Here is a 55,768-nt window from a genome sequence, read left to right as displayed (position 1 = left end):
CCATGTTTCGTGCAGCAATCTGTGCTTGGCTCCTGGCATTGCGCCAGCTCTCGAACCGAACATACCCGCCGCCAGGCTGTTCCACGGCAGCGCAATCACCGGCTGCAAAGATATGGCGATCGCTCGTCTGCAGGAATAGGTTGGTGAGGATCCCGTTTCCGGTCGCGAGACCCGCTTTTTCAGCCAAGGCAATCTCGGGCTGGACGCCAATAGCGGTAACGACAACGTCTGCTGGCACTTCCGTACCATTGGTTAGAAGAACGGTATTATCAAGAATTTCGGAAACGCCGACACCGAGATGAAAGTTGACACCTTCGTCAATGTGCCGTTTGTGCAATTTCGCAGCAAAGCGCAAAGGCACGGCTCGGCTAAGCGGTTTCGGGGCCGCTTCGATGACACTGACAATAAGCCCTTTGCCGCGCAACATTGCCGCCAGCTCCATCCCGATCAAGCCGCCTCCGATAATCGCGACACTCCGGCTGGCATTTAACCTGTCGAGGATCACCTTCGCGTCGTCAAAGGTGCGGAAGTCGAGCGCTCGGCCGGCTCCAGGACATGACAGTTTCCGAGGTCGCGCCCCGGTGGCTAATAGTAGCTTACCGTACTCCAACGACCGGCCGTCACTCAGTTCGAGAGACTTCCCCGCAACATCAAGCTTCGCCACTTCCGCACCGGGAAGGTAGGTGATGCGAGCATTCAATAGAGCTTCGTCAGAACAAATCGGCTTCATTGCTATGGCGCCGATGTCTGGCTTTGAAAGAGGTGGGCGCTCATAAGGCAGGTGAGTTTCCGCCCCGATCAGCGTTACAGGCCTGTCATACCCCGTTTCCCGAAGCGCGAAAGCCGCTCTGGTTCCGGCTTCTCCTGCTCCGACAATAATGAAACCGCCCATAGTTTTCTCCTCTCCCGAAGGGACGTGCTCGCGAAACGCGCCAGTCAGTAATGGCTAGTTGCGGTGAGCGTACTCGTTCATGTTTTCGGGCGTGACGAGTTCGAATGGCACCATCACCTGCTTTTCCACCGGCTTTCCGCCAATGATGGCCACGGCCGCGTCGATAGCGCTCGCCGACTGTGCTTTCGCATTCTGGAACACCGTTGCATCCAGATCGCCGGCCGCCATGGCGGCCAGAGCGTCTTGTGTTGCGTCGATGCCGATGACGATGACATCGTCCATGGAAACCCCGGACGATTTGAGCGCCGCGATCGCACCGAGCGCCATCTCATCGTTGTTTGCGTAGACCACATCGATTGGCTGACCGGCGGTAATCCAATTGGTGGTCATGTCCATTGCGTTGGTGCGGGTCCACGCGGCCGATTGCTCATCGACGATGGTAACACCGTTGCAGTCCCCGGCAGCAAGCGTGTCCTTGAAGGACGACGTGCGGTCACGCGACGCCTGGTGGGCGAGATCGCCCATCAAGATATGAACCTGCGCTGTGCTCTCCTTACCCTTCTTCTTCAGGAGGTCGCACGCGGCTTGTGCCGCCTGCATGCCGGCATCCGTTTCCTTGGACCCGACATAGGCTTGCTTGTTGGGAAGCTGGCCAACATTGCCCGGTTCAAGATTGAGGTAGACCAAAGGAATGTTGGCTTTCTGAGCGGCATTGCTAATCCCTGGCGCTGCAGACGCATCAGCTAGGGTAAGAATGATCCCGTCCACGCCGGCAGCGATGAAATTGTTGATCTGGTTGAGCTGCTTGGAAATGTCGGTCTGGGCATCTTCGAACTGAACATCTGTGTCCTTCACTTCGGCTGCACGAGCCTGCAGGCCTTCCCGAAGCAAGGTCTGAAAATTGTTGTCAAAACTTTGCATCGAAATGCCAAGCGTCTCGGCCGAGGCCGTACCCGTCATCAGACCGGCCATGACGGCCGCTGCGAAAGCTAATTTCATGTCTTCCTCCCAATGGGCGCCGGATCACCCAGGTACGTTCCGGAGGCCCACGTGGGCTAATGTTTCGGCGGCCTCAGTTCAAAGCCACGCGAACCTCTCCATCGACCACCTCGGCCAGATAAGTTCTCAGGTTCACACACGCAGGCAGGCGAATGGCTTCGCCGGTGCGATAGTCGAAGGCGCCAGAATGCTTGGGACATTCCACTTCGAAATCCATCACCAGGCCGTCGGCGAGGTGGACAGCCTCGTGAGTGCAAAGACCCGCGGTGCAATAAACGCTGTCATCCGGGCCACGGTAGATCGCATACGAGCGTCCGCCGTGATCGAAGCGAATGGCACCCTCTTGTTCGATGTCCTCAAGTTGGCAGGCGGAAACCCAACTCATTCCGCAGCCTCCCTGACAGTGTCACGCGCTTTGCGCGCTGCCAGCTTCTCTTTCCGCTTGCGATAACGATCCTGCATCCGCGCTTCACTTTCCGGCGAGCCGTCATGCCAGGTGCCAAACCACTTATCGAGCGGGATCAGGGCGTCCCCGTAGTTCACCTCGAAGTACTTGTGGTGAAGGTAATGCGCATAGGCATGGCTATCGACCAGCTTGTCCCCGCCAACTTCAACCTTGTCGAAGCCGACATGACCTGGGATCGCGCCGAAGCCCGCGTAATGAAGCTGGTACAGCATCAGGATGGGGTTAGACGGCAGTATAAGGTGGTAAAATGCCGTTCCAAAGTAGAGCAAGTGCTCGACCGGATGCATGGACAGCGACGACCATGGCGACGGATTGACCGAGTTGTGATGGACCGAATGGACCCACTTGTAGAGAAGCGGGGTGTGGATCAGCCGGTGCACGCAGAAGAAGTGAAACTCGTGGATGATTGGAACGACGAGCGCGACAAGAGCCAGCGTCCAAGGGTTTTCAGCAACAGTGAACCAAGGCGCGTAACCGTTCGCGTAGGCCCAGAGCATTCCGGCTTCGATCGCTGTCCAGATTGTGACGCCCGACAAAAAGGTTCGCAGAATGTTGTCTTTGTTCTGATTTTCAAACCAGAACGCCTGGCTTTTCTGATCGGACGGAAATTTCGCGTTGTATTTGAACCGGTTTTCCTGGCGCTTCAGCACGTACAAATGTAGCTCAAATGCTCCGTAAAACAGGAACACGCAGGCGGCGTTGACGGCGTATAGCCAGGCGATCCAGCCGAACCCAAGCGTGCGCATGGTTTCCACAGAAGGAATGACCCAGGCCCAGTACGCGACTGCGGAAGCCGCGAAAATTGCGTTCCACGGAAAAAAGTAATGTGGCAACCATTTCAGGATCGACAGGATCCGGGTTGGAAACTGAAACAGGGGTGCATATTGAACTGGCTGCGTCGGTGCCCAGTCGCCGCGCTTGTTGCGCTTTCCATACTTGAGATCATCCATTGGCCTCTCCCTGAGGCGAAATCACGTTTTCCGTGTCCGCGCAAAGTTTCAATTGGAGGAGAGCGAATGACGCTTTTTGCAGTTGTTCGGATGAACTTCCTGCCCTCCTTCCTTGCGCCTTAATTAGCAGTAGGAGGGCCAAACACCGAAGACTTCATTGATCAGATTAGATCAGAGCCCTTCGGCGGTAATAGTGATGAAACGGATGGGCTTTTCGTCTGGCTGAATCTTTGTCAGGCCAATTCGGAATAGTATCCGGTCAAGCGCGCGCTGTGCCTGGGCTTCTGGCGCTTGATCAAGAACGACATCCACGAGCCCGTCGCGGAGGGCAGCGCGGGTGTAGTCCGTTAATTCGTGAGCGATAAAGAGAATCTCGCGGCCGCGCTGGTCACGTCTCAAAACATCAATCAGAGCGGAATTGGCGCCACCCGCGTTATAAATACCGACAAGATCGGGATACTTTTTAAGGGCATAGAACAGCGACTCCTTGCTGTACCGCTCTTCATCCCTGCTGAAACCGATCCATTCGAAGCTAACCCCCGTAGGATACTCGCGAAAGTAATCTGAGAACCCCCGCATACGTTCCCGATGGACCTGATAAATAGGGTGGCAAATTCCGATGACCGGTCCAGACTGCCGTGCCATTCGAGTTATGAAATACGCTGCCGTTCTACCAGCTGCATAGTTGTCGATTCCGACAAATTCTCCGATTGTTTCGGACGCTCTAGTCACCACGTGGACGATCAAAACGCCTCTGTTTGCAACTGCTTCCACAGCGGCGCTGACCTGGGGACTATTCGGCACCGCAAGGATGAGACCAGCGCGCGAACTATCCGCGGAGAGAATTCGTTTCGCAATTTCCTCAGGATTCATCTCGTCTGTAAAGCTTCGATGTACGAGCACAAAGGGGTCGAGCGTTGCCGCAATAGCCTCAAATGCATGCGATAGGCGCCGATAAAATGTCGTTTCAGGACGTACCATCAGCACCTCAATGCGCAACATCTTGTGGTAGGCGTCAGGTATAATCCTTGGGTAATTTAACCTCCGAGCAGCCACCGTGACCTTTTCTATGAGTTCCGATCGGACACCACCTCTCCCATTTAAAACACGTTCGACTGTTGCCGTGCCTACCCCGGCTAACGCAGCGATATCCTGATAATTCGGTCTGCCCATGCATACCCTCACGAAGGCTTCGCGTTTCGCCGACATTATGCGGCGTCGAGTTTGAATTAGAGCTTAGCTCGCGCTGCCAGTATTCACCAGTCGCACGAGTCTGTCTCGGCAAGTCCCGCTGGGTACGTGTTCCCGAACGGACGCCTGCATAGCAGACTGACTGGTTCTAGGAATTAAAATGGGTAGTTTGGACGACCGGAATGCGGGCGCGAAGCGGAAATCATTTCCGATGTGGGGCAGGAAGCTGACCGACGGCTCAAAGCTGAGGCACTTCAAGAGCGTCCACATCTGGTCTTGTAGCTACTCGACGATCTTCCAATAGGAATCTTTGCGGATCACCTGGCCATTCCGAAATGTATAGAGATCGCAACCCTGGACTTCCGTCTTTGTCCCGTTGACCGACGTACCCATGAGGGTCCATCTCGATATCCCAGTTCCGGATGCTTCATCAACGAAGTGCTCAGCATTGTTGTAGGCAACGTCAGGCAGGCCCTGAAAGCGCGACGCCAGAGCCTCTCGCACCTTGGTCTTGCCTTCGAAGCGAGACCCCCATGGATCGTGTCCGCGTGGCATGTCCAATATGCAGTCTTCAGCGAAGTAGGTCATGATCAGATCGAGATCATGTGCGTTGAAGGCATCGCACAGATCCCTCAGTCGCCGACGCAAGTCCATCACGATCTCCATCAATAGGGAAAGCGCGCTCGCGAACCTACCATGTTTCCTCCCGTTCTGCAGGAGGTGCATTGTTGCGCGGGCGATTGCTCAAGCCCCTACTTGAGAAGATGCGTCGGAGCTGCCCAGACACACCGCCTCGATGCTCGCCAGTTCCTCAAGTGGCGCAAAAGTCTCCCAATAAATCGCGCAATCGCGTCTGCTCAACATCATCGAGCCGATAGCGCCTGCAAAATTCGCCGATATGCGTAACCCTCGAAAAAGTCGTGTGCGAACCTTCGTCGACCTCAAGGTACTGCATTTAATCCTCCCTGTTTCATGACCTGGGGATTATTACGGCTGTTTAGTACCTATCACGTCGCGCGCCAGAAACGGAGAACCTTGTGTGTAAGGTCGCCACTTTGTATTTCACCTTCGTTATAAAGGTCGAGAATTGTGTCGACGACCCGCTCGGCATCTGCCGATCGTCGGCTGATCGACATTCTCAAACAGATCTCATCGAAAACAGCGTGCAGGATTTCCGCATCTGACTTGGAGAGTGTATTGCCTCGGTGAACTAAAGACGCAATCACGATAGCCTCTTGGACATGGACCCGCCTTCCAAGGAAGAGACCCCCATAGTCGGCGGGCCTCAACAGTTGGACTGCGCTTGGGAGGAGCAATTCCTCCGCCAGTATGACTGCTTTCTGTGACGTTCGTTTTACATACGGCCGAAGAGCCCCTCCCGTTCGGCCCGACAGCTACAAAGATCAGCCGAAGAGCTCTGGTCTCATTCAATTCAATACTAATTCTCGCGATACCCGAGCGTCAGCGGAGAACTAGAACGTGCGCTCCAGCCGAACGAAGCCCCGGACCTGTTTCTGGGCGTCGTCGGGATCGATGTACTGAACGCTGGTCTTGGTCGCGAGATGTCGCGCGTGACGTCACCGCTGTCCTTTGTGTAAGTGTAGCTTCCAAATACGCTCTGAACCGCGGTGCCACTCACACCCGCCTCCTCGAAAGCCTCGCGCTTGGCAGCATGAGAGCTCTCGTTGGGTTCGATGTGACCCTTGGGAAACCCCCATCGACCATTCCTGGCTGCCCACGAGGAGTATGCGAAGTACGCCCGACTTCGTTCGCTTGATACAAATGGCCGCCGCCTGCCGAACCTCATCGTCTGTTTTTACCGGCATAAAATGCATGGTCGTCTGGTGCTGCTTGTGCGCTCTCCGAAAGGCCGCCAATAGTGTCATAGTGTTGCGGAAAGCATCAATCATACGGCAGTCACAGGCGCGAGACCCACCCAGCCGACGCCGCGCTCGCGTCGCTAAATCAGGCGGAAAAAACTGCATTGTCGTGGACGGCGTGGCGAGAAGTACGGCTTAAACTCTCGCAGCCATTGTCATCGTGGTGCGCATAAGATGAACCTTATAGAAGTGACGTGCGTTTCACTGCCGAGATCAGAAAGGTACGAACCATGACCGAAACGGAATTGAAGCTCGAAATACAGGCCGTGGACCTAGATGCCTTACTCGCATCAAAGCTCGTTGGGCAACAAGCCGGCGTCATCGAGCAGCATTCTGTCTACTTCGACACAAGCGACCAAAGCCTCCACGGTGCCGGATATACACTTCGCATCCGTCGTTCCGGCGGCGAGCGGGTGCAGACGGTGAAGGCCACTGGCCCCGGCGCGGCCTTGTTTGCTCGCAACGAATGGGAGACGCCGATCTCAAGCGACGTGCCTGTCCTTGATCATTCAAGCCCGGTTCTCAACGAGTTCGGCCCGATCGCGACCGAGCTTTCTCCCCAGTTTGAGATTTCGGTCCAGCGTCAGATTTGGAACCTGCAAGAGGACGGCTCTGCAATCGAAGCCGTAATTGACACCGGACTCGTCAGGTCGGGAGATCGCCAGACACCTATCCTTGAGATGGAACTTGAACTGGTGGATGGCGAGGCCCGTGATTTGTTCACCCTTGCTCGAAAGATCGGAGCCATCGCGCCTTTCAAATTCGGAGTGCTTTCAAAAGCCGAGCGCGGCTATCGGTTGCTGCAGGCGAAACTGACTGTGAACAAGGCCGAACCGATTGAACTTGAACGCGGCGCATCGGTCGCCGACGTCTTCCAGGCGGTTGCCGGATCGTGCTTCCGGCAATTCCGCTTGAATGAAACCGTATTGCTGGAGCGAAAGAATGTTGAAGCGCTTCATCAGGCGCGCGTCGCGCTAAGGCGTCTGCGATCGGCAATCTCGCTATTCAAGCCAATGTTTTCAGACGAGACCGGAAAACGACTATCGGGCGAGTTCCGGTGGCTCGCAGGGGTCCTTGGCGAAGCGCGCAACCTCGATGTGCTGCTCCCAAAGGCCGACGAGTTGAGACAAGAACTGGCCGGAGTAAGAACGGCAGCGTATGAGGATGTGATCGAAGCTCTCGGTTCGTTCCGTACACATGCGCTCATGCTGGACTTAAACGAATGGCTCTGGAGCGGAGCGTATCTCGACTATGCCGATGCGCTGGAAACGCCACGGACGTCCGCGACCGAGTTTGCATGCGAGGCATTGGACAAACTGCGCAAGAAACTGAAAAAGCAAGGGCGCAATCTAGCGGACGTGGACGATGAGCATCGGCATGAAGCGCGCAAGGATGCAAAGAAGCTGCGCTATGCCGCCGAGTTCTTCGGGTCGTTGTTTACCGACAAGTCAGGCGCTCGTCGATACAAGCGTTTCATTGCGGCAATGGAAAACCTTCAGGATCAGCTCGGGGCCTTGAACGACCTCGCCACAGGTCCGGACGTGCTTGACAAGCTCGGGCTCCGTGGTCATCCGGAGGCTGACCAGCTAATTTCGCACGCCGACAAGGCTTCGCTCATCCGCAAGGCCCAGGACGCGCTCAACGATGTTCTCGATGCAAAGCGCTTCTGGAAATGACCGGACAGTTTCATACAGAGGCGGGCGACCCGTCGGCTGGTGGATGAAATCAGGCTTTCACATAAATTAGCGATGTTGCATCGAGAATATCGTCGCGAGGGAGGTCGCTTCCGGGCGACTGGTTCAGGTCATCGACGACTGGGCGCCGATTTTTCCCGGCTACTATCTCTATTTCCCGAGCAAGCGCCAGAACTCTCCCGCGTTCCAGGTGGGCGCGTCCCGGTCGTTGACCACTCTACTAGCAGACTGACGGCTTCCCGCGCGGCTCACCCCGAGGTGGATTGCCATGTCGTCCACTGACGTTTTTTGGTGTCCAATGCGGCGAAAGTGCTCTTCCGCCACATCCAGTATTCGCTCCCGGAAGAGACAGACATCGATCCCTGTAGGTGTCGGACTACCCATGTCATCTCCACTCAAGCTTTCTTTTTCAATGTCTCGACCACATCCCCACGCTTCCCCGATTTTCACCATGTTCCTGGTCTTCACGACCTCTTGTTGAATTGAGATCCGCCGCTAAAATGGATGGGGAGTCTTGATCACGGGCCGCTACTCCGCCGCAATCGCCCTTGAAGGTTCGTGTGCGTAAGTCACTTCCCGAAGACCACTTTCCTTCGGGGGCTTGATCCGGAACCACACGGCATACAGGGCCGGAAGGAAGAGCAGGATCATCACGGTGCCCGCCGCCGTACCACCAATCAGCGTATAGGCCATCGATCCCCAGAAGACCGAGTGGGTCAAAGGTATGAAGGCCAGAACCGCTGCAAGTGCAGTGAGGATAACAGGGCGCGTCCGCTGCACTGTCGCTTCGATGACGGCGTGATAGTCATCGAGACCGGCGGCCTGATTTTCCTTGATCTGCTCTGTCAGGATCAGCGTGTTGCGCATGAGGATGCCTGCCAATCCTATCAATCCGAGAATGGCGTTGAAGCCGAACGGCTGATTGAACAGGAGCAAGGTCGGCACTACTCCGGCGAGGCCAAGCGGTGCAGTCAGCATCACCATCGTCATCGTCGACAGACTGCGAACCTGCAGGATGATGACGATCAACGTGGCCGCGATCATAAGCGGGAAGACTTGGACCAGCGCGACATTGGCCTTCAAGGACTCCTCGATGTTCCCGCCCATCTCGATGCGGTATCCCACGGGGAGCGATGCGATCAGCGGCTGGAGGGCCTTCATGACCTGCTGTGAAACCTCTGGGGGCTGCGTAGCCTCGTTGATATCGGACCTGATCGTGATCACTGGCATCCGATCGCGACGTTTCAGGATCGGCTCCTCGAAGCGGATCTCGGAATGGCCGATCTGATCGAGGGGAACCTGTCGGCCATTCCGGCTCATCAGCGAAAAGTCTGCCAGCCGTGATGGATCGAGGCGGTTCTCGCCCGCGCTTCGTGCGACGACAGGCACGTTGCGGATATTGTCGCGCACCTGCGTAACGGGGATCCCTGTGAGCAGCAACTGCATCTGCTGGGCCGCTTCCGACGGTGAAAGGCCGATCAGATTGAGCCGCTCCTGATCGGGGACAAATCGCAGCACCGGGGTGCGATTGCCCCAATCCCGGTTGGCTTGTCGAACATCAGGCACACCCTTCATGATTGCCAGAATTTGCTCGGAAATCTTGTAGAGTTCATCCTGATCAGGCCCCATGATCCGGAACTCGACCGGGAACGGCGTGTAGGGCCCGAATACAAGCTGCGTTACACGGACAGATGCTTCAGGAACAAGCCCTTCCGAAATGGCGGCGCGAAGGCGGTGCTTCAAATCCTCCCGTGCATGTGCATCGGCCGTCAATACAACGACCTTGGCGAAGGCAGGGTCAGGCAATTCAGGCGCCATGGCGAAGAAGAAGCGCGGCGCACCCTGTCCTACATAGCTCGTGACGATTTTGGTTTCCGGCTGGGTTTGCAGCCAGTCTTCGACTTTCTCCACTGCGCCCGTCGTGGTTTCGATGCTTGTACCCTCAGGCATGCGAACTTCGACCAGCACCTCTGGCCGGTCCGATGTGGGGAAGAACTGCTGTTTTACGCCGCCCATCCCGACGACCGAGACAGCCATGGTGATACCGACCACGGCGCAGGTCATGAATTTATGGCGAACCGCAAACTCGACGAGCGAGCGCAGGCGACGGTAGTTCGGCGTATCATAGATGGCGTGGTGTCCGCCCTCGACCGGCTTGATGTCAGGCAGCATTTTCACGCCAAGATAGGGAGTAAAGGTCACCGCGACGATCCATGAAACGATCAGGGCGAAGCCCACGACCCAGAAGATGTTGCCGGCATATTCGCCTGCGGTCGACTTGGCGAAACCAACGGGCATCAGCCCGATGATTGTGACGAGTGTGCCGGACAGCATCGGTGCCGCCGTATGGCTCCAGGCATAAGCGGCCGCCTTGATGCGGTCCATGCCCTCCTCCATCTTCACCACCATGACCTCAATTGCAATGATGGCGTCGTCGACGAGAAGGCCTAGCGCGAGGATCAGCGCGCCGAGCGTGATGCGGTCGAAGAACCTGCCGGTTTCCAGCATGATCAGGAAGACGACGGCCAGCGTCAGCGGCACAGCAAGCGCAACCACAATGCCGACGCGCCAACCGAGTGCGACCAGGCTCACGAACAGCACGACACCGAGCGCCATGGCGAACTTGAGCATGAATTCACCGACCGCCTCGTCGATGTTGACGGCTTGATCGCTGACTTTGGTGAGCGTCATGCCCAGCGGCAGTGTCTGCGCGATCGCGGCGGACCGCGCCTCAAGCGCCTTGCCGAGCTCAAGGCCATTCCAACCCGATTGCATCACTGCACCCAGCATGATTGTCGGCTCGCCCTGATGGCGGATGATGTAGGTTGCGGGATCCTGATAACCGCGCCGCACCTCCGCCAGATCGGAGAGCTTTAGCGTCCGTCCGCCCGCCACGATCGGCGTATCAGCGATTGCCTGCACGCTGTTATAGGCGCCGTCGAAACGGATGAAGACCTGTGGCCCACGCGTGTCGATCGAGCCTGCCGGCGTGACCGTATTCTGTCTTTTCAAGGCTGCGGCGATATCTTGGGCCGATATTCCGAGCGTTGCCAGCTTTGCATAGGAAAATTCGACGAAGATCTGTTCGGGGCGTTCTCCGAGAATGTTGATTTTTTTGACCCCCGGCACATGCAGGAGATCCTGACGGATGACCTCCGCTTGTCGCACCAGGTCACGCATCGGCATCCCCTTCGCCTTCAGTGCGTAAAGGCCAAAGCTCACATCGGAGTATTCATCATTGACGAACGGGCCCATAACGCCAGGCGGGAGATTTCGGGCTTCGTCGCCGAGCTTTTTGCGAGCCTGATAGAACTCTTCTGCGACGGCGCTCGCCGGAGTATTATCCTTCAGTGTCACGGTGAGGAAGGCATAGCCTGGCCGCGTCGTTGTTTCGACACGGTCGTACCAGGTGAGCTCCTGAATGCGCTTCTCAAGGGGCTCGGCGACAAGATCCTGCATTTCACGCGCTGTGGCACCCGGCCAGACTGAAGTGACCGTCATGGTTTTGATAGTGAAGGAGGGATCCTCGGCGCGTCCCAGCTTGACGAAGGCGTAGACCCCCGCGGCCGCCAACAGAACGATGAAGAATAAGGTAACGGCGCGTTCGCGAACCGCTATGGCGGAAAGATTGAAGTTCATTTTTTCACCTCTTCCTGCACTGAGGTCCTGACTGCCGCGCCATTTTCAAGGAGATGCGCGCCCAGAGCGACAACCTGCTGACCAACGCCGATTCCGGTGACAAACGCGGTCTCTTCGCCGATCCGTTTGATCTCGATGGGGGAAAAGTTCACGGTCGACGTGGCGCCGTTGACAACCCACACGCCTGTCCGGGTACCGTCGTCCAGGATAGCACCGACTGGTACGGCAACCTCCGACTGCCGGTCCGCGTCCAGGATTTTGATCGTCACCGTCGAGCCGAGCGGAGCAGATGCGGCAGAGCCTTCAAGAACATAACGCGCGTCGTAAGTGCGAGTTTGCGGATCGGCGGCATCGGAGATCTGTCGCAAACGAGCTTTTCCGCTGAGACCGTCGCCACCGTAGACGTTGGCCTCGGCTTCGGACCCTATGTCGGGCCGCAGAGTCTCAGGGAGCCAGACAACAGCTTCACGCGGCCCAGACTGCGCGAGTTGAACGACCGTCTGGCCCGCAGCCACGACTTGTCCAGAATCCCCGAGAGTATCGACGACCGTTCCATCCGAGTCTGCAAGAAGAACGGTATAGGTGGCAGCGTTTTCCGCGACCTTGGCATCGGCTTCAGCCGCGGCAAGTTGTGCCGAGGCCGTATCGAGAGCCGCCTTTGCCTGTTCATAACGCTGTTGAGTGGCAGCCAATCCATTTTTCACCAGCGTCGCATAGCGTTTCTCATCTGCCTCTGCCTGGGTCAGGACGGCACGCGCGGCGGTAACCGTATTGCGCTTTGCTGTCAGCGCGAGCTGGAGATCGGTTTCATCAATGCGCATCAGGGCCTGGCCTTGTCTCACCTGCTGTCCAACATCGACCATCCTCTGGACGATTTTCCCCGGAACCCGAAAACCGAGGTTGCTCTGTACCCGCGAAGCGACCGTGCCGGTAAACGACCGCTCCGCCGCTTCAGTCTTTGTCGCCTCTGCCACCCTTACCAGTGGTGAAGCAGTCCTTGGGTCTGCAGCCTCGGCTTCCTGTTTCGGTGATTCGAAAACCAGGAAAAAGGCCGCCGCGCCCGCCGCTACCACGAGGCCAACGAAAGTCAGGACATGTTTGCGTTTCATTTTAAGTTCTCTTCTTGACCAGCGATCGGGATGATTTAGATTGCGATCTAACTCTATTTGAGATATAGATGTCAAATGAAATCTAAATGGAGATCATCATGAGAGTGAGCCGCGCACAGGCTGAAGAAAATCGGGAGACCGTGATCAACGTCGCGAGCCGTCTGTTTCGAGAGCATGGCTTCGATGGGATCGGCCTGAAGGATTTGATGAAGGGAGCCGGTCTGACGCAGGGTGGGTTTTACAAGCAGTTCTCTTCGAAGGACGACCTTGCGGCCTTGGCGTCGAGACGGGCGATGGAGAGTGCCACACGGAGATGGTCCGACGCGGCGACCAACAACGCAGATCCCCTTGAGGCAGTTATGAAGTTCTACCTCTCCTCGGACCATCGTGGAGAAAAGGCTGAAGGGTGCCCCTTGGTGGCGCTGGGATCAGACGCCGCTCGGCAGAGTAACGAGGTCAGGCGTCCATTTGCGGATGGTATCCGCGCTCACTTCGAAGTCCTGGATGAACTGATGGACAACGCCAAGAGCTCCAATCCCAGCGGCAAGGCAATGGCGATACTGTCTCTCATGGTGGGTGCTGTCACGCTATCCCGCATCATGGAGGACGAGGACTTGTCGCAAAGCATCCTCGACGCAGCGGCTGGCGAAGTCAGACGCATTGCGCGCGATGATGGTGTTCCCAGGGGCCAGGCCAGGTCCGATGAGCGGGACGGATAAGGGCTAGGTTTAGCGTCAGCTCCGATTGGACGTGAGCCTCCTTAAAGCTCCTGCATAAACCGCATGTTTTGAGGACGGGTCCTGACCGGATCGTCGGTCGGGAGGTTGAAGGCATGCCTATTTTTACAGTGAAGACAGGTGGAAAACAGATGCGTCGTATTGTTGTCACAGGGATGGGAGCTGTCAGCCCCCTTGGAGCGAAGGTCGGGATATCCTGGTCGCGCCTTCTCGCGGGTCAGAGCGGTAATCAAAGACGTAGACAAAGCGATGCACCTTTCGCTACGTTCACTTCGCGGCCAATCTATTATATTTTTTTTCGTTTTTTATGGTCCGCAAGTACTGCTATTCTCCATCAAATTTCTCGAAGCCCCAGTTTTTGGCAAGGCAATGTAACGTACAGTAACACACCCTCCAGGCTGCTTGAACCCATAACAACGGCGGCCGGTGAGCGTACTGCATACCAGCCCCTTCTAACAGGATGGGAAACAATGAACCCGGTGAAACACTTCAAAAACGCAGTGACCGTTACTGCCCTTCTCATGATGGTGGCGACGCCTATCCTTACCGCATCGCCTGCGGAAGCCCGACGTGTCGCCGCAGGATGCGGAACACGGGGTTGCGCCGCAGTGGGACGGAATGGTGCTGTCGCGGTGCGGCGCGCCCCAGTCGCCCGTGGCGTTGTGGTCGTCAACCCCCGTCGCTATTGGCGTGCAGGCGGTGCGATCGCGGCAGGCGCGGCTGTCGGTTTTGTGGCGGGGGCGGCCGCGGTGTCACTGGCTGGAACACCTCCAAAGCCCGGTTACTGCTGGTACTATACATCTCCGAACAAGACCACGGGCTTCTGGGATATCTGCCCTAAGTAGATGAACGCCGAGGAGGATAGGCATTTGACCAACAGAGGACTTCTTTCGGTGACGGGTGTGGTTGAATCGGTAACTGGGGTACTGTTGCTCGCTATTCCGGCGATTATGGTCCAATTGCTTCTCGGTGATGCGTCCTTGAACCCAGGCGGCGTGGTCGCTTGCCGCATCGCTGGGGCGGCCTTGGTCGCATTGGGAATTGCTTGTTGGCGCGGCGAAGCGGGTGGAGCACGCGGGGCCGATCGGGGCCTGGTCGGTGCCATCCTTTTTTACAACATCGCCGTGATCTGCGTTCTCATTGCTGGCTGGATAGCTTCGGGCATTGCCGGCATTGGATTTTGGCCCGTTATCCTAACCCATGCGGTATTGGGCAGTTGGTGTCTGGTCGCCCTCGTGAGGCCCGTGCCAGGAGTGACGTAAAGCCAGGAATATTAGATATTATTTAAATGCAGGTCCCGTTGCCGCAACCGTTCGGGTGTGCTGAATTGCAGTATCCGTCGGCGGCAGGGCATTAAACCAAATACAACAGGGAGCGTCAGATGCGCAAAGTAGCAGTGCAGTTTGGTGGAGTGCTTGGAATCTTAGCGGCCGGAGGCCTGGTTGTTCTGGGTAGCCCCAGTCGGGCGTTGGCGCAGGAGCCTGTCCGCACCGACGTCGGCGACATAGACGCTACCACTGGCATAGACGTGTTTCCCAAGAAACGTCCCTACTCCCCATGGGCAGGTCGGAACTTTCCGATGCGACCGCTGTTCGGCGACACACACCTACACACGGCGCTGTCGTTCGACGCTGGAGCCGGAGGCGCAAGGATCGGGCCGCGGGAAGCCTATCGTTTCGCCAAGGGAGAGGAGATCACCGCCTCGAGCGGCCAGCCTGTCAAACTATCGCGTCCGCTGGACTTCCTCGTTATCGCCGACCACTCGGATAACCTGGGATTCTTCTCCGATTTCCTGGCGGGCAAACCGGAAATCCTCCAGAACAAGGAAGCCAAGGTCTGGTACGAGAAGATACAGAATGGCCAGGGGGCCGAAGCGGCCTACGACATCGTCATGTCGTTCTCCCAAGGGAAGTTTCCGAAGGACATCTATTATGGTCCAGGTTTACCTGCTTACAGGTCCACGTGGCAAAGCATCATCGATGCGGCCGAGGAGGCGAACGATCCCCGTCGCTTTACCGCCCTAATGGGCTACGAGTGGACGTCGCTCGCGAAGGGCAACAATCTTCATCGGAACGTGATCTTCCGGGACAATGGCGACAAGGTCGGGATGATCGAGCCTTTTACCACGCAGCCTCCACTCGGCAGTAACGACCCTCGTGACCTCTGGAAGTGGCTGGCGAACTACGAGGACAAGACGGGTGGCCAAGCATTGGCGATCGCCCACAACGGCAACCTTAGCAACGGCACGATGTTCCCCATCGTCGAGTCGTTCACCGGAAAGCCGATCGACCGCGAGTATGCCGAACAGCGTGCCCGCTGGGAGGTTCTCTATGAAACGACACAGATGAAGGGCGACGGGGAGACACACCCCCTGCTCTCGCCGAATGATGAGTTCGCCAGTTTCGAGCGCTGGGACAAGGGGAACCTCGACCTCAGCGAAAAAAAGACGCCGGACATGCTGCAATACGAGTATTCGCGTTCGGCGTTTCAGACAGGGTTGAAGCTTGAAACCACGCTCGGGGTCAATCCCTACAAGTTCGGGCTGGTGGGCAGCACGGACTCGCATACGGGTCTCTCGACCGCTGACGACGACAATTTTTGGGGCAAGATAACCGCCAACGAACCCAATCCGACGCGAGCCGAACATCCGTTTATGCAGAACAAAGCACTCGGCCTCGCCATCACAGGCTGGGAACAAACGGCTTCCGGATACGCTGCCGTCTGGGCCCAGGAAAATACTCGTGCCTCGATCTTCGACGCGATGAAGCGCCGAGAGACCTATGCTACGACTGGGCCACGTATGGCCGTTCGCTTCTTTGGCGGGTTCGACTTCGAAGAAGCAGACGCAAAGGGCCGTAGCCCGGCCATCGCCGGATACACCAAGGGTGTGCCCATGGGCGGCGACATCGGTCCGGCAACCGACGGCAAGGCTCCGACGTTTCTTGTGGCGGCGCTCAAGGACCCGATCGGCGCTAACCTCGACCGCTACCAGATCATCAAGGGGTGGATCGATGCTCAAGGAGCAGTGCACGAGAAGGTTTATGACGTCGCCTGGTCGGACGATCGCAAACCAGGGACCGACGGCAAGCTTCCTTCGGTCGGCAATACTGTCGATGTCGCCAATGCGACCTGGACAAACACGATCGGAGCATCCGAGCTGATCGCTTACTGGAAGGACCCGGAGTTCGATCCAGCGCAGAAGGCCTTCTACTACGGGCGTGTCATCGAGATACCGACCCCCCGCTGGACTGCCTATGATGCCAAGTATTTTGGCGTGAAAATGGCACCAGAGGTACGCATGGAGACGACCGAGCGGGCCTATACGTCGCCCATTTGGTACAATCCTTCATGAGCAGCGGCGGCTAGAGCTGTTGTCAACTGCCCGAAGTGCAGGAGGTCGAAAATGACTGTCGTCCGTAAGATACTCGGCGAACCGCTCGTCCATTTTTTGTTGGCGGGCGGTGTGATCTTCGCTTCTTACTCGCTGATCGACCAGACGCCTGTCTCGCGTGACAGACGGTCAATTGAGGTCGGGCAAGGGCAGCTGTCTCAGTTGTTCGAGACTTTTTCGCGCACATGGCAGCGCCCGCCGACTAAGTTGGAACTCCAGGGTCTTGTCGACGGCTATGTCAAGGAAGAGGTCTTTTACCGGGAGGGGCAGGACATGGGCCTTGATCAGGATGACACGATCTTTCGCCGCCGGATGCAGCAGAAGCTGGAGTTTTTGCTAGAACCCAACGCAGAGGAACTTACGCCCCGGGACGGTGAGCTCGAAGCGTACTTCCGCGAACACGCTAAAAGGTACGAACAACCGACGAAGCTGGCATTTCAACAGATATTTTTCAAAAGTTCCCGCCCCGGAGACGAAGGCGAATTAGCGGCAAAAGAGGTACTCTCGAGACTTAGTGCTGGCTCCATCGATATTGATGCGGAGACCTTGGGAGACGCTTCGACGCTTCCGTCTGGCATGGACCTGACCGACGGAAAGGAAGTCGAGGCGGTGTTCGGCCGTGAATTCGTCGTCGGCGCTGCCTCGGGTACGGTAGGACAGTGGTCGGGACCGCTCCGGTCGTCCTATGGGACCCACCTGGTCTTCCTTGACCAGAGTGTTGCGCAGGCCGGCATCACGCTCACAGACGTGCGGGACAAGGTTCGGCTTGACTGGGAGAGTGACCGACGGAAGGAAATCACAGACAAGCGATACGCCGAAATGAAGGCCAGGTACGATGTCAAAGTCCTCTGGCCTGCCGAGCAAGCATCGTCCCTTGTCAGCGCTTCCGGTGTCGAATGATCAGGCTCGCACTCTTCGCGCTCGCGTGCCTTGCTTGGGCAGTTACAGCGCAAGCACACGAATTGCGGCCCGCATTCCTCCAGATCGATGAAACGGCTCGCGGCGGGCATTACGCGGTCACGTGGAAGGTGCCCGCCCGCGGGGAACTGAAGATGGCGCTCTACCCGCGTTTTCCGAGTATTTGCCGTCAACTTTCCGAACCCGCTGGAGGTCATGTTGAAACAGCCTATGTCACTCGCTGGCGCATGGTCTGCGAGGGTCGGCTGGCAAAACAATCGATCTCTGTAGATGGGTTGTCGTCTACATACACCGATGCTCTTGTCAGGATCGTCAACCTCGATGGAACCGTCCAGACAAGCCGCGTCACGCCGCAATCGCCCGAGATGATCGTCGTCGCCCAGCCAGGTGCTCTCGAAACAGCCCGCACCTATTTCGTTCTCGGGGTCGAACACATCATAACGGGCTTTGACCATCTGCTCTTTGTTCTCGCCCTTCTCCTTCTTATCCGAAACACGCGGTCATTGCTTTTGACGATCACCGCGTTTACGGCTGCTCACTCGGTGACCTTGGCGTTCTCCGCGCTTGGCATCGCATCGGCTCCGCAAGCGCCTATCGAGGCATTGATTGCCCTTAGCATCATGTTCGTCGCCGCCGAAATCCTGCGTGGCAACCAGGCCAACCTTTCCAACCGCTATCCATGGATAGTCAGCTTTCTATTCGGGCTTCTTCATGGCTTTGGATTCGGCGGTGCGCTCCGCGACATCGGGTTGCCACAGAAAGATGTGCCGCTGGCGTTACTGACCTTTAATATTGGCGTCGAGGCGGGCCAACTCGCCTTCGTTGGCGTTGTCCTCGCAGTCATGGCCAGCCTACGGGCGGCCTTGGCGCTTGAAGTTTCGCGACTGCGTCCGTGGCTCGCCTATTTCATCGGCACGGTCTCGGCGTTCTGGTTTGCCCAGCGTCTTGCGGGGTTCAGTTAAGCTGGCGAGGAGGACCAGGGAATGCGCTGGAGGTCAAGCGGATGGGCGTATGCGACGCTACTTGCCGGGCAAACCGCGGCGGCCTCTGCTCTGTTCGTAATCGTATTTCCGTTGTTCCGGCAAGTCGTGACGCATCTCGGAGAGCGGCAGGAACTAGACTTCTCTCAGCAAGTCCTCATTATAATCTTTGCGTCCGTACTGCACGGATTGTACTGGGTACGCTTCAAGTGGGTAGCCGTTGTCGCTCCGTTTCACAACATCTTCGCCGCGCATCTTTGTTCGTTTGCGAGCCGTGTAAGCTTCTTTTTTGGAGGCGCATTGTTCTCTGTCCTCTTCTTCAGGCACCTTCCTGAGATAGACGCCCTAATGCCCGTCGGCCAGACCTTCATAAGGACGGTGTACGTGCTGATGGTGCTATTCGGGCTCTTCTGTTATTCGCAGGAACTCGACCGCCTCGCCAAGGCCATAGAGGACCCGACGTCGAGCACTGGGCGTCAGGAACTTTGAACGGTCCGGGTCCTAGTCCTGAGCCATCGCTCGTTTTGAATCGGCGGTGCCTTGGTAGAGCGGGCGCATAATTCGGGTCGATGCGGATCGCCTCATGCATGTGCTCGCGCGCACCCTGTTCGTCACCGTTGCGCCAAGCCGCCCCTGCTCGGAGCCACGAAGTATAGGCGGAGAAAGTCGTCGTGGAAGTTCTTCCGCGCACGATGCCGGCGACCTCTTGAAGATTGAAAAACAAACGCCGGGTCGCCTCGACGATTTCATCTTGAACGGCGAAGATGTCCGCCATCTCGCGATCGAATTTCTCGGCGAAGACATGCGCGCCGGTCAGTGCATCGATCAACTATACCGGTGGCGCGGATGCGCTGGCCAGCCGGCCGAACGCTGCCTTCGAGCACGAAATCCGCACCGAGCTGTCGCCCAACCTCCGCCGCGTTTACCGATTGCCCTTTGTAGCTGAACGTGGTGTTCCGAGCTACGACGGAAAGATTCTTGAATCGGCTCAACTCGGTGCTGATGTCTTCCGTAATGCCGTCGGCGAAATAGTCCTGTTCCGTGTTTCCCGACATGTTTGTGAGGGGCAGAACGGCGACGGTGGTAAACTCCCTAACGCGATAAAGTGTTTCATTGAGGAGTGCAGGGCCGTCTCCATTCTAAAGGTCCTGACTGGCGCAACGACGTTCTTGAGCTGCACCAGTCCGAGGTCCTTCATCGTTATTGAGATTTTGCCTCGAACTCATTGTGGACCTTTTCGGACAGGCAGATGCCGCCCGGCTCAGCAAGCGCTTCCAGCCGGGCTGCAATATAGACCCCCTCGCCATAGATATCTGAGCCTACACCGATCACATCGCGGATATTGATGCCAATCCGGAGTACGATCTGAAGGGGTTCTGGAATGGTCGATGTTCGCCTCTGCCATCTTCCGCTAAAACTCGACCGCCGCCTCGACGGCGTTGATCGCGCTGGTAGATGTCGGTCGGAGAGGCGTTTTCATAGAGCTTATCCTGTCGAGATCTTTGCCTGCCCTGTGGTTGGGCATGGGTCCAAACGCAAAACCTTTGTTCCGCGCCGCCATTGAGCCTTCAACTCATGAATGCGCCGAAACGATTGTGGATGTGTGTAACATCCGGTCGCGACTTTCAAGGAAGCTCACCGTCTCCGACGCCGGCATCGCTTTGCCGAAGAGGTACCCTTGGCCGATATCACAGCCTTCTTGCAGAAAGTAGGCCAACTGGGCGTTATCCTCAATTCCTTCGACTGTCGTCTTTATTTCAAGGCCCTTGCTGAGGTTCAGGAGTGCCTGGACGATTTTGTCGTGTCGGTCGCCCTTTTTACGAAGTGACGAGACGAAACTTTTGTCAATCTTGATCTTGTCGAATTTGTACCGAGCCAGCTGTGCCAGGCTGGAATATCCGGTACCAAAGTCGTCAAGCGCGACTTGGATACCAGCATTGTGCAGATCGTCGATGATTGAGGCAGCAAGCTCCGGATCCTCAATCAAGGCATTTTCAGTGATCTCCACTTCCAAACGTGCCGGCGGAAGACCCGCGGTCTTCAGAATTTCCAGAATTCGAGAGGTTAGCAGTCGGTCCTCCATTTGGACGGGTGACAAATTGAAGGCGAGAACGATCTCCTCCGGCCACAGCTTTGAATCTTCGCAGGCTGTCGCAAGCAACTGCTGAAACAAGGTGGTAATCAGACCAGTCTCCTCAGCGATTGTTATGAAAATTAGCGGCGAAACATTAGAGCCGTCTTCTTCCGTCCAGCGAGCCAGCGCTTCGAATCCGCAAACGGCGCCGGAGCGAAGATCAATGAGAGGCTGATAAAAAGGCTTGATGCGGCCTGCATCAATAGCGTCTCGCAGCTGACCCTCGAGCTTTGCGCGTGCTAAAACCTTCTGCTGCATGTCCTCGTGAAACGCCAAGGACGTGTTGGCGCCTTTGCTCTTGGCCTCATAAAGGGCGATATCGGACTTGTGGCAAACATCCTGCAATAGATCGCCATGCTCCGGCCAGCGCGCATATCCAATGCTTGCACCCACCTGACACCAGATCACACCCACTTGGATTGGGCGGGTGAGGGAATGAATGATCAAATTGCCAAAACGGCCTGACTTTTCAGGCGCCAATCCTCTGGCGACGACGATGAACTCGTCGCCACCAAAACGGAAAACACAACCCTCGTCGGCAAATGCTGCCAAGCGTTTCGAGACATCCCGCAACAACTGGTCTCCGCCCTGATGCCCGACCAGGTCATTGACCTTCTTGAACCCGTCTAGGTCAATCGAAAAAATAGTTGCCATCGGTTGATGGTCGTCGTCCTCATTCAGCAGAGGCTGCAAAATTTCGAAGTTTTCGAACGCGTATCGGTTTGGTAGCCCAGTTAAGTGATCATGTGTGGCGATCCAATGGGACCGTCGGGCATGCTGGTGCTGTCGGTGCATCTCTTTGCGCAGATCAAAGATGCGGAGCAGCGAATAAACAAAACTCGCAAGACCAAAGATAAAGATGCTGAGGACCCAGGCGTCGATCGTATCGACAGACAGAGTCTTAAAGGCGCTGAATATCTGGAGGTGCCAGACGTATCCAACGCTCCACAGAACCAGCGCACCCGCGGTCAACGCAAGGAGTTGCTTTCCCGCTCTGCTCTCGAAAAACTCAGGCACCAAACTTCCTCCATGACCAGACGTCAAAATGATAAGCTGTGATTGTGAAGTTGCGAGGAACGGCGCAGTCTGCCAATCGCTGAGAGCCGCAAGTCGAATTGCGTTTCGAAGTTCCCTTAAAAAGGGCTGGCTGCAGCATACATTTGCGTAGAATTATTAAGTTTATGACAATAAGCTCAACGATAGGTTGATTTCTTTAGCGGACAATTCAAGTGACAAATCGTAGCCCCGGCGATCCCCGAAGAAGCTCCTGTTATCAATGCAGTACCACGTGGTTTCTGTTTCATAGCACTCTCCATCAGCGTTAAAGTTGTCAAGATGATAGATCCATACCTTTATGTCTCAAAGGTCGTACATCCGGCGATTTCGGCCATAGAGAGTTTGATATTGTAGTTGCCTCCCGATCGGCGCGACCGCGTCGGGGGGCGCTATGATTGCGCTAAGCAGGAAGCCAATTGTCCATTCGATCCCGAAAACCGCATTGAGGATAAATGCCACGCCGACCGCAGTGAAGATCACTCCCCCTACGGCAAGAAATGTGATTATTCCGAAGTTCGACTTAGGGAAAACGGCGCCAAGGTCATCAGCCTGACCGGCTCGGATTTACTACTGACCACCTATTGTGATGTGTCGATCATCGTCGAAACGCTGGAAAACACCAACACCTACACGCCGACGATTTCCCGAATCGCCGCCCTGGTCCGTCATCGACATCCTCTCCACCGCCGTCGGCATGCGCCGCCCTCCTGACGAGCAGGCGCGCGTCAGCCGGATGAAACGACAGCTGACAGACATGCGCCGGATGCAGCCGCCCTGACTCCGTCAAATAAATAAGAGAAATCCGCTCGCCTTGATGAGATACGGTCCTGCGTGCTTTCTTGGCTTTGAATCAAAAAAACTAATGACTTAGACGTAGAGCGATAGAAGCAAGGCGCGCCACGTTCTCGGATGCCGTTCGGCTAACCCACCTTGACGCTGAAAGTGTTGGAATGGCGAGCTACGGGCCTCTGTTCACATTTGCCTACCGGACGCTTGGCATCTATAATGCCCAGATGCTTGACCGTTCGTCCCAACCGCCTTCACCACATATTCCAATGGATGCGCTAAGCGAAGTCCTGCAAGACTTCCGCTTGAGTGGCGTTAATTATAGCCGTTGCGAGCTCCGGCACCCATGGAGCATCGCCTTTCCGCAACAACAGCTGCTGCGTTTTCACTTTGTAAGCCAAGGTCCATGCTGGATCCATACGAAAACGCAAGGCTGGCAGGAGTTACGCGATGGCGATCTGGTGCTGCTGCCGCAAGGCATCGCCCATCGACTTGCCAGTGCGCCGGACGTGGTTGACGACTCTCTCAACGGATGTCAGGTGACCAAGTTGGGGAGCAACGTTTGCGAAGTGGTGCGAGAAGGGACAGGTGCGACAAGCACCCTCTTCTGCGGCTCGATGGCCTTGGGTGTTTGTGCCCTCGATCCCTTGATCACTTTGATGCCGCCAATCATCAAGGGCTGTGACGTGGCCGGCAATGACCCGATTGTTGGTCCCTTGCTGGCCGCTATGACGGCGGAGGCAACACACCCACAGATGGGCAGCGCCACGATCTTATCGCGAATGGCGGACCTGCTCACAGCGCGGCTCATCCGCTGTTGGGTCAATTGCACAGGCGCCCCGACAATCGGTTGGCTCGCCGCCATCCGCGACCCCAATATCGGCCGTGCGCTGGCAGCCATGCACCGAGACCCCGGCCATAACTGGACCCTGGAGAGACTCGCTGCCGTGGCTGGTCAATCGCGCTCGATTTTTGCAGGGCGCTTCAGCGCTGTTTTAGGGGAAGGCGCGGCACACTATCTCGCCCGTCTGCGTATGCAGCTTGCTCGCGAGTTGTTGGGCCAAAGTGGCATGTCGGTTGCCGACGTCGCTACCCGGTTGGGGTATGAGTCTGAGGCGTCCTTCGCTCGCGCGTTCAAACGAATTACCAATGTCTCGCCCGGCGTTGTGCGTCGCACAATTTCCGGACGAACGGATAGGGATTTCGGATTTTAGGATACATCTCATCCGAGAAGACTCGTCTATGAAGGTCTCCAACTCTTGGAGAAACCTCAATGGCAGACACAACATTCCAGCTTGAAGGCGCGGTGACAAACCCCGATGCCCCTACGCCACCAGCCGCGTGGAGCTCGGCCACTTGGTTCGCGGTCCTTTCGATGGCGGCAACCAGCTTTGCTCTGGTGTCGGCCGAGTTCATGCCGGCAGGCATGTTGACACCAATGGCGCGCGATCTCGGCGTCAGCGAGGGAATGGCCGGACAGGTCGTTACTGCCACCGCTTCTGTCGGCGCCGTGACGGCTATACTGAGCAATGTTCTGATTGGCCGATTGAACCGCAAGACAGTGCTGGTTGCTCTGAGCGCCTTGGCGGTCGGTTCCAACATTCTTGCGGCGACTGCGACCGATTTTTGGCTATTGTTGTTAGGTCGAGCCGGACTCGGCATCGCCCTCAGCGCTTTCTGGGCGCTTTCAGTCGCCGTCGTAGCAAGACTGGTTGGCGCCAATGCGACAGGCCGGGGCATGGCTATCGTGACGCTTGGCGTCTCGCTCGCCACCATCGCCGCACCGTCGATGGGTGCATTAATCAGCGACTGGTTGGGTTGGCGCACCGCCATGGCCATGACAGCGGGGCTGGCCGCACTTGCCATGTTGCTGCAGTGGCTCAGTCTGCCGACCTTGCCTGCAACCACAAGCAACAGCCTCGCCGACGTCTTTCGGCTGACACGGCGGCGTGGCATTCAGATTGGCATGCTTGCTATCCTCTTGCTAATGACGGGGCACTTCGCCGGCTCGGTATATGTTCGCCCTTTCCTCGAACAGGTTACGCTCCTGGCAACCGGGCCGATTGCCCTGGCGCTACTGGGATTTGGCATCGCTGCTGTGATCGGTAACATCGCCGGTGGTCGCTTGGCCGACGCCAATATCCGCATTGCCCTCGCAATCACCGCCGCGCTAATGGCGTTTGCGGCGCTCGCTTTGGTGCTTTGGGGCGTACACATCGGGGTCGCCTTCGGCTTCGCGGCGCTGTGGGGCTTCGCCTTCGGCATGGCGCCGGTGGTGCTGCCAACCAATCTATCCCGCGCCGCGCCCGACGCGCTGGAGGCAGCGGGCAGCCTAATGGTGACCTCATTCCAGGTGGCAATCACTATTGGCGCGCTTGTTGGAGGCTATATCGTAGACACTTATGGCGCTACGGGGCCCCTAACTCTTACCGCCATGCTAGCCGCATCGACGGTCGTCCTGGCCTTGCTACAGCCCCGGAGCTGATCTTTGCTATTGGTGCGCAGTAGGTGGGGCGACCGGAAGCGACCACCATTTCTAGGGATTAGGGCGCAACTGGGCACATTTGCACGGCGGCAGCGATCATGAGTGAGGTAGTGCTCAACTGCCGCCTTCTTCTGCGCCTCAGTGTACTTGGGGGCTCGGACCGCACAGCCCGCAGGCAAATCGAGGCGTTGCTGCCGAATGGGCGCCCTGACACGTTTACCGAGCTTGATGTAGAGCTCGACCGCCAGGATCCTGTCTGCGTACATAAACTACCTCCTAGGTAGTCCAAGTTTTCGTCCGCATCCCCATTTTTTAATTTCGCCGTGATCCACTCGGGCCGAACAAAGTTGTTTGCGGACAATTCACTACATCGGATGTGGTGGGCTGACGCGAAATGAAAAATGGGTCAAATCCTGCTGAAACTCAACAATGGCTGGCGGGCTCGTGCCCTCGGCGCCGGCTACGTCAGAGTGCGCCGCTCACGATGTTACAGATGCCTTCCCGAACAATGCTTTTGTCAGTGACCTGTCCAGCCTGAATATTGAATACAACATCAACCCTTACGCCCGCGCCTTTTTGCCGAGCGACAACACGCAAGGTTTGAATTCTGCCTGAGCCTGTCGCCTCCTGATGAGCGTCGATAGATGAAAGTGCTTTATCGATCTTCACGCCGGAAAAGCCTTCGGCCGAGACTGCCTGCGCAAGATTCTGCAGCACTGTCGCAGCTTTTGCCTTTGGAAACTCCTGCCAAGATTTGTAACTTACTGCCGTCACCAGAGGCACGCCGGATACCTTAAAATTACTCTCGCAGGTAGCTGCCTGAACGGTGCCAGCGGAAAGAACCATGCCAATAACTGCTACTGCTAATTTCATTTCATTCTCTCCAACGCAAACTTCGGTTGGAAGTTGTCACAATGCGTCGGGGAGTCAAGTGCGTGGTGAGGCTTCAACTCACAGTCGCACGGCTGATGTGAAGCCGCCGCACCGGTGGCGGTAGCTTCGACCATCGAGTATAGAGCCGGTGATCTCCGTTCACAATGTCGCAACGGGGGTCGCCGGGAATTGCAGGCATAAGTGCTAGAATTGCGGGGCAGTGAAACGCACGCCGTCGCAATAATGGATGTGGTCGACGAGATCGCGCACAAGGGGGCTCGACCCGGGTCTGAAGGAACGCCGTTGTAACTTGTCCTTCGGTTTTGAGGTGGAAGAATTCAGGTTTAATCCGTACGGAATTGTCAGACTCACCAGGTGACCGGGTTGTTGTCTCCTGACGTGGCGATGCGGACGCCGCGCCATGACTTCTGTCATCGAAGGCCGGATCTTCTGTGCGCCCGCAGCGAGCTTCGTGCACGCCCTCAACTTCTCGGAGACTGCGATATGACCATCGAGAGGAACGCGGCGCATCTGCGGGACATCACTGCTGTCGATGCACTCGACAAAGCTGGCATCGTTTGTCGAGGTCCTCGGCTTCAACGGATCGCACCATCACCGTGGAAGCGCCGGCGCAGCAGCGTAGAGTTGTCGCGGGTTTTAGGATTTGCGCGACAGAGGTTATCCGCCGAACCATGCTTTCAACACACGCACGCCTTCCGGTTCAACTCCGGGCCAGAGTTGAACCACGTATTGGTCATCTCCTTCAAGACCATTTTCACTGAGCGTATCTAGACCGGAAAAGCTCGCTCGCACTCCAAGCGGCCCCGCTTTCACCGAAAGTCGCGGAGCGGTGGGATCGTAATCCGTCAAGCCAGCTAGCACGAGTTGACCGGAGGGACTATCGAAATGAGTCTCGACAACGTGTTGGTGGCATCGAGATCGAGAGCGGGTCGTTTGTCGTGCCATTCAACGCGGATCGGCACGGTCATATTGCGTGCTGTGTGGAGAATGACCGCATACGGCCCGGCCATGAGGCGCCTGGCGATCACTTCATTGGTGTAGTCGTCGGGTAAATCAGGATGGGCTTCGTCGCGCAGGTATATTTTGAAATAATCGGCGAGGAGATTGCCCTCATACAGGATTTTAAACATAGCTGTCCGAGCAGCCAGAGGACCTGTCATCCCAAGCACTCCCATTGCGAGCAAGGTACGTCGGTTCAGAAGCATGCTTTGTCTCGCAGTAATTTGATTTCTTGTATATTCTCCATGTGAGTTTGTCGCAAAAATCCCGAAACCGGCGACACTCCATCCCATCCTTTTCTATTATCCTCCCGTCTCGGCGCTGAAGGCGATGGCTCTCGCGGGACAGGCAGGTTTGATTTGTGGGATATGTTGGTTCCTTGTATTAGCTTGGGCAATCGACGAGGCGGATAATGAAATAAATTGGATCATCAGGCCCTTCGAAGGCGATTGCCCACTACGATTTAGGATGAGTTCTGAAGAGGCAGAGAATAGAGGAGGCTTTCGGGCGTCAGATTCGGCAAATGAGGCAACTGGCATCAGCTGAGTTGCAGCGCGGCATATTCATATCCAACGTCCGGCGCTGGGACACAGCATCCCGGCTCTTTCCGGCACGATTTTACAGCAAGGGGACATCATCACCCTCTACGGCCCGGAGCAGGCGATAGAGCGGGCGGCGGGCAAACTGGGTAAATCCGTGCCTTCAGGCGAGCGTACCGATTTCGTATTACCCGGCCTTGGCCTCGCACTCGGACTCGTGATCGGGCATTTCCACCTTAAATTGGCGCCCTGGAACTGGGGCTCGGCGCTGGCGCGCTTATTTCCGGGCTCATCTTCGGTTGGCTGATTATGCGCAACCCGATGCGCGGTGGTCTGCCGCCCGCTGCAGTGGAATTCGCCAAGGACTTTGGCCTTGCCACATTCATCGCAGCGATAGGTCTCAGCGCCGGTCCCGATGCCATCAATCTGATCATGAAATACGGCCTAATCCTGCCGGTTCTTGGCTTGCTGGTTTCATTTCTACCGGCCGTCGTTTCGCTGTTTGTCGGTTGGAAGTTGATGAAGATCGAAGCGCCTATTCTTCTAGGCGTTATCGCCGGTCAGCATTGCAGCACTCCGACCATTAGCGCGCTGGTCTCCCAGGCCGGAAACTCAACTCCCGTGATCGGCTATACGGTCACCTACGCAATTTCCAACGTTTTACTACCACTTATGGGGCCGGTCGTGGTTGGCCTAGTCACCCTGCTGACAGATTAGTCCGGCGCGCATAAAAGGTCGCGAACTCAAACGAACGCAGCATTCGCCTTGACCTGTGGATTTCAGCGAGACGTGTGACTATCTTCGTGTAGCCTTTCCACTATTACTTCAACAAAAAAGGCGGCCGAAGCCGCCTTTTCAGATTTTACCAGTCTGGACTATTCGCGGTTTCCGAGGAAACGCAGCATGAACAGGAACAGGTTGATGAAGTCGAGGTACAGCGTCAGGGCGCCCATGATGGCCTTACGGCCAGCGGCTTCGGCACCGTCTGCTTCGAAGTACATTTCCTTGATCTTCTGGGTATCGTAGGCGGTGAGGCCTGCGAAGATCAGAACACCGATAGCCGAGATCGCAAAATCAAGCGCCGACGAGGCGAGGAAGATGTTGACGATCGAAGCGATGATCAGGCCGAACAGACCCATCATCAGGAACGAACCCATGCCGGACAGGCTACGCTTGGTGGTGTAGCCGTAGAGCGACAGAGCGCCGAACGAAGCGGCCGTGACGAAGAACGTCTGAGTGATGCTCTGGCCGGTATAGATCAGGAAGATCGAAGACAGCGAGAGGCCCATCAGGCCTGCATAGACCCAGAAGGTCGTCTGCGCGGCCGACACGCTCATCGAGTTGATACGGAAGCTCATGTAGAACACCAGAGCCAGCGGCGCGAGCATTACTACCCACTTCAGCGGGCTCACATAGATCGCCTGGCCGAACGCTGTCAGTTGCCCGTCCGCAAAAGCGAACTGAAACGCAGCGTAGGCGGCAATACCGGTGATTGCCAGACCGAGGGCCATAAGGTTGTACACCTTGAGCATATAGGTGCGCAGACCTTCGTCGATTACGGCCCCCGCCTGTGCGCCGGCAGGCGACATTCGGGTTTGGTAGTTTCTAAGATCAGCCATTGTTTCCTCTTTAAAAGCCCCGGTTAAGTTTACGGTGTCGGGCGGAAGGGCGCATCCTCAAGGGTGCCAGCCACTTAACCCAGGCGCCGCTGCGGGGCTCCAGCTTGCCTGTTGTGAATATGATGTCGAAACATGACTTGCACAAGAGCTACAATGCCGCCGCTCCTATAGGATCGTGGTGGCGGGATTGGATGAACGGGAGAAACGTCCTCACAACACCGACAGGATCCGAGAACAAAGAATGGCCTTCCCGTGCGAACGTGGCGTTCATATACCACGACCGCAGTGGGAGGAACACCCATGGAGATCTGCAGATTGGGATGTCAGAATGCTCGCGATCTGTTGAGCCTCATGTGTGACGTTTTCGAAGAACGACAATACCCCATCCCGGGGGCCTGCATAGGCCGTTGGCATGTCCGTCACTGGGTCGGCGCCGCTTGGTTGAGGGAACAATCGGGAGTGGAACACCAGCTCATGAGATCCCGATGATCCACAGTGAAAGCGCCGAACTGTTAAAGTCGCAGTACCCTAGGAGCCTACAGCCTTCGCGAACCCCCGTTTGGGACTGGCGTGCGAGCATATAGTTACGTAATCGTGAACGAAAAGCGTGTGCTCGTTAATCCAAAAACTCGCACTGTAGTTGAGATTATCGAATAAATTAGGCCTTGCCGGCCCGGCAGTAGCCGGGCCAGCACGCGCGGCGCAAACAGCTGCAAATGAGGGTGACGTTCCGCTCTCAATCAATACATGACGCTGGCTTACAGGCTCATGATGACTCGGTAGTCATCATACAGTCCTGGGCTCGCTCACTAAACGCTCTGCGAAATTGCTGGCCGCTCGCTACCCGGCTGTAGTCGCCTGCATGCGGGCATTGAACGGGTTTTCCATGAAATGTTTCCGTTAATAGTTAATTAAGGTCTCGCTTGCGCTGGCCCGTTTCTGTGCGATCCTCGTCCATCAGCGGGGATAAATGAGATGGCCGGCACCACTTTCAACCTGGAAGATTTGGACCCTCCGACGGAGAGCCGCTTTAAAGTTGAAGCCGGTATGCTTGACCTCATCGAACGGCTGCAGAGCGAAGGACTGTCACAGACGGATATCGCCGTGGCGCTTGCGGATGCTGCCGAGGAGTATGTAATTCGCCTCGCAACGACCTTTGAGTTAGATCACAAGGATACCCGGCAATATCGGAACTAGGAACGGCCACAGCAGCCTCTCTATAGTCTTGTCTACTGGAGTGGCCATCCCAACGAGATCAGCAATGTTCGTCGACGAGAGTATTCGACCTCAAGCTGCCCGATTGTCACCCTTCACCGTTGCCCAACCAGTCACCACCGGCGAGTGGCTGCCGGGGTTCGTCAATTCGAGGAATGCCGCCCTGCCCAGGCGCGCTTCTGCGAATAGTCGCCGGTTCGGGTGCCTGAGAAGAACCGCTCATACCGATCGATCACCAGCGAGCCGAGTTGACGCGTCGCATCCTTTTCGGGATCGGTCGTGCCATCGGGGAACCCATAGCCGGCTGCGGCCGCATAGGTTGTGGATCCGCGGTCATGCCAGAACCGTTGCCTTGGTGGAGTCGAGTTCGGCGTCGTACTTTGGCTTCCTCGGCACCCTTGACGGCCAAAACCGACTGGTGTTCTGTTTGGTGGCGGTGAAACCCAATCGCCGTACTTTTTACAAGCCGTGCTTACCTCACCGACGGCAAGGTCTTTCCGGTCGCCCGTGTTGACTGCCTCATCAGGGTGATTGATCGTAACTGGTGCATGATTAAACGCCTGCACGCTCTTGTCGGAAAGAGTTCTTCGGTGCCGATAGACGCGCATCGTGAGCAGATCAGGCTGCCCACCTCGCCCCCACCTTGGCTTCCGCAATCAGGTAGCCGTCGGCGGTCCGGCGCGTTCCCGCGACGATATATCATCGGTAAAGTTGCATGGGCTATCTCCCTGCCAATCGTATGGCCGGTCGAATCGTGGGTTGAATTTTCGGTAGCTTATGTTTCACCGGTGCCCTACATTCACCTCACGGCAATGGAGGTTGCCCAAGGAGGAGCTAATGAGCGATACTGTCTTCGGCTTTTTGGTTGCGGGAGAATTGTCAGCCTTATTCTGGGCTGGGGTGTTTATGTTGATAGGCTAATCGCCGGCGTTAGGCGGTATTACCCTTCGGCGCGCTGAGAACTGTTTGCGTCGCTGCAGACTTTGTGACGGGAGGTGGTCGTAGCTCCGCCCACACGGATTCGATCGGCCCGCGGCCGAACCTGCTTTTTGAGAACCACGCCAAGAGATCACAGCCTCTTCGCTTATGAGATAGGGCAGGTCGTTAGGCATATTGTTTAGTATGGCATAGGTCTGCCGAATTTGGTTGTCTTGCTGATTGATTGTCGAGATATTTGAGCTCCGCCGCCCCTGGCGGCTTGGAAACACATGCAAATCTGCTCATGCCGCCAGATCCCAAATTTTGATCACTGCTCGGTTAACGTTACAGTGCCGATGGCTCTTATAGCTGTCGGTCAGCTTGGTCATGCCGACCATTGATCTAGCAACCGTGAAATCTACGGCAATATGACAGCACCGATCGGCACGCCTATCCCAGCTCAGCCGCCCACCGCCTGTTACCGATCAACTCAACGGAAAGCCAATTGCCGAGGCCAACCTGAGCCACGGCTTGCGCCACCCACCCTTTCGGTCGGACGTATCGAGCGCATACATCGTGACTTGTGCCAAGCCAGCGAAGCGGCTCTGGCGGGACGATATGCGGAAGCAAAGTCTAGCCTACTCTCCGAAGTCTTCGTCCCGTCAAGGATGTCAAGCGCTATGCGCGCGCCAAAGTTTGAAGCGGATACGCCGAAGCCTGATTAGCCACCGGCATAAACGACCTTGCCTCCGTGGTATCTCTGGAAGTGCACCGTCCTGCGTGTGCTGAGATCGATCGGACCGCTCCACGAGAGAGATGGTTCGGTTTGTCTGAACAGTTTTGGGCATTTCCCGGTCAAGCGTTGTATGCCGGCCTCGGGCGAAGTCCCGTTCGGCGCGAATGTTCCGAATCGCGGTCGTCACCTGATGTGGATGATTTGCTTCTTGCTGGATGCGGGTGAATATAAGCAATTATGTACCCGATATCCCGAAGATCGGCAGGCTTATGGACCGGATAGACGCAATGAAAGTGTTCGTTACTGCGGTCGACGAGGGCAGCCTTGCCGCCGCTGCTCGGCAGTTGAAGCGGTCGCCAACGGCGGTCAGCAGAGCGTTAGGCCTTTTGGAAGCCCATGTCGGTGTCGAATTGTTGCACCGGTCCACCCGAGCATTGAAGTTGAGCGAAGCCGGCGAACGGTATGTTGTCGCCTGTCGGCGCATGCTTGTCGATCTGGAGGAAGCTGACATGCTAGCGAGCAGTGAACGCTCGGCTCCGCGCGGGCTGCTGAACATTTCCGCTCCGCCCATCCTTGGCGAGGAGGTCCTGCGATCGACCCTCGACAGTTTCCTCGATGCCTATCCAGCAGTTTCGGCGCGGCTTCTGCTTCTCGACCGATTTGTGAATCCTGTAGAAGAGGGTATCGACATCACCTTGCGTATTGGTCATCTTCCGGATTCTTCTCATGTCGCGACACGACTGGGTGGGGACGTCAGGCGGGTCGTCGTTGCCTCGCCTCGCTACCTGGCCAGCCATCCTCGGATCGAAGAGCCTGCTGACCTCCAGAAGCACCAGATCATTGCGTTCAGCAATTTCGGCCTCGATTCATGGAGCTTCACAGCGAACAACGGTTCGACTATTCCGCGTACGGTCCATTTCGCACCGAGGTGCATCGTCAATAGCGTTCGAGCAGCAGCCGCTTCAGCCGCCGGAGGCGGGGGTGTGACCAGGCTCTATTCCTATCACGTCGCAGAATATGTCAGAGACGGCAGCCTTAAAATCGTTCTCGCGGATGCAGAACCCCCGCCCCTCCCGGTACATTTGCTGTCACCGCATGGCCGAATGACGGTACCGAAGGTGCGCGCTTTCGTTGATTTTGCAGTTCCCAGGCTGCGCGCCGAATTCACAAGACTGGCAGCCGAAGCAGGAAATCTCGAGTGATTATCCCGATTTTCGGTTGACTGTCTTCCAACCGGCGGCAATTCACCTGAAACACGGATGGTTCTAAAACAATTGCACTGCGCCGAGGGCGTGGGGCGGGCGCACCCGTTGCACCGCTGCGATCGTACAAGGAACATTTCAATGAGCATCGAACAGAAGGTCGTTATAATTACCGGAGCCTCGCAAGGTATCGGCGCGGGTCTCGTGAAAGCGTATCGGGACAGGAACTACCGTGTCATCGCCACCGCGCGATCGATCAAGGATAGCGCCGATTCCGGCATCCTGGCCGTGGCGGGTGATATCAGCAGGCGCGAGACTGCCGAGCGCGTGGTCAGTGAGGGCCTTGCGCGATTTGGCAGGATCGACACGCTGGTCAACAATGCAGGCGTTTTCCTTGCCAAACCATTCGTCGACTTCACCCAAGAAGACTTCGACAACAACATGGGCGTTAACGTGGCTGGCTTCTTCCATATCACGCAGCGTGTGGCCACCGAGATGCTGAAGCAGGGCTCCGGCCATATCGTCAACATCACCACAAGCCTGGTCAATCAGCCGATCGCCGGGGTGCCGGCAGCGCTGGCTTCCCTCACCAAGGGCGGACTGAACGCCGTGACCCAAGAGCTGGCCATCGAGTTCGCAAAGAGCGGAGTTCGCGTCAATGCCGTTTCGCCCGGGATCATAAAGACACCCATGAACCCACCGGAGACGCACGCGGCACTGTCTGCCCTGCACCCGGTCGGCCGAATGGGCGAAATCCGCGATATCGTCGATGCCGTCCTCTATCTGGAGTCGGCGAGCTTTGTCACAGGTCACATTCTCCGTGTGGACGGTGGCCAAAGCGCGGGCCGCTGGTAACACCGAGTTGCTGGTCGCAATGTCCTGACGCCAGCGTTGAAAGCGACCGCATGCCGGATCGGCTGCGGTCGTTGTCAAAGTAGTCAAAATGAGGTGATGAAATGAAACTCGTACTTGTGGCCGACCCGATGTGTTCGTGGTGCTACGGCTTCGGAAAAGAAATGACAACACTCGTGGAACGGTATCCCGACATCTCCCTTGAGATCGTCGTTGGGGGCCTTCGCGCTGGAGCGACGGATGTGCTCGACGAATCCGGCAAACGGTTTCGGTTGGAACATTGGGCAAGGGTCGAACAGTCCAGTGGGCTGCCATTCAACCGCGAAGGGTTGATGGCCCGCAAAGGGTTTGTATACGACACCGAGCCCGTTTGTCGCGCCGTCGTGGCAGCCCGCATTCTCGCCCCGAACGCCGACCTGCTGAAGGTTTTCCGTGCCTTTCAGCACGCGTTCTATGTCGATGCAAGCGACACCACCAATGGCATGGTCCTCGCTAAAGTTGGTGCAGCAGCCTTGAGCGCCAACGGACATTCGATCACACCCGCTGAATTTCTGGCGACCTGGCAACAGAAGGACACGATCGAAGCCGCTGCCGCCCAATTCGCCATGGCCCGGTCGATGGGTGTGACGAGCTTCCCCACTCTATTCCTCGAAAAGCACGGACAGCTACGCCGGGTAGGAAACGGCTATGCCGCCGTAGACCAACTTGAGCAGGACATGAATGCGCTGCTAGCTGCAGCGTGAAGAAATTACCCGACCCTAAACAAGGATAAACGCCATGCCTATCGTTACTGTACAGGTTACCCGCGAAGGGACCACCGCCGACCGCAGCTCCGTCTCGGCTGAGGAGAAGGCCGCCATCATCAAAGGCGTCAGTCAGGTGTTGCTCGACGTACTCAATAAGCCTCTTGAGTCCACCTATGTCGTAATCGAAGAAGTGGACCTGGACAATTGGGGCTGGGGTGGGCTCCCAACGGTCAAGTATCGGCGACAGCGCACTGAGGCCGCGAAGTCTTAAAACTTCCATCACGACCCGTCCTTTTTGGAATGGCGCGGGGGATGTAAAACAGCGGACCGGAATGGAATTTCGCAAAGACGTGTCCCGGTCCGCTTCCCAGAATTGCTTGAGCACAATTTCCCGACCAATGCCGGCCTAGCGCTTGCGGCGGCGGGCTTTCTCGTTTTGGCAGGCATTAGCAGGCAGGCCGAACTTGCGGTCAACGTGATCGGCTATGCCGTCTTCTCGTTTGGCCTCGCACCGGCATTCACCTTGGCCACCGACCTCATCGTGGGAACCGTCGAACCGGAGCAGGTCGGCGCCGCCGCCGCCCTGGCGGAAACAAGCAGCGAGTTCGGCGGCGCGCTCGGCATTGCCATTCTCGGCAGCTTCATCATCGCTAGCTATCGCAGCCGCATGGCAGGGCTGGCAGCAGACGGGGTGGCCCCGCAGGAAATCGATGCGGCCCGGGACACGCTCAGTGGGGCCGTTGCAGTCGCCATGGCCTTCGGACAAGCTAGGTTCCGATCTGCTCGACAAAGCGCGGGAGGCTTTCCTTCAGGCGTTCCAGATGACTGCCGGCATCTGCGTACTTGCGGGCGCCTCAACCGGAAAGGTCGGCCGTACCCTTGCCCTTGCCGGCATCATCTTGCCGCTTCTCATGATCGGCTGGATGAAGTTCACCTAACCGCTGATCGGCGGCACACCTTGGCTCGCATGGATGTATTCAATGTTCGGCTATGCCGGCATATCTGCTTGGCGTCGTCGAGATCGCGGCCGCGCTTCTCCTGATTGCCTGCCCCTGGTCGGCCCGCGCCATCATAGCCGGCTGCGCTTTGGCCACGCTGACTTTCCTGGTGACCTGTTCGATCATGGACCCCTGCCGATCTGGGAACCGTCGCTGGGCTTTCCGGCGATCGGTCCTGCAGGCCAGTTCCTGATCAAAGACGTCGCGCTGCTCGGCATCGCGCTCGTCGTACTGGGCGAAAGCCTGGACAGGTTGAACTGCCGAAGCGCATCAGGTTGGACACACGATTGACCGAGGTAGGTAACCGCCCTTCATCTGATGCGATTAGGCTACTGAAACCATCGCTTGTGGATCCAGATAACCGACAGAGTGGCGCGCCTGCTGCGCCCTTTTCGCCAATCGGGCTGTTCTCTTCGCTATCTTAAGGCGCGCAGAATACCCTTGACAACTTCATCCTGGAGCGGGCCTTGCTTCTCGATATTGAAATGATTGACATGCTGGTGATGCGATAGGTCTAGGTTGTCGAGCCTACCTTTAAAACCCGGGCCTTTCGTCAATGCAGCTCCCCAGCTATGGCTGGAGAAATAAAAATTGACGGCGCGTGTGATGTTTGCTGGCAAGGGGCTTGGGCTCGTCGCGGCAAACGACGCCATGTAATCCACACGGATACCGCGCTTTTCCAATCCCTGCGCCAAGGAGATAATGGCATTTGCTCCGAGTGAATGCCCGACGAGAATAACGGGCGACGGCCCAAATTTCTGCCGGTTAGAGACGATTTTGTTCAAGGCTGACCGCCAGGCCGTGAAGCTCTCGACATGCGCATCAACGCCCGCCACCCGCAGCTTTCTGCCAATTTCATCGAGACCTGTCGAAAAAATATTTGCCAATCCGCGTAGGAGGTACACTTGCGGGTGCCCGCCACGCTCGCCCTTGCCAGCTGCAAAAGTCGTCTTCACGTGCAAACCGGTGAAGGCGATGGCCAGAATTGAACCCAAAAAAGAACGCCGGCTTGGAGAATTTTCGAAGGAATTTTTGGATTTTTTCATCGAGTTACCAGGGTCTAGGGATGATCCGGCCGGTGTGTCTGGCATATTCGTCGTACGACGCTCCAAACGCGTCTCGCATCATCGCCTCTTCATGGCGAACGCGAGAGAAGTAGAGTATTGCAACGCCGACAAGACCGGCCGACCCCGCAATGCCATTCGGTAAGAGACAAAGCTGAGCGACAGCCCAAAGCCAAAATGACAGATACATTGGGTGTCTGACGTAACGATAAAGACCGTCGGTCACGAGCTTATGTTCGTTGCGAATCTCCAGTGTCACCGACCAATATTTCCCAAGTTGTCGGTGACTGGCATAAAACAGGCAAAGAAATGCCAGTTCGATCAGAAGCCCCAACCAGCCAAGCCAAGGTTGAAACGTGTAGTCGGCAAAAGCTGGAAAGCCCGTCGCGACAAAAATGATCGGAACGAGAGACAGCCCAGTGGCGGCAGCAACCAAAGCCAAGCGATCTCGGACCGTTTTGGCGCTACTTGACACCCGTGTCTTGCGAGCGCGGCTCTGATGCGGCACGCGAATAACAACCCATGCAACAAGACCAGCCGCCCATACAACTTCAGCAAGCGTCGGTGTCATACGAACGTGGCCTCCTGCGCGGGAAGCCCGCCAACAATACGGCCTTCTACTCTTGCTGACAGGAACGTGGGACCGCAACAAATCTGAAAGAAATCATACCAATACGGCTTGGTATTCGCGCATACGTATTGATAGTGCACGCGAAAGAGGTTTCTTTTTATGCGCGCGTATGCATCACACTGCAGCATGTCCCTTATTCTTATGGATCGAACGATGGGAAATGCCTGATCGGCCTTCGCCTCAAGACCCATTTCCGCAACTGGATCAGTCTTGTAAAAATTGATGGCATCAGTCAAACACTGAATTTCCACCCAAGCCAATTTATCATCATTGATGAGCTGTTCGACGGATTTTCGAAAATTCTTACCGGCTGGGTGATACCCTGCTTTGAGTGCCGTTGATCCCAAGGTCAGAAGGACCACTTCCCGTGCGGAGCATGCAAACTCCTTGTCGAGTGAAAGGCAGCGTGCGGCGACATCGATCATAAGCAGGCCACCCGTGCTGTGACCGATCAAGATGACCTCATCGTAGCTTTCAGCGGTCGTTGTTGCGACGACGGTCTCGGCAAATCGCTGCAGTATTGCATCGGCGTCCGCCCGCCTGCCCCGGATGAAGTCAAGTGAAAAAGACCACAAATCCATCAGATGATTTGTCGACCACCGCTCTCCCACCCCGGATACAGCCAGAACAAAAATCAACACACCCACCAGCCCACTCGCTAAGCCGAACCATTGGTACGTAAGCAGCGCGACGATGCAGGCGACCAAGGCAAAACTTGTCAGCACGAAAAATGGATAGACAAAATAGAGCCCAAACCGCCAAGCCTTTTTAAAGAACTGGAATGCTACGCCCGAAATCAGAAAGTCTGCAAAGGAGCGGGTATAATAGAACAATCTCATGGGCATCGGGCGGGCGAAATCGCGAAGCACTATCTTATCTAGACTAAGAAAATTGAAATCAGTATTGGTTGACCAGTTTTCCTCGGCTGCGCGTGTCGAAATTGTTACGGCACCAACCTCATTATCCTGTGTTGCTTCGACACGTGAAACTTCCGAGTGATAACCCCAGAGCGCATCGAAGTGAGAAATTTGTTTTAAAAGCCGGCTAAAAAACGCCTTCGGCGTTTTTGGTTCATAGCCACCAATGAAGAATACGGCGCGTTTCAAGACAGTCTGCTGCATTTCAGAACCGTAATTTGCGTTCTTGGCATCGTCAAGAACAGGTGGCCTGAATGCAGAATAAAATGCGCAGAGCGTCATCGAAAGTCATCTCAATCCCGCTTTCGAGCGTATGTCCAGACATTTGACCGAGTTCCATTTTTCTGTGAGCACCGGATTTGAGGGAATCGATGAGTTTGATCGCCGCCTTCGTCACCTCCGGGCTCCCATTTTGCCCCCCCACCTCGCCGTACCATCCGGCTGGCAAAAGCAGCAGTCGGGGCTAGCGTTTTCGACTGCGGCGGCAATCGACGGGAATGGTTTTCAGGCCGGACGGCGATTAGATGCGCCGCCTTCGTCAGCGCGGCCTGGCGCAGGATCGATGCAGGCAACAGCCGGCCGAGCCAAGGCGCGTGCTGTAGAACTGATATTCATACCACCGTCGAAGGCGATCACCCCTTGCGGCACCGGCGCCGGATCTTGTGTCTGTCGTAGCGTAGCCTGCCACTCGTCGAGCCGTTAACATCATCCCAGTGCCCTGCCGAGCGGCGCTTTTGTCGAGAGTGTTGATTCATCACTGCTCCCGCTCCCAGTCATCAGGCCGCGCGTAGATCGTCACAGCAATGCCTACAAGCGTCACGGCGATGGACGTCGCAGCGTGTAAAAGAGCGTACGAGCCTGAAGAATGGCGGATGGCTGCTCGCAACTGTGGGTTGATCAAGCATACGGGCTGTTGCTGATCATTTGGTTAACCGCGCAAGCCCAATATGGGCATTGGGGGTGTTGCCCCGCCCCCTGGTTTTTTCATTCCAAGCAAAGAACGAACGAGCCTCGTCTTTCCTGAACAACTTGAGCTAGGCCGTTACGGCTCGAGCCCCGCGCAACGCGCCGTGTTGCGTATGTGCGTTTCCATTTCAACACGCGCAGCGGCAGGATCATTGGAACGCAGGGCCGCGATGATGCGACGGTGCTCTGCGATGGACGCGCTCATGCGGGCGGGGTCGGTAATAGGGATGGGCTGGCGCTGGGTTTCCGTCAGTTGTTCACGCACCGTTTGATAGAGCGCACGCAGCATCGTGTTGCTGCAGGCGGATGCAATGATCGCATGGAACTCCAAGTCTGCTTCGACATTGGCTAAGAGGTCTTGTTTCGCCCAGCACTCTTCCATCTGACGGGTGGCGTGCTCCATCTGTTCCAACTGGTTGGCCATAAGCCTGCCGGCTGAAAGACTGGCGATCTGCCCCTCCAGCATAATGCGCGTCTGGAACACGTCGAATACCGAATAGCTACCGGAATAGCGCCATGGCGCCATATGATTGGATGCCGAGGGCGGCCCGCCTGAAACGAATGTCCCGCGTCCCGCCTCTGTTTTCAGTAGGCCAAGTGTCTCAAGGGTCAATAATGCTTCGCGCAGCGATGCCCGGCTGATGCCGAATTTCTGCGAGAACTCCCGTTGCGACGGGATCTTTTCGCCAAGCTTTAGGCTACCGTTCTGGATCATGCTCTGGATTTCGCGGGCGACCGACTGGGGGACCAAGGTTCTGTTCAGCATGCTCTTGTGATCCATCCGTCTCATGGCGCTGTGCGCAACAGCGCAACCGCCTATTATCTCGCCCAGTCTATTTTATCGGCACCATGTCTTGCAATTGCCAAACAGGCATGCTTCCTTGGTCGAACCGGTCTGACCAGTTAGACCAGTCAAGCCAGCGTAAACGTGTTTAGGCCAAAAAATCAAGGGGAACCTCATGAAAACGCTCAGCCTCATCAAGTCCACCATCCTCTCCGCCCTGCTTGCCACTGCGGGGTTCGCGTCCACTGCCATCGGCGCCGACCTCACCGTGGGCGCAAATATCGGCAACGTGCCATGGGAATTTCAGGATGCATCCGGGAAAACCGTCGGCTTCGAAGTCGAACTCGTGACCGAAATCGGCAAGCGGCTCGGCAAATCAGTCGAATTTGTCAACATCCCCTTCAGCGGGCTGTTTTCCGCCGTGCAGTCCGGCCGTATCAACATGGCCGTCTCGTCCATCACGATCACCGAAAAGCGGCTGGAATCCGTCACCTTCGCGCAGCCATACTATGACAGCGACCAGTCGTTGACGGTGATGGCCTCCAGCGGAATTTCTGGTGTTTCCGCCATGGAAGGCAAAGTCGTCGGCGTCGACACAGGCTCGACCGGCGACATGTGGGCGACATCCAATACGGAGAAGTACAAGCTTGGAGAAATCCGCAAGTTCGAGGGCCTGTCGCCAGCCATGCTAGACCTGGCTGCGGGCCGCATTGACGGCTATATCAGCGACATTCCGGCACTTCAGTATTACGTCAAGGACAAACCGGAACTCAAGGTGGTCGAGCGCATCACGACGGGCGAGAAATACTCCATCATGTTCAACAAGGGCGACCCGCTAGCCAACGAGGTCAATGACGTGATCTCGACGCTAAAGAAGGAAGGCTTCGTCGCAAAGCTTCACGAGACCTGGTTCGGTGCCAAGGCCGAAGACACGACCTCGACCGTTGTGGTCATGGACATGCCGTCTGCCAAGTAAACCGTGACCCCATGTGATGACGGCGTTGGCGCGCCGCCATTACATTCAAAGCCGGTGGCCTCATGAATCTGCTCAATACCTTCTTCAATATACCGATCCTGATCGAAACCTTCCCGCTTCTACTATCGGGGCTTCTGGTGACGCTGGAAATCGGCATCACAAGCATTATCGCTGGCCTGGTCGGCGGCCTCTTTCTGGCGCTCATAAGGCTCTATGGATCCGGTCCGGTCCCGTTTCTCGCCAAGATCTATATCGACATTTTCCGTTCGATCCCTTTGCTGGTGCTGCTGATCGTCGTCTATTACGCCCTGCCTTTCGTTGGTATCCGATTCTCACCCTTCGTCTCGGCCGTTGTAGCGCTGACCCTTGTGTCCTCGGCCTATACGGCGGAGATCTTTCGTGCCGGCATCGAGGCCATTGCGCCTGGACAGTTCGAGGCGTCCCAGGCTCTGGGTCTTTCAGGCCGTCACATGATGGTCGACGTGATCCTGCCGCAGGCCATCAAGATCGTCATTCCGCCGCTGACCAACAATTGCATCAACGTCCTCAAGGACACCGCGCTCGCCTCCGTCGTCGCCATGCCCGATTTGTTGAAGCAGGCCACTCAGGCGCAGGCCTTGTCAGCCAATCCAACACCGCTGATCGGCGCAGCACTCATCTATGTCGCCCTGCTTTGGCCATTGGTCGCCATCGTGGCGCGCCTGGAAAAGCACTTCGGCGGGGAGAAGCGCTCATGAGCCCGCTCATCAAGATCAGCAGTCTGAAAAAGGCCTACGGCATTTTCACCGTGCTGCACGGTATCGATCTCGACATTGCCGAAGGGGAAGTCGTCTGTATCATCGGACCGTCCGGCTCCGGCAAATCGACCCTCATCCGCTGCATCAATCGGCTGGAGGCTTTTTCCAGCGACAGCAGTATCGTGGTCGATGGCGTCACCGTCGGGCCAGGCAAGGCCCTGACAAAGGTGCGGGCCGAAGTTGGCATGGTGTTCCAATCCTTCAACCTGTTCCCGCATCTGACGGTGCTCAAAAACGTCATGCTCGCCCCGATGCGGGTACGCGGCAAGAAGCCTGCCGAAGCCGAGCAAAAGGCGCGCGAGCTTCTGGCCCGTGTTGGCATTGCCGAGCAGGCGGAGAAATATCCTGGCAAGCTATCCGGCGGCCAGCAGCAACGCGTCGCGATCGCCCGTGCACTGGCCATGGAGCCCAAGGTCATGCTGTTCGACGAGCCAACATCGTCGCTCGACCCGGAAATGGTCGGCGAGGTGCTGGATGTGATGAAGTCGCTTGCCGGTACCGGCGTGACGATGATCGTCGTCACCCATGAGATGGGCTTTGCCCGGCAGGTAGCCGACCGGGTTATCTTCATGGATGGCGGCCGCATCATCGAACAGGGCACGCCGTCCGAAATCTTCGACAATCCCAAGGAGGAACGGACACGCAGCTTCCTGCGCGCCGTTCTCAACCACTGAGAAAAACAAAAGACGGTCTGGAGGACCACATGCCAAACCAAGACATCCCGACGCGCGACAAACCCGGCGAAACCGGACTTGATGTCGATTTCGTTCGTAGCCAGTTTCCCGGCCTTGCCCATGGCTGGACCTTTTTCGACAATGCCGGTGGATCGCAGATCCTCAAACGCGCCGTCGATAGGATCAGCACTTTCCTTTATGATAAGAATGTCCAGATCGGGGGCAGCTACGAGGTATCACAGGCAGCTGCGACGGCACTCTACGAGTCCCGCACCGCGGCAATGCATCTCGTCAATGCGTCACGACCGGAGGAGATTGTCTTCGGCAGCTCGACCACCGCGTTGTTGCAGAACCTTGCCCGCGCTATGACGACCCAGTTGACCCCCGGAGACGAAATCGTCGTCACCATCGCCGATCACGAATCCAATATCGGGCCTTGGGACAAGTTGCGCGATTCCGGCATCGTCATCAAGTTCTGGCCGCTTAACAAGGACACCTTTGCGCTCGATCTCGCCGATCTCGAACCGCTGATGTCGGACAGAACGAAACTCGTCTGCATTACCCACGTCTCAAATATCCTCGGCTCTATTAACCCGGTTCGCGAGATCGCCGCGTTCGTGCATGACAGGGGCGCGCGCATCTGCGTCGATGCGGTCGCCTATGCGCCCCATCGGGCGGTGGATGTTCAGGCTTTGAATGTCGATTACTACGTCTTCAGCCTCTACAAGACCTATGGTCCGCATTACGCGCTGATGTACGGCAAATACGAGCATCTGCTCGAACTCGATACCCTCTACCATTATTTCTACGGAAAAGACAAAGTTCCAGGCAAATTGGAGCCCGGCAATCCCAACTATGAACTGGCCTACTCCACCTGCGGCATTGTCGATTATCTATGTGAGTTGGGCGAAAAAGCCGGCGAAACTGGATTCACCCGGCAAAAGATTGTCGCTGCCTATCAGGCAATCACAGCGCAGGAAAACGCCCTCGTCGATCGCTTGCTCGGTTATCTTCGCGGCCGCAACGACTGCCGGATCATCGGTCAGAACTCCAATCGCAATGGCAATCGTATCCCGACTGTCAGCTTCGTGTTCGATGGCCGCGACTCCGCCGAGATTTGCAAAGCGATGGATGCACATCGGATCGCCATCCGCTTTGGTGATTTTCACTCGCGTCGGCTGGCGGAATATCTCGATCTCACCGAGAACAATGGCATGGTCCGTGTCTCGATGGTCCACTACAACACGATCGAGGAAATCGACCGGATGACCAAGGCGCTGGATAGTATCCTCGGATCCGCCGACAGTACCGTTACTACGGCAGCCTGAAACCGGGAGCAGACCGCATGCAGTTCGACACGATTATCCGCAACGGAACGGTCGTTACCGCCAGCGATACCTTCCGGTGCGACGTCGGTATCCACGATGGCCGGATAACAGCACTGGCCGACAACCTTAGCGGTGCGGCTGAGATAATCGATGCCAGCGGCCTCTACGTCATGCCGGGCGGTATCGACAGCCATGTGCACCTAGCACAGCTGTCGGGCGACGGCATCGTCATGGCGGATGATTTTGCCAGTGGCACGCTGTCGGCGGCCTTCGGCGGCAATACCACCATCATCCCGTTCTGCATGCAGGAAAAAGGCTCGACACTGGGAGAATCGCTGAAAGTCTACCATGCCAAGGCCGAAGGCGAATGCTATATCGACATCAGCTTCCACCTCGTCGTCACCGATCCGACCAGCTATGTGCTGGGCCAGGAATTGCCGGCATTGGTCGAGGATGGCTATACCTCGATCAAGGTCTTCATGACCTATGACAATCTGCGCCTTCGCGATGACGAGATCCTCGCCACCCTCGATAGCGCGCGCTCATCGGGCGCGCTGGTGATGGTCCATTGCGAGAACGAGGATGCAATCCGTTTCCTGATCGGCCGCCATGAAGCGAACGGCGAACTGGCGCCAAAATATCATGCCACCAGCCGCCCCGTCGCTGCCGAGCGCGAGGCGACCCACCGGGCGTTATCACTGGCCGAAATCGTCGACACACCGATCGTCATCGTCCATGTTTCAAACCGAGAAGCTATGGAGGAAATCCAGCGTGCACGCGCACGCGGCAGCAAGGTTGCCGGGGAAACCTGCCCGCAGTACCTGATGTTGACGGCGGACGACCTCGATGCCACGGAACTGGAGGGTGCGAAATTCGTCTGCTCGCCGCCACCCCGCGACAAGGACAGCCAGGCCGCATGCTGGGAAGGCCTGCAAAACGGAACGTTCGACCTGTTTTCTTCCGACCACTGCCCGTTTCGCTACCAGGATGACCAGGGAAAGCTCAACGAAAAAGGAAAGAAGAATTTTCGCTGGATCCCGAACGGGATTCCGGGTGTGGAGACCCGACTGCCTATCCTGTTTTCTGAAGGTGTCGGCAAGGGCCGGATCGACCTCAACCGGTTCGTCGCCCTATCCTCGACCAACCATGCCAAACTCTATGGCCTCTACCCCAAGAAAGGGACGATCGCGATCGGCTCGGATGCCGATATTGCACTTTGGGACCCGAAGAAGTCGGTAACGATCACCAACGATATTCTGCACCATGGGGCCGACTACACGCCCTACGAGGGACTAGACGTAACGGGCTGGCCAGTGCGGGTGCTCGTCCGTGGAAAAACGGTAACCGATGGTGAGACGCTGGTCGCGGCCAAGGGATCGGGCAATTATCTCGAAAGGCTCAAGTCCGCCCTGGCTGCACGCAACGCGGCCAGCTAGCGCCTATCTCGCAATTCGATCAAAGTAGAAGCAGGTGGGCCAATATTCCGGCCAAGAGTAATCGGAAGGAGAGCTTCCCTTTCAGCCAATGGTTTACCGATAGCGTAATCTCGTCGAGCGTTTCTTCAGCAAACTCAAACAGTTAAGAGGCACCGTGCCCCGATATGACAAAGACCCGGCAAACTTTCTCGCCGCCCTCAAACTCGCAGCAGCGAGACGTTTGGCTAGGTCGCTCACTCATAAAACCGGGTTTGCAAATCGGTTTGATTTTGATGCACTAAAACCTTGATTTGGATGCCTCTCCTGACCCGTCACCAGTTTGATCTCAGCGATTCCGAGCGGACTGTTATTCACCCCTGGTTGCCCAGTAAGCCGCGTGGCGTGCCGCGCGTTGACGGCCGGCGGTTGATCGGCATCTTGTAGCGGTTCCGGACAGTTCGCCCTGGCAGACTTCCGGACAGATGTGGTCCGTATACAACCTGCTACAACCAGTTCGTGCAGATGGCTGGATATGTTGTGGGATGGTACCGGCCGCACCCCATAAAAGCGGTGATCGAAACCCTAAACGGATGGGTTCCTGTCGTCATCGCGGAATTTTCCGAAGCAGCGTAATACTTACAGCCATAAGGTGAACTTAGGCTGTTTTGTTGCGTTATCGCAGTGCCTCTGATTGGCTTTCACCGACAAAAGACACGCTGCCAATTTTCCAGTTTTCCCGGCCTGCCGATGCGAAACAATTCAGGGCGGCCGAAGCCGCCCTTCTAGTTTCTATTACTCCCATGCGTCTTTTTTGCCAGCGGGCGTTTTGTCGGCGCCCGCTTTGCCGGCTTTGGATCTGTTCCTGTTATCTTTGGCATTGAAGCCGCCGGCGAGACGCGCTTGCCCCTGCGCCAATTCAATCTGGCCAACGTTTTTGACGGTGGACTGCTTTTCTGCTGGCGCCAGCGGCACGGCAGCACACGGCAGATGGCGTATGTCGGCTGCTATGGCCGTGGCAAAATCGTGGAATGGTTACAGGAAACTTTAGCTTAAGTTCGGAGTGCACCCGCCTACATGCCGCTTAACCAGATGTTCACCATGCGTCGATACCTTTTGAAACATTCGCAAGAGAGTAGCGTTTCCCATCTTCAATTAAGGGGGATGCATGGAAATCGACCGAATCGAATGGCTCCGCGAGGCTCGTCAGCCGCATAGCTATCGGCGCATGTACGGGCTTGTTGTGATGATAATTGCCAGTTCGTCTACGACTACATCCGAAAGACGCATGGCCAACTACATCAAAGGCCTGCTGAAAAATGTGATGGAGCTCGCCATCGCCAGTGCATCAATCCTATCAAAGGCTCGTATCGGCTTCGCTCATCTAACCGAAATTGTGTTAGAAGCCGAGTGCAGTCAAACCCTCGGGCAGGGTACGCGACCGCTGTCGCCGTTTGGCACTGACCCTTGACGCTCCCCTTTCGGAACTTCATCAGAACCTAATCAAAGCAGACTTGCATATGCTGCCGCCACTTGGGCGTCTTAGTTTCCGCAGAATCAGATCGTGGATCTCCAAATATCTGGATCCAATATCGGGACAGCTTCATCAGCTGACAAAGCGCCGGCAGGTGCCAAGGTGCCAAGAAGTACCGTGGTGTTGATCTGTTCAGGTAGGACCTCGGCGTAGACCTGCTGAACTTGAAACCAGCCTTGTCCGAGTTGTTCCACGCGGACCAGTTGACCGGCAGAAAAGCCGGGCGCTGCGCCATCAGTCTCGATAATTGGATGCGGGCGGTCTTTCACCTGCAGCGCGAAGCCGACAAAATATCTCAAATCTCTCTCCTTCGTGGTTAGGGACTTTAGTTTTGTCCGGTGACGGCTGGCATGCCTAATCCGCTATTCGAAACGGGCTTGTAATAGGCGTTGTAGACCAGCAGTAAAGACAGGGCGAAGAACCCTGTGAGGATCAAGAACAACACATTTCGCGCGATCATTGATCACCTATCGCTAAAACGAGCGGCGCTGACATGTCTGTGGGTAAGTGGTCCCGGGGAAGCGTGTAAAGATACCCGAGCGCCAGCGCCAATACGCCAAAGACCAGGTTGATTAGCCCAATTGTCAAAATGTCGTCATCCATAGTGCATCTCCTCGAAGTGGGAACCCAACAGATTGACGAAAGTTCCGAGACAGCAGCAAGTCACTGCGTCAGGGCGCTCGTTTCAGTACGACAAGCGAAGGTGAGGGGAGCAGGTTTGGCGGATCATGCTCGATCGCCAGGAGACTTAGCGCACAAGCAACCAGCGCCCCAATGAACATCCAACCGTACGGCATTTGTAAATCCTCCAAACGCAGTTGGAGCGCAGCACACACTCGGGGCGGTTACCGCCCGTTTAACCAACGTGGTAAACACCAATCACTTATAGGCGGCATGCATAACCCGACCGGGCATAAGTCGGAGCAGAGCAACCTCATAAGTGGTTGAGTTGGGCCTAATATTTGTTTGTTCCACTACAATATGGTGATCTACCTATGGTTTTTGTTTCAGGGGAGGAGAGCAGCGAAGCCGATCGGAGCGGGTCCTATCATACCGGTTATGTGCGCCAGGTTGATGTCCAAGGCGATGTCATGTGGGCGCTGGTCAATTCGGTCTACTTCTTCGCCGCGAACCACGATATCGAGGTCGTGCTTTGGCATTGAGGCAGTAGTCCAAGACGGTTACAACAGCCCGATAGCTAGTCAGGCTCACACGTCATCAGTATCCGGAACTGCCGCCACCACTATTACCGCCGCCATAATCATTACCGCCGTATGCGGGGCGATTATCATAACTTGGGCTACTCTGACATGCTGAGACTGCCAGCGCCGATATCGAAATCGCGATTGCTGCCAATAGATATCTGAATCTCATATCTGTCTCCACTTGAAGGTGGTAGGCCACGCAGAGCTGCTATTTATGCAGTGTCTACCTCGCGTCTGCGGATGGCAAATCACCGAATGGCTAGGAAAACTTCGGCTCATCGAGGGGAGAGCCTAATCCAAAAGGATTAGCTCGGGGTACTCGTTCGACAACCGAGCTCTGTCCGTTCACAAGCCGTTCACGCTTGGTTTAAAGATCACGAATATTCGCTCTGTCAAGAGAACGGACAGCAATTCAAACCCCGTCGCCTTCACTGGGGGCGGGGGCCTTTTCAGGGAACCCGACGCCCGAGACCCCTCATTTTGTCGGCTTCACTTCAAAGAACCGCCAGCGTTTGTACTCGTCGTCGGTGGCCTCTAGCATCTCGCCCATTGACACTAGTGTTCAATGTCCACAGTGATGTCGTTATGGCGACAATCGCAAGATTGGCGAGCAGTTCATTCCAGTGGCTCATCGCTATCGGGTTCGAGACGCACGTTCTCGGCAGTGATGGTAGTCTGCTGATCTGAACGCCTCGTTGAGGCTAGCAGTAATTCGAGCACAATTTCGCTGACAGTGCGTAACGATAGGCACCGCAATCAGACAATTACCTGACGTGAATGGCACCGGGAATCTGACTGCGGCCATAGGTGATCCTGTAGCGGCCGGTTTCGACAGGAAACATGGCGTAGGCGATCCCCTTGATGGTCTCGGTCTTGAAGTTGACGGAGATCCCGTCGCGGCTGATCGCCGACACCTCTCCCCGACCGGTTTGCGCCGGGACCATTCCGCGAAGCATTGCTACGGTTCGTCTGTCGGCGAGCGCGTCGAATGTGAGGGCGTCACCGTTCCAGGCGATATGCGCGAAATAGGAGTTGTTGCGACCGTCGGTCCAATCGAGCAATTGCTTCGCGGAGACCAATGGAACGCCACGAGCCTTCGCCACCGCGGTCAACTGTTTATCGAATTCGTCGGTGAAATCGTAGTGCGTTCCGAACGCGCCGTAGTAACCTTGCGGCCCCAGAGCTCGGTCGAGCTGCGTCTCTATCGCAGATGGAAACGGCATACCGCTCTCGTTCACCAGATGCGAAGCTACCTGGTAGACGTCGATCATGCTGCCGTCGAGATCGGCAAACCGCATCGGCAGACCGGATCCGGTCATGAAGCCGGGGCGACCCTTTATCCATGAACCGGGCCAATAATAATAGCTGAGGTCCATTCGCACCCCAAACCGGGCCTCCGTTTTTGGCGTCGACGCCCAGTCGCCCCAGGCCACACAATGCGTACGGCTACCCGTCTGGGGCGGCAGGTCAGGATACTTGACGCGAAATGCGTACAGTTCGCGGCTGAATGTCAACGCGAAGTCCCCCGGCAGGAGATTGTCGCAGCCCTTGTTAACGTGATCGCCAATATCGAAGCCTTCCGCAACGTAGGCACGGGCCTCTTCGGCCGACAAACCACCAGTGGTGTAAATCCATGCGGTGGCGCGATAGCATTCCCACTTAGCGACCGAGCATCCCTTAGGCTCGTTCGCCTTCAGGTGATCAAACGAATCCTCGGTCCCGCTTGACGTGCCATGATCGTCGCCCGCCATGACGAGAACCGCCTTGTGTCCCTTCGGGAAGTACCACAGCCTCGGAAGCGGCGCCTTGTCCTCGAGCATGAAGCTCATCAGGTTGACCAGAAGCCGCTGTTGCTCGTCGGCCACCGGAATGGCGATTTTGTCCAGATCATTCCAGTCGCCTTTCTCGTCGCCTTTCTTGGCACCGAAGAAAAGATCATTGGACCGAATGACGGAATTGCCGTCACGTTCGTCGTTGGCCCAGGCAGGATTACCCTGGCGCGCGTATATCACCGACCGGGCGAGATCATAGGTGAACGCCGCGGTCTGGCCGCCGGTCTTCCCAACGCTGCGAATCGTGATGGCCGGATTTGGCGTCGCGTTCGAGCCGTTGCTGTAGAGCCGGGCGATTTCGGTCGTGCCTTCCGTCGGCGCGTAAAGATCTGCCGTGCCATGATATTGGATCGTCTCGCCGACAATCCCGTGCCCAGGAACGCTCTTCGTGTCGATCGAAAGGTAACCTTCGTTCAGCGAAGCGGCTTGATCCTCCAATCCGAGCAATCCTGCTAGCTTCTTGTCCGGGCGCATAGCAATCAGATCGCCGCCACTGTTGACCCAGTCCGAAAACATCGAGGCCTGTACCTCACTCAGCGGCAATTCGCCCAGCAGGACCAGATCGAACCGGTCGAGCAGTTCCGCAGTAACGTGCGAAAGGTCGACGCTGTCGAACGAGCCTATGCCTTCGGCTCGCAGAATCTCACTGTAATATTTGCTGAAAGGAAAGGCGCCGGAGAAAATGAGCAGGATAGGTCCGCCAAAGCCATCTTCAAGATCGCGCCGTGTCGTGAACGACCAAGTGTGGCCGGTCGTCAGGGTGTTGCCGGCCTGATCACGAACACCAGGAGCTAAGGTTGCCGTATATTTCGTATCGCCCACGAGAGGCATTGTTGGCGCCAGCACAGCTGAACGCGTCGAAATATCGTATGCGACACTCGCCTCCACAGGTAAGCCGCCTGTTGAAAGCCGGAGCGAACTGCCGCCGATGGTGGCGGAGTCGACGTCTTCGCCAAAGGTAACACTGATCGCTGCGTTGAAATCGACCTCTGCCGCATCTGTGAAGGGCGCGACACCGGAGACAGCCGGCGCAAGGTCTCGCATAACGATAACGGTCCATCCGGTCGCCGCCAACATAGCCGCGGCGAACACTATCAAACCTTTTCGCCCTTTCGCCATTTCGACTGCGCCTCGTAACAAGATCGACGGGAATTTGGCGCACCGATCGTAGGGTACTACGTCTTTCGCCAAAAGGGTTGCGCCAAAGTTTTATCCCACGCTCTTCCTTGGTAAAAGCCGCATTATGGACATCGCTGAAGCCGAATGGCCCTTTGCCATCATCATTCACCGGTTTCGTCGTTAACGCGTTGATATTCGCTAGAAACATAGTTTCGTCAGTCTATGCGCCTGGCGCCTTCCGGCGCTAAGCTCACCGGTATGAGACAAATTCTGTGAGTTCGTTTCACACTTCAACTCTTCAAGTCGGGCTGCTCCGTATTGTCCAGCGACAAAAGCGGAACAACGAGGCTGTCCTTTCCGGGGACGAAAACCTGCCAGAGGCGACAATCACGTAGTCTTTCTTGTCTTTCGTTCCGATGACGACGTTGCGGACTTCACCGACGATGCGGTCGTCGGAGGTCGACAATTTTATTGACGGCCGGGATCCAGCGCGCTGATCGGCACAAGCGGTCTTCATTGAGAGTGCCGCGGCTGCCCTTTATTTTACCAAGTCGTTACTGCAGGTCTCACCTGCGGCCTGTTGCTGATCGACGGCATCCTCGTCGGATGTACCACGCTCCCCGCGCGACGGCGCACCTTGTATCCTGTTATAGGGCTCTCGTGCTCGCGCGCCTTCGGAGGTGGGTCGGATTGTCTGCACAGTTTTAGGCGGTTTGCTAAGTGGATCTCCGCCTCGATTATGCCACTGCCTTCATTGGCGTCAGCGTTTTGAAGTAAGCCTGATCCGTGTTTTCCGGTCAATCGATGAATGTGAGCGTCGGTTATTGCTTGAGCTCAGGTATCGGTCGATGCCTGCTCGGGCCTCCGGCACGCTTTTATAGGCATGGAGATAGACCACCTCATATTTGATCGACCGCCAGAGCCGTTCAACGAAGACGTCGCACCATTCGCCTTTGCCATCCATCGAGATTGCAATCTCGGCTTTCTTCAGCACCGCCGTGAAGTCGACGGATGTAAACTGCGACCCTTGATCCGTAAGAAGACGTCTGGTCTGCCATAGCGGTCAAGCGCTTTTTCAGCCGCTTCGAAACTGAGGGCCGTCACCAGCGTGAGCGACAGGTGCCAGGTCAAGACGCGTCGGCTAAATCAGTCAACAGCGGAAGAGGTAGGCGAGCGTAGTGACGGAGGGGCATCTGTGCATTTTCCATGATTACGCGTGAGGCAACCGTGATTGCGCGATATCGGCAACGATGGAGAGCGCGAGCGAGTTCGAGTCCCTTGCCTTGTCGAAAATTCCGATCGGAGCCTTGATGCGGGCCAACTCGGGCTCGCCGTAGCCGAGTTGTCTCAGCGCTGCGCAGCGTTTCTCATGGGTACGGCGGCTGCCGAGCGCGCCGATGTAAAAGGCAGGTGACGCGAGCGCACAGACGAGAAACGGTAGTTCCTTGTCGATGTCATGGTACAAGATTGCGACCGCCGTATCCGGGTCCAGCTGATCGGGGGAAATATGGCAGCGACGCTCGACCACGATTACCTCATAGCCGGATGCGGCCGCAACGCGCGCCACGGCCCCGGTCTCCATCGGGGTGCCGCCGATGAAAAGCCGCGGCTTTGGATGGTAGGCACTTACGAAACAATTCCCTTCCCAGCCGCTCGCCCCCTCGCCCGGCGTGAAGGCGAGCATCTGCGCGCCGGCATGATAGCGCAGGCGAACGGGCATACGCCGTTGCAAGGCCGCGAGCACCTCGCGCAGCACCGTGGCGGCGCGGATGACATGGATGGCGAGCGTGATACCACCGCCGCAAGGCAGCACGATGTCGAAGAAGGGCGAACCTTCGCCGAGCCGGAGATTTCGGTCCATGCCGTTTTGAAGGGCGATGACGGCCTCGGCCGCCACCGCCGCTTCGGTGCAGCCGCCGGAGACGAAGCCGCAATAGAGGCCATCTTCCCGCACCGCCATCTGCGCGCCTATGGCGCGGGCTGCACCGCCACGAATTTCGACGAGAGTGACGAGCGCGGCACCGTAGCCTCCGTCGAGGGATTGCAGGGCAAAGTGCAGGATCTCGCTCGCATCGTCGGACAAAAAGGCGACGCGCGGTTCTTGCGCAATTGCTTCCAGGTCGGGGGCGATACGTGCGATCATGCTAATTCATCGCTCCTTGCGTTCCCTGCCAGCGGCGTACGATGCCGGGGTCGAGATCGTAGAGGTCGAGTACACGGCCGACCGTGTGGTCGACCATGTCGGCGAGGCTTTGGGGTTTCGCATAGAAGGCCGGGACGGGCGGATAGATGATGCCGCCCATTTCGGTGACCTGCGCCATATTGCGGATATGGCCGAGATGGAGCGGCGTCTCGCGAAGCATCAGCACGAGCCGCCGGCGCTCCTTCAGCACCACGTCGGCCGCGCGGGAGAGCAGGTTATTCGTCGTGCCGGTGGCGATCTCGGCCAGCGTCTTCACCGAACAGGGGGCGACGATCATGCCGAGCGTCTTGTAGGAGCCCGAAGAACAGATCGCGCCGATATCCCTGTTGGAATGGGTAGTCGTCGCCAGTGCTTCGAGATCCTGCTTGGTAAAATCCGCCTCGGCCGCGAGCGTGATGCAGGCGGCGCTCGACATGATCAGGTGCGTTTCGATTTCGAGGTCGCGCAACACTTCGAGGATGCGCTTGCCGTAGACCACGCCGGAAGCGCCAGAAATGCCGACGATCATGCGTCTTGGCCGCGTCGTCATCGCCTATCCCACGCTTTTGAGGAGCGCCGCAGCACGGGCGGAAGCCTCGTCGCTGATGCGGGCGCGAACGCCGTGGAAGTTCGGCCCGCGCGTGGCATCGAGGCCCATGCGTGACGTCGTGCCGATGCCGCTCGCCGATGGGTCGAGCGCATTGCCCGGCAGGCCCTCGATGATGACGACATCCTTGTGCGGCTGGAAATGGGTGGCGAGCGCCCAGAGCACCTCGCTGTCGCGGGTAATATCGACATCCGCATCCACCACCACGACAGTTTTCAAATACTGGTCCCAGCCGAGGAGGCCGAGCATGACCTGGCGCGCTTCACCCTCGCGCGACTGGTTCATTGCGATATAGGCGTGGAAATGGGTACCCGAGGACGGGTAGTGCACGGCAGTGATCGAGGGGAAGCGGGCCTTCAGCTTCTCCACCACTTCGGCTTCTCGGGGTACGCGGCCGAGATTGAGGTGTTCCGCCGAATTGCCGCCAGCCACACTGACGAGGATTGCATCGCGACGGCGCATCACGGTTTCGACGGTGAAGAGGTTGTTGGTCGAGCGATCCGAGGAATAGCCGGTGAACTCGCCGAATGGCCCCTCCTCCACATGGGCTTGAGGGTCCAGCACGCCCTCCAGCACGATCTCCGCGTGGGCGGGAACGCGGATGCCGTACTTTGGCGTGCGGACGACCTGAAGCGGTTCACCCATCAGGCCGCCTGCGACGTCGCGCTCGTCCTCGCCGAAGGCAAGGCGGGCGGAGGCGGCGATCATGAAGAGCGGATGGCCGCCGATGACCATGGCGACGGGCATCCGCTCGCCCTTCTCCTTCGCCATGTTCATCAGACGCCAGAGATGGCCACGCGAATGCAGCGAGGTCGCCAGCGAATTCTTCGAGTGGATCATCGCGCGGTGATAGCTCAGATTGCCGGCGCCGGTTTCCGGATGCTCGCCGATGATAATGCCGCTGGTGATGTATTTTGCCCGGTCGGTGTCGAAATGCTTCAGCATCGGCAGCGCGTGGAGATCGACCGCGTCGCCGGAGATGATTTCCTCGGTGATCGGTCCACTTTCCAGCAGTTCCGGCGTGAATGGCCGGTTGGAGCGCGCCTGGTAGGCCTCATGCAGGGTTTCGGCGGTCGAGCCCAGAAGACGGGCGATGCGATCGCGCGAAGCGAAGATATTGCAGATCACCTGACTGCCTATACCGCTGACATCGGTGAGGTGCAGCATCGGATGCTGCCCCCTGTCAGCCAGATTCCAGATCAGCGCTGTTGCGTCCTGATCGTCCGAGACCGGCCGGTCGATGGTGATGACATCCTCGGGGTGTTCCGCCCGGTAATCGGCCAGAAAACGGCGGACGTCTTGCTTGTGATACTGGGTCATGTCTCGGCCTCAATGCTGCGGATGGGAGGCGGCGCCCCGAAAGGGCGCCGCCGTCTTCAAATCAGGCGAACTCCAGATGCCTACCGGTGGCGCGATCGACGCCGGCGTAACTGTCTTTCAGGCGCGCCTGGGCGTCTTTTACGTCGCGCGGCGGCGGCGACGGGTCGATGCCGACGAGCTTGGCGATGTTGTTGCCCAGATAGCCTTCCAGATCGTCCTCGGAGAGGTTGATGCCGTGCGGCGGATCCTTGCAGAGCACTTCCAGTTCGCGCAGCCACATGCCCGGATCGTTCGGCGGGCTGTCCGTGCCGAAGACGATCTTGTTCTTCGGCAGCTGCTGGGCGAACTCCACGATGCGCGACTGGAAGCACCAGCCGGACTCGCAGTAGACGTTC

Annotated in this window: 54 protein-coding genes and 7 pseudogenes (2 of these 61 only partly in view); 30 read left to right on the top strand and 31 right to left on the bottom strand. The window is 57.0% G+C overall.

Going from position 1 to position 55,768, the window contains the following annotated elements:
* From ACP7E0_RS27195 to ACP7E0_RS27165, 7 genes are all read right to left on the bottom strand, one after another.
* Positions 1-892, bottom strand: partial view of an NAD(P)/FAD-dependent oxidoreductase gene (locus ACP7E0_RS27195; RefSeq protein ID WP_426129514.1) — the 5' portion only. Its footprint begins 314 nt before the window's first position; only the first 892 of its 1,206 coding nucleotides appear in the window; the start codon lies at positions 890-892; the stop codon falls past the left edge of the window.
* A 54-nt stretch (positions 893-946) separates the two neighbouring features.
* Complete coding sequence (locus tag ACP7E0_RS27190; RefSeq protein WP_426129513.1) at positions 947-1,891, bottom strand: substrate-binding domain-containing protein; 945 nt, start codon at positions 1,889-1,891, stop codon at positions 947-949.
* Between the two features lie 73 nt (positions 1,892-1,964).
* Positions 1,965-2,276 (bottom strand): MocE family 2Fe-2S type ferredoxin, encoded by a 312-nt coding sequence (locus ACP7E0_RS27185; RefSeq protein WP_426129512.1) that lies wholly within the window; start codon positions 2,274-2,276, stop codon positions 1,965-1,967.
* Positions 2,273-3,307: a sterol desaturase family protein gene (locus ACP7E0_RS27180; protein ID WP_426129510.1), complete on the bottom strand. Its 1,035-nt coding sequence runs from the start codon at positions 3,305-3,307 to the stop codon at positions 2,273-2,275. The genes ACP7E0_RS27185 and ACP7E0_RS27180 overlap by 4 nt, the downstream gene beginning before the upstream one ends.
* Positions 3,308-3,478: 171 nt before the next feature.
* A complete protein-coding gene (locus ACP7E0_RS27175) occupies positions 3,479-4,480 on the bottom strand; it encodes a LacI family DNA-binding transcriptional regulator (RefSeq protein ID WP_426129508.1) in 1,002 nt (333 codons plus the stop codon).
* Positions 4,481-4,780: 300 nt separating this feature from the next.
* A complete protein-coding gene (locus ACP7E0_RS27170) occupies positions 4,781-5,152 on the bottom strand; it encodes a nuclear transport factor 2 family protein (protein WP_426129506.1) in 372 nt (123 codons plus the stop codon).
* A gap of 784 nt (positions 5,153-5,936) precedes the next feature.
* Positions 5,937-6,305 (bottom strand): NUDIX domain-containing protein, encoded by a 369-nt coding sequence (locus tag ACP7E0_RS27165; RefSeq protein ID WP_426129504.1) that lies wholly within the window; start codon positions 6,303-6,305, stop codon positions 5,937-5,939.
* Between the two features lie 303 nt (positions 6,306-6,608).
* Here ACP7E0_RS27165 and ACP7E0_RS27160 point away from each other — a divergent pair, with 303 nt between their 5' ends.
* On the top strand, positions 6,609-8,054 hold the full coding sequence (locus ACP7E0_RS27160) for a CHAD domain-containing protein (protein ID WP_426129503.1): 1,446 nt from the start codon (positions 6,609-6,611) through the stop codon (positions 8,052-8,054).
* Between the two features lie 546 nt (positions 8,055-8,600).
* Here the strand turns inward: ACP7E0_RS27160 and ACP7E0_RS27155 are convergent.
* A complete protein-coding gene (locus ACP7E0_RS27155; RefSeq protein WP_426129502.1) occupies positions 8,601-11,711 on the bottom strand; it encodes an efflux RND transporter permease subunit in 3,111 nt (1,036 codons plus the stop codon).
* On the bottom strand, positions 11,708-12,820 hold the full coding sequence (locus ACP7E0_RS27150) for an efflux RND transporter periplasmic adaptor subunit (RefSeq protein WP_426129545.1): 1,113 nt from the start codon (positions 12,818-12,820) through the stop codon (positions 11,708-11,710). Before ACP7E0_RS27150 ends, ACP7E0_RS27155 begins: the two co-directional genes overlap by 4 nt.
* A 98-nt stretch (positions 12,821-12,918) precedes the next feature.
* Here ACP7E0_RS27150 and ACP7E0_RS27145 point away from each other — a divergent pair, with 98 nt between their 5' ends.
* The 9 genes and pseudogenes from ACP7E0_RS27145 to ACP7E0_RS27105 all read left to right on the top strand — a co-directional run bounded on the left by ACP7E0_RS27145 (position 12,919) and on the right by ACP7E0_RS27105 (position 19,792).
* Positions 12,919-13,539 carry a TetR/AcrR family transcriptional regulator gene (locus tag ACP7E0_RS27145; RefSeq protein WP_426129500.1) on the top strand — a complete coding sequence of 207 codons (621 nt, stop codon included), beginning with the start codon at positions 12,919-12,921 and terminating at the stop codon, positions 13,537-13,539.
* A 149-nt stretch (positions 13,540-13,688) separates the two neighbouring features.
* A pseudogene (locus tag ACP7E0_RS27140) lies at positions 13,689-13,793 on the top strand (beta-ketoacyl synthase N-terminal-like domain-containing protein); the annotation flags it as partial.
* Between the two features lie 234 nt (positions 13,794-14,027).
* A complete protein-coding gene (locus ACP7E0_RS27135; RefSeq protein WP_426129543.1) occupies positions 14,028-14,402 on the top strand; it encodes a hypothetical protein in 375 nt (124 codons plus the stop codon).
* Positions 14,403-14,819: a hypothetical protein gene (locus tag ACP7E0_RS27130; protein ID WP_426129498.1), complete on the top strand. Its 417-nt coding sequence runs from the start codon at positions 14,403-14,405 to the stop codon at positions 14,817-14,819.
* Between the two features lie 119 nt (positions 14,820-14,938).
* Positions 14,939-16,909 carry a DUF3604 domain-containing protein gene (locus ACP7E0_RS27125; RefSeq protein ID WP_426129497.1) on the top strand — a complete coding sequence of 657 codons (1,971 nt, stop codon included), beginning with the start codon at positions 14,939-14,941 and terminating at the stop codon, positions 16,907-16,909.
* Between the two features lie 51 nt (positions 16,910-16,960).
* Positions 16,961-17,848 (top strand): peptidyl-prolyl cis-trans isomerase, encoded by an 888-nt coding sequence (locus ACP7E0_RS27120; protein ID WP_426129496.1) that lies wholly within the window; start codon positions 16,961-16,963, stop codon positions 17,846-17,848.
* A complete protein-coding gene (locus tag ACP7E0_RS27115; RefSeq protein WP_426129494.1) occupies positions 17,845-18,828 on the top strand; it encodes a HupE/UreJ family protein in 984 nt (327 codons plus the stop codon). Before ACP7E0_RS27120 ends, ACP7E0_RS27115 begins: the two co-directional genes overlap by 4 nt.
* 21 nt (positions 18,829-18,849) lie before the next feature.
* Positions 18,850-19,335, top strand: coding sequence for a hypothetical protein (locus ACP7E0_RS27110; RefSeq protein WP_426129492.1), 486 nt, complete (start codon positions 18,850-18,852; stop codon positions 19,333-19,335).
* A 94-nt stretch (positions 19,336-19,429) separates the two neighbouring features.
* Positions 19,430-19,792, top strand: coding sequence for a hypothetical protein (locus tag ACP7E0_RS27105; protein WP_426129490.1), 363 nt, complete (start codon positions 19,430-19,432; stop codon positions 19,790-19,792).
* Between the two features lie 627 nt (positions 19,793-20,419).
* On the opposite strand, the gene ACP7E0_RS27100 is transcribed toward ACP7E0_RS27105, so the two are convergent.
* Positions 20,420-21,997, bottom strand: a complete 1,578-nt coding sequence (locus tag ACP7E0_RS27100; protein WP_426129488.1) for a putative bifunctional diguanylate cyclase/phosphodiesterase — start codon at positions 21,995-21,997, stop codon at positions 20,420-20,422.
* Positions 21,998-22,390: 393 nt separating this feature from the next.
* On the opposite strand from ACP7E0_RS27100, the gene ACP7E0_RS27095 reads away from it, so the two are divergent.
* The 3 genes from ACP7E0_RS27095 to ACP7E0_RS27085 all read left to right on the top strand — a co-directional run bounded on the left by ACP7E0_RS27095 (position 22,391) and on the right by ACP7E0_RS27085 (position 25,307).
* On the top strand, positions 22,391-22,747 hold the full coding sequence (locus tag ACP7E0_RS27095) for a hypothetical protein (protein WP_426129487.1): 357 nt from the start codon (positions 22,391-22,393) through the stop codon (positions 22,745-22,747).
* A 302-nt stretch (positions 22,748-23,049) separates the two neighbouring features.
* Positions 23,050-24,036, top strand: a complete 987-nt coding sequence (locus tag ACP7E0_RS27090; RefSeq protein WP_426129541.1) for a cupin domain-containing protein — start codon at positions 23,050-23,052, stop codon at positions 24,034-24,036.
* 59 nt (positions 24,037-24,095) lie between these two features.
* Positions 24,096-25,307, top strand: coding sequence for an MFS transporter (locus ACP7E0_RS27085; protein WP_426129485.1), 1,212 nt, complete (start codon positions 24,096-24,098; stop codon positions 25,305-25,307).
* Between the two features lie 89 nt (positions 25,308-25,396).
* On the opposite strand, the pseudogene ACP7E0_RS27080 reads toward ACP7E0_RS27085, so the two are convergent.
* From ACP7E0_RS27080 to ACP7E0_RS27070, 3 genes and pseudogenes are all read right to left on the bottom strand, one after another.
* Positions 25,397-25,573 (bottom strand): annotated as a pseudogene (locus ACP7E0_RS27080) (IS3 family transposase); the annotation flags it as partial.
* Between the two features lie 199 nt (positions 25,574-25,772).
* Positions 25,773-26,180 (bottom strand): hypothetical protein, encoded by a 408-nt coding sequence (locus ACP7E0_RS27075; RefSeq protein WP_426129483.1) that lies wholly within the window; start codon positions 26,178-26,180, stop codon positions 25,773-25,775.
* 875 nt (positions 26,181-27,055) lie between these two features.
* The gene (locus tag ACP7E0_RS27070; protein ID WP_426129481.1) at positions 27,056-27,361 is read right to left on the bottom strand and encodes a hypothetical protein; all 306 of its coding nucleotides are present in this window, start codon (positions 27,359-27,361) and stop codon (positions 27,056-27,058) included.
* Between the two features lie 618 nt (positions 27,362-27,979).
* Here ACP7E0_RS27070 and ACP7E0_RS27065 point away from each other — a divergent pair.
* On the top strand, positions 27,980-28,456 hold the full coding sequence (locus tag ACP7E0_RS27065) for a hypothetical protein (RefSeq protein ID WP_426129539.1): 477 nt from the start codon (positions 27,980-27,982) through the stop codon (positions 28,454-28,456).
* A gap of 158 nt (positions 28,457-28,614) precedes the next feature.
* On the opposite strand, the gene ACP7E0_RS27060 is transcribed toward ACP7E0_RS27065, so the two are convergent.
* Positions 28,615-29,358 (bottom strand): Bax inhibitor-1/YccA family protein, encoded by a 744-nt coding sequence (locus ACP7E0_RS27060; RefSeq protein ID WP_426129479.1) that lies wholly within the window; start codon positions 29,356-29,358, stop codon positions 28,615-28,617.
* A 570-nt stretch (positions 29,359-29,928) separates the two neighbouring features.
* Between ACP7E0_RS27060 and ACP7E0_RS27055 the strand changes: the two genes are divergently transcribed.
* Together ACP7E0_RS27055 and ACP7E0_RS27050 are read left to right on the top strand one after the other, a co-directional pair.
* A complete protein-coding gene (locus ACP7E0_RS27055) occupies positions 29,929-30,015 on the top strand; it encodes a DUF1236 domain-containing protein (protein WP_426129537.1) in 87 nt (28 codons plus the stop codon).
* A gap of 318 nt (positions 30,016-30,333) precedes the next feature.
* Complete coding sequence (locus ACP7E0_RS27050) at positions 30,334-30,555, top strand: hypothetical protein (RefSeq protein WP_426129477.1); 222 nt, start codon at positions 30,334-30,336, stop codon at positions 30,553-30,555.
* On the opposite strand, the pseudogene ACP7E0_RS27045 reads toward ACP7E0_RS27050, so the two are convergent.
* Together ACP7E0_RS27045 and ACP7E0_RS27040 are read right to left on the bottom strand one after the other, a co-directional pair.
* A pseudogene (locus ACP7E0_RS27045) lies at positions 30,520-30,902 on the bottom strand (DnaT-like ssDNA-binding protein); the annotation flags it as partial. The gene ACP7E0_RS27050 and the pseudogene ACP7E0_RS27045 sit on opposite strands and share 36 nt — an antisense overlap.
* A gap of 171 nt (positions 30,903-31,073) precedes the next feature.
* Positions 31,074-31,181 (bottom strand): annotated as a pseudogene (locus tag ACP7E0_RS27040) (DUF2213 domain-containing protein); the annotation flags it as partial.
* Between the two features lie 1,315 nt (positions 31,182-32,496).
* On the opposite strand from ACP7E0_RS27040, the gene ACP7E0_RS27035 reads away from it, so the two are divergent.
* From ACP7E0_RS27035 to ACP7E0_RS27020, 4 genes are all read left to right on the top strand, one after another.
* Entirely contained in the window at positions 32,497-33,429 is a 933-nt protein-coding gene (locus tag ACP7E0_RS27035) for a LysR family transcriptional regulator (protein WP_426129535.1), read from the top strand.
* A 141-nt stretch (positions 33,430-33,570) separates the two neighbouring features.
* Positions 33,571-34,284, top strand: coding sequence for an SDR family NAD(P)-dependent oxidoreductase (locus tag ACP7E0_RS27030; RefSeq protein WP_426129475.1), 714 nt, complete (start codon positions 33,571-33,573; stop codon positions 34,282-34,284).
* A 101-nt stretch (positions 34,285-34,385) separates the two neighbouring features.
* On the top strand, positions 34,386-35,024 hold the full coding sequence (locus ACP7E0_RS27025; RefSeq protein WP_426129473.1) for a DsbA family protein: 639 nt from the start codon (positions 34,386-34,388) through the stop codon (positions 35,022-35,024).
* 34 nt (positions 35,025-35,058) lie between these two features.
* A complete protein-coding gene (locus ACP7E0_RS27020) occupies positions 35,059-35,298 on the top strand; it encodes a tautomerase family protein (protein WP_426129471.1) in 240 nt (79 codons plus the stop codon).
* 135 nt (positions 35,299-35,433) lie between these two features.
* On the opposite strand, the gene ACP7E0_RS27015 is transcribed toward ACP7E0_RS27020, so the two are convergent.
* On the bottom strand, positions 35,434-35,793 hold the full coding sequence (locus tag ACP7E0_RS27015) for a hypothetical protein (RefSeq protein ID WP_426129469.1): 360 nt from the start codon (positions 35,791-35,793) through the stop codon (positions 35,434-35,436).
* Positions 35,794-36,017: 224 nt separating this feature from the next.
* Here ACP7E0_RS27015 and ACP7E0_RS27010 point away from each other — a divergent pair, with 224 nt between their 5' ends.
* Positions 36,018-36,218 carry a DUF417 family protein gene (locus tag ACP7E0_RS27010; protein WP_426129533.1) on the top strand — a complete coding sequence of 67 codons (201 nt, stop codon included), beginning with the start codon at positions 36,018-36,020 and terminating at the stop codon, positions 36,216-36,218.
* A complete protein-coding gene (locus tag ACP7E0_RS27005) occupies positions 36,140-36,316 on the top strand; it encodes a DUF417 family protein (protein ID WP_426129532.1) in 177 nt (58 codons plus the stop codon). The genes ACP7E0_RS27010 and ACP7E0_RS27005 overlap by 79 nt, the downstream gene beginning before the upstream one ends.
* A gap of 125 nt (positions 36,317-36,441) precedes the next feature.
* Here the strand turns inward: ACP7E0_RS27005 and ACP7E0_RS27000 are convergent, their stop codons facing one another.
* The 5 genes and pseudogenes from ACP7E0_RS27000 to ACP7E0_RS26980 form a co-directional block, all read right to left on the bottom strand.
* A complete protein-coding gene (locus ACP7E0_RS27000; protein WP_426129467.1) occupies positions 36,442-37,071 on the bottom strand; it encodes a hypothetical protein in 630 nt (209 codons plus the stop codon).
* A 4-nt stretch (positions 37,072-37,075) separates the two neighbouring features.
* A complete protein-coding gene (locus ACP7E0_RS26995; protein WP_426129465.1) occupies positions 37,076-37,660 on the bottom strand; it encodes a protein-S-isoprenylcysteine O-methyltransferase in 585 nt (194 codons plus the stop codon).
* On the bottom strand, positions 37,657-38,841 hold the full coding sequence (locus ACP7E0_RS26990; protein ID WP_426129531.1) for a lipase: 1,185 nt from the start codon (positions 38,839-38,841) through the stop codon (positions 37,657-37,659). Before ACP7E0_RS26990 ends, ACP7E0_RS26995 begins: the two co-directional genes overlap by 4 nt.
* Positions 38,842-39,103: 262 nt before the next feature.
* Positions 39,104-39,336, bottom strand: a pseudogene (locus ACP7E0_RS26985) (DUF1612 domain-containing protein); the annotation flags it as partial.
* Positions 39,337-39,679: 343 nt separating this feature from the next.
* Entirely contained in the window at positions 39,680-40,369 is a 690-nt protein-coding gene (locus ACP7E0_RS26980) for a FadR/GntR family transcriptional regulator (RefSeq protein WP_426129464.1), read from the bottom strand.
* A gap of 193 nt (positions 40,370-40,562) precedes the next feature.
* Between ACP7E0_RS26980 and ACP7E0_RS26975 the strand changes: the two genes are divergently transcribed.
* The 6 genes and pseudogenes from ACP7E0_RS26975 to ACP7E0_RS26950 all read left to right on the top strand — a co-directional run.
* The gene (locus tag ACP7E0_RS26975; protein WP_426129462.1) at positions 40,563-41,363 is read left to right on the top strand and encodes an ABC transporter substrate-binding protein; all 801 of its coding nucleotides are present in this window, start codon (positions 40,563-40,565) and stop codon (positions 41,361-41,363) included.
* 62 nt (positions 41,364-41,425) lie between these two features.
* Positions 41,426-42,100 carry an amino acid ABC transporter permease gene (locus ACP7E0_RS26970; protein WP_426129460.1) on the top strand — a complete coding sequence of 225 codons (675 nt, stop codon included), beginning with the start codon at positions 41,426-41,428 and terminating at the stop codon, positions 42,098-42,100.
* On the top strand, positions 42,097-42,834 hold the full coding sequence (locus ACP7E0_RS26965) for an amino acid ABC transporter ATP-binding protein (protein WP_426129458.1): 738 nt from the start codon (positions 42,097-42,099) through the stop codon (positions 42,832-42,834). The genes ACP7E0_RS26970 and ACP7E0_RS26965 overlap by 4 nt, the downstream gene beginning before the upstream one ends.
* A gap of 29 nt (positions 42,835-42,863) precedes the next feature.
* A complete protein-coding gene (locus ACP7E0_RS26960) occupies positions 42,864-44,162 on the top strand; it encodes a cysteine desulfurase-like protein (RefSeq protein WP_426129456.1) in 1,299 nt (432 codons plus the stop codon).
* Positions 44,163-44,179: 17 nt separating this feature from the next.
* Positions 44,180-45,598, top strand: a complete 1,419-nt coding sequence (gene hydA / locus ACP7E0_RS26955) for a dihydropyrimidinase (RefSeq protein WP_426129455.1) — start codon at positions 44,180-44,182, stop codon at positions 45,596-45,598.
* Positions 45,599-45,624: 26 nt separating this feature from the next.
* Positions 45,625-45,887: pseudogene (locus tag ACP7E0_RS26950) on the top strand (hypothetical protein); the annotation flags it as partial.
* Between the two features lie 482 nt (positions 45,888-46,369).
* On the opposite strand, the gene ACP7E0_RS26945 reads toward ACP7E0_RS26950, so the two are convergent.
* Entirely contained in the window at positions 46,370-46,549 is a 180-nt protein-coding gene (locus ACP7E0_RS26945; RefSeq protein WP_426129453.1) for a hypothetical protein, read from the bottom strand.
* A 193-nt stretch (positions 46,550-46,742) separates the two neighbouring features.
* Here ACP7E0_RS26945 and ACP7E0_RS26940 point away from each other — a divergent pair, with 193 nt between their 5' ends.
* A complete protein-coding gene (locus ACP7E0_RS26940) occupies positions 46,743-47,045 on the top strand; it encodes a hypothetical protein (protein ID WP_426129452.1) in 303 nt (100 codons plus the stop codon).
* A gap of 86 nt (positions 47,046-47,131) precedes the next feature.
* On the opposite strand, the gene ACP7E0_RS26935 is transcribed toward ACP7E0_RS26940, so the two are convergent.
* Together ACP7E0_RS26935 and ACP7E0_RS26930 are read right to left on the bottom strand one after the other, a co-directional pair.
* Positions 47,132-47,407, bottom strand: coding sequence for a hypothetical protein (locus ACP7E0_RS26935; protein WP_426129451.1), 276 nt, complete (start codon positions 47,405-47,407; stop codon positions 47,132-47,134).
* 157 nt (positions 47,408-47,564) lie between these two features.
* Entirely contained in the window at positions 47,565-47,711 is a 147-nt protein-coding gene (locus ACP7E0_RS26930) for a hypothetical protein (RefSeq protein ID WP_426129449.1), read from the bottom strand.
* A 392-nt stretch (positions 47,712-48,103) separates the two neighbouring features.
* Between ACP7E0_RS26930 and ACP7E0_RS26925 the strand changes: the two genes are divergently transcribed.
* Positions 48,104-48,271, top strand: coding sequence for a hypothetical protein (locus ACP7E0_RS26925; protein WP_426129447.1), 168 nt, complete (start codon positions 48,104-48,106; stop codon positions 48,269-48,271).
* A gap of 806 nt (positions 48,272-49,077) precedes the next feature.
* On the opposite strand, the gene ACP7E0_RS26920 is transcribed toward ACP7E0_RS26925, so the two are convergent.
* The 6 genes and pseudogenes from ACP7E0_RS26920 to ACP7E0_RS26895 form a co-directional block, all read right to left on the bottom strand.
* Positions 49,078-51,264 (bottom strand): Ig-like domain-containing protein, encoded by a 2,187-nt coding sequence (locus tag ACP7E0_RS26920; protein ID WP_426129445.1) that lies wholly within the window; start codon positions 51,262-51,264, stop codon positions 49,078-49,080.
* Between the two features lie 737 nt (positions 51,265-52,001).
* Positions 52,002-52,410 (bottom strand): annotated as a pseudogene (locus tag ACP7E0_RS26915) (DDE-type integrase/transposase/recombinase); the annotation flags it as partial.
* Between the two features lie 64 nt (positions 52,411-52,474).
* Positions 52,475-53,407, bottom strand: a complete 933-nt coding sequence (locus ACP7E0_RS26910; RefSeq protein WP_426129443.1) for an XdhC family protein — start codon at positions 53,405-53,407, stop codon at positions 52,475-52,477.
* A 1-nt stretch (position 53,408) separates the two neighbouring features.
* Positions 53,409-53,996, bottom strand: coding sequence for a UbiX family flavin prenyltransferase (locus ACP7E0_RS26905; RefSeq protein ID WP_426129442.1), 588 nt, complete (start codon positions 53,994-53,996; stop codon positions 53,409-53,411).
* A 3-nt stretch (positions 53,997-53,999) separates the two neighbouring features.
* Positions 54,000-55,373, bottom strand: coding sequence for a UbiD family decarboxylase (locus ACP7E0_RS26900; protein WP_426129440.1), 1,374 nt, complete (start codon positions 55,371-55,373; stop codon positions 54,000-54,002).
* Positions 55,374-55,434: 61 nt separating this feature from the next.
* Positions 55,435-55,768, bottom strand: partial view of an amidohydrolase family protein gene (locus tag ACP7E0_RS26895; protein ID WP_426129438.1) — the 3' portion only. 611 nt of this gene lie beyond the right edge of the window; 334 of the gene's 945 nt are visible here — the last part of the coding sequence; its start codon lies off the right edge, out of view; the stop codon is at positions 55,435-55,437.

The sequence above is a fragment of the Pararhizobium sp. PWRC1-1 genome (assembly GCF_049897905.1).
GTDB lineage: Bacteria > Pseudomonadota > Alphaproteobacteria > Rhizobiales > Rhizobiaceae > Pararhizobium.
Note: the sequence above shows the minus strand (reverse complement) of the source record. Positions and strands in the feature narration are given on the sequence as shown.

What these genes read in the sequence shown, in the direction of transcription:
- ACP7E0_RS27190 (WP_426129513.1), bottom strand. Translation starts at nt 1,891, where the DNA reads ATGAAATTAGCTTTCGCAGCGGCCGTCATGGCCGGTCTGATGACGGGT.
- ACP7E0_RS27185 (WP_426129512.1), bottom strand. Translation starts at nt 2,276, where the DNA reads ATGAGTTGGGTTTCCGCCTGCCAACTTGAGGACATCGAACAAGAGGGT.
- ACP7E0_RS27180 (WP_426129510.1), bottom strand. Translation starts at nt 3,307, where the DNA reads ATGGATGATCTCAAGTATGGAAAGCGCAACAAGCGCGGCGACTGGGCA.
- ACP7E0_RS27175 (WP_426129508.1), bottom strand. Translation starts at nt 4,480, where the DNA reads ATGGGCAGACCGAATTATCAGGATATCGCTGCGTTAGCCGGGGTAGGC.
- ACP7E0_RS27170 (WP_426129506.1), bottom strand. Translation starts at nt 5,152, where the DNA reads ATGGACTTGCGTCGGCGACTGAGGGATCTGTGCGATGCCTTCAACGCA.
- ACP7E0_RS27165 (WP_426129504.1), bottom strand. Translation starts at nt 6,305, where the DNA reads ATGAGGTTCGGCAGGCGGCGGCCATTTGTATCAAGCGAACGAAGTCGG.
- ACP7E0_RS27160 (WP_426129503.1), top strand. Translation starts at nt 6,609, where the DNA reads ATGACCGAAACGGAATTGAAGCTCGAAATACAGGCCGTGGACCTAGAT.
- ACP7E0_RS27155 (WP_426129502.1), bottom strand. Translation starts at nt 11,711, where the DNA reads ATGAACTTCAATCTTTCCGCCATAGCGGTTCGCGAACGCGCCGTTACC.
- ACP7E0_RS27150 (WP_426129545.1), bottom strand. Translation starts at nt 12,820, where the DNA reads ATGAAACGCAAACATGTCCTGACTTTCGTTGGCCTCGTGGTAGCGGCG.
- ACP7E0_RS27145 (WP_426129500.1), top strand. Translation starts at nt 12,919, where the DNA reads ATGAGAGTGAGCCGCGCACAGGCTGAAGAAAATCGGGAGACCGTGATC.
- ACP7E0_RS27135 (WP_426129543.1), top strand. Translation starts at nt 14,028, where the DNA reads ATGAACCCGGTGAAACACTTCAAAAACGCAGTGACCGTTACTGCCCTT.
- ACP7E0_RS27130 (WP_426129498.1), top strand. Translation starts at nt 14,403, where the DNA reads ATGAACGCCGAGGAGGATAGGCATTTGACCAACAGAGGACTTCTTTCG.
- ACP7E0_RS27125 (WP_426129497.1), top strand. Translation starts at nt 14,939, where the DNA reads ATGCGCAAAGTAGCAGTGCAGTTTGGTGGAGTGCTTGGAATCTTAGCG.
- ACP7E0_RS27120 (WP_426129496.1), top strand. Translation starts at nt 16,961, where the DNA reads ATGACTGTCGTCCGTAAGATACTCGGCGAACCGCTCGTCCATTTTTTG.
- ACP7E0_RS27115 (WP_426129494.1), top strand. Translation starts at nt 17,845, where the DNA reads ATGATCAGGCTCGCACTCTTCGCGCTCGCGTGCCTTGCTTGGGCAGTT.
- ACP7E0_RS27110 (WP_426129492.1), top strand. Translation starts at nt 18,850, where the DNA reads ATGCGCTGGAGGTCAAGCGGATGGGCGTATGCGACGCTACTTGCCGGG.
- ACP7E0_RS27105 (WP_426129490.1), top strand. Translation starts at nt 19,430, where the DNA reads ATGCATGTGCTCGCGCGCACCCTGTTCGTCACCGTTGCGCCAAGCCGC.
- ACP7E0_RS27090 (WP_426129541.1), top strand. Translation starts at nt 23,050, where the DNA reads ATGCTTGACCGTTCGTCCCAACCGCCTTCACCACATATTCCAATGGAT.
- ACP7E0_RS27085 (WP_426129485.1), top strand. Translation starts at nt 24,096, where the DNA reads ATGGCAGACACAACATTCCAGCTTGAAGGCGCGGTGACAAACCCCGAT.
- ACP7E0_RS27075 (WP_426129483.1), bottom strand. Translation starts at nt 26,180, where the DNA reads ATGAAATTAGCAGTAGCAGTTATTGGCATGGTTCTTTCCGCTGGCACC.
- ACP7E0_RS27070 (WP_426129481.1), bottom strand. Translation starts at nt 27,361, where the DNA reads ATGACAGGTCCTCTGGCTGCTCGGACAGCTATGTTTAAAATCCTGTAT.
- ACP7E0_RS27060 (WP_426129479.1), bottom strand. Translation starts at nt 29,358, where the DNA reads ATGGCTGATCTTAGAAACTACCAAACCCGAATGTCGCCTGCCGGCGCA.
- ACP7E0_RS27050 (WP_426129477.1), top strand. Translation starts at nt 30,334, where the DNA reads ATGGCCGGCACCACTTTCAACCTGGAAGATTTGGACCCTCCGACGGAG.
- ACP7E0_RS27035 (WP_426129535.1), top strand. Translation starts at nt 32,497, where the DNA reads ATGGACCGGATAGACGCAATGAAAGTGTTCGTTACTGCGGTCGACGAG.
- ACP7E0_RS27030 (WP_426129475.1), top strand. Translation starts at nt 33,571, where the DNA reads ATGAGCATCGAACAGAAGGTCGTTATAATTACCGGAGCCTCGCAAGGT.
- ACP7E0_RS27025 (WP_426129473.1), top strand. Translation starts at nt 34,386, where the DNA reads ATGAAACTCGTACTTGTGGCCGACCCGATGTGTTCGTGGTGCTACGGC.
- ACP7E0_RS27020 (WP_426129471.1), top strand. Translation starts at nt 35,059, where the DNA reads ATGCCTATCGTTACTGTACAGGTTACCCGCGAAGGGACCACCGCCGAC.
- ACP7E0_RS27010 (WP_426129533.1), top strand. Translation starts at nt 36,018, where the DNA reads ATGCCGGCATATCTGCTTGGCGTCGTCGAGATCGCGGCCGCGCTTCTC.
- ACP7E0_RS27000 (WP_426129467.1), bottom strand. Translation starts at nt 37,071, where the DNA reads ATGAAAAAATCCAAAAATTCCTTCGAAAATTCTCCAAGCCGGCGTTCT.
- ACP7E0_RS26995 (WP_426129465.1), bottom strand. Translation starts at nt 37,660, where the DNA reads ATGACACCGACGCTTGCTGAAGTTGTATGGGCGGCTGGTCTTGTTGCA.
- ACP7E0_RS26990 (WP_426129531.1), bottom strand. Translation starts at nt 38,841, where the DNA reads ATGCAGCAGACTGTCTTGAAACGCGCCGTATTCTTCATTGGTGGCTAT.
- ACP7E0_RS26980 (WP_426129464.1), bottom strand. Translation starts at nt 40,369, where the DNA reads ATGCTGAACAGAACCTTGGTCCCCCAGTCGGTCGCCCGCGAAATCCAG.
- ACP7E0_RS26975 (WP_426129462.1), top strand. Translation starts at nt 40,563, where the DNA reads ATGAAAACGCTCAGCCTCATCAAGTCCACCATCCTCTCCGCCCTGCTT.
- ACP7E0_RS26970 (WP_426129460.1), top strand. Translation starts at nt 41,426, where the DNA reads ATGAATCTGCTCAATACCTTCTTCAATATACCGATCCTGATCGAAACC.
- ACP7E0_RS26965 (WP_426129458.1), top strand. Translation starts at nt 42,097, where the DNA reads ATGAGCCCGCTCATCAAGATCAGCAGTCTGAAAAAGGCCTACGGCATT.
- ACP7E0_RS26960 (WP_426129456.1), top strand. Translation starts at nt 42,864, where the DNA reads ATGCCAAACCAAGACATCCCGACGCGCGACAAACCCGGCGAAACCGGA.
- hydA (WP_426129455.1), top strand. Translation starts at nt 44,180, where the DNA reads ATGCAGTTCGACACGATTATCCGCAACGGAACGGTCGTTACCGCCAGC.
- ACP7E0_RS26940 (WP_426129452.1), top strand. Translation starts at nt 46,743, where the DNA reads ATGGAAATCGACCGAATCGAATGGCTCCGCGAGGCTCGTCAGCCGCAT.
- ACP7E0_RS26930 (WP_426129449.1), bottom strand. Translation starts at nt 47,711, where the DNA reads ATGGATGACGACATTTTGACAATTGGGCTAATCAACCTGGTCTTTGGC.
- ACP7E0_RS26925 (WP_426129447.1), top strand. Translation starts at nt 48,104, where the DNA reads ATGGTTTTTGTTTCAGGGGAGGAGAGCAGCGAAGCCGATCGGAGCGGG.
- ACP7E0_RS26920 (WP_426129445.1), bottom strand. Translation starts at nt 51,264, where the DNA reads ATGGCGAAAGGGCGAAAAGGTTTGATAGTGTTCGCCGCGGCTATGTTG.
- ACP7E0_RS26910 (WP_426129443.1), bottom strand. Translation starts at nt 53,407, where the DNA reads ATGATCGCACGTATCGCCCCCGACCTGGAAGCAATTGCGCAAGAACCG.
- ACP7E0_RS26905 (WP_426129442.1), bottom strand. Translation starts at nt 53,996, where the DNA reads ATGACGACGCGGCCAAGACGCATGATCGTCGGCATTTCTGGCGCTTCC.
- ACP7E0_RS26900 (WP_426129440.1), bottom strand. Translation starts at nt 55,373, where the DNA reads ATGACCCAGTATCACAAGCAAGACGTCCGCCGTTTTCTGGCCGATTAC.